The sequence below is a fragment of the Thermostichus sp. MS-CIW-41 genome (assembly GCF_054058915.1).
In genome coordinates this window covers 56,716-114,100 of sequence record NZ_JBSSBO010000003.1, presented here as the reverse complement: position 1 = coordinate 114,100, position 57,385 = coordinate 56,716, and the positions used below count along the sequence as shown (strand labels likewise).

The window sequence follows — 57,385 nt, the reverse complement described above, 5'->3', positions numbered from 1 at the left end:
TACAACTCTTTGCCGCAAATCCAAAGAATGAGTCGGCATTCCTTTCTCTCCTTCCTCTTGAATACCTGTACCCTATTTTAAATTAAAAGGCTGTAAGTCTGTGGAGGTTGTGGTCGGCTGGTGATTGCACAGCCTGAAGCCCATTGCGTAGCATAAATGAATAATGAATAAAGTCTGGGGATCCCAGCAGTTTGGAGAGGTGTCCGAGCGGTTTAAGGAAGCAGTCTTGAAAACTGCCGTGGTTGACGCCACCGTGGGTTCGAATCCCACCCTCTCCGTTTATCTTGAGGTAAAGCCCAACGGGTCGAAGCTACAGAGATTCACTGGCCCAGAGGGGGAGCTATCCACATGACCATCCTTGATTTATCGACCTTGACCACTCAACAGCTCAAAGACATAGCTTGGCAGTTGCGGGGCACTCCCGCAGTGGAGCCCATCTATCGGGAACTGGGATCCCGACCCAAGAGCATAGTGATTGCACCTGAAGATCCCCAGTGGACAGAAAAGGTTAACCAAATCCTCACAGAGGGATCCCCATCCTGACTGTCGCATCCCAAACAAGGCGGGACATGAATTGAGTTTTGGCTGTAAACCCACGAAGCCTCATGTAGCAGCCGATTCCCAGCCCTGCTCAACAGTCGTTAACCTCCGTCCGTATCAGCTCTACTGGATGCTAAACACTTTCATCACTTCATCGCCAAGGTGGTTGATGACTTTGACGGCGATCCTGCCTGATGACGGCTTGGGAAACGGACGGGAGATGGTACTTCTCAAGCTTGCCCAAGTGGCTTCATCGATTTCCGCTTTCAGGGATGTTTTGAGGGCCTTGTAGGGATCGTTGCTGGCACCCACAAAGTAGGCATGGCGAACGAAAAAGCTCTCGTTGTTGTAGTTGGTGTCGATGAACCAGCAGGCAATTTCATCAGGCTCACTGGAGTGCACTTGGCCCGTCTGGGGGTGAAAAATATCTACACCACGGATTTCCACTTGGTATAGACCATGTTCCAACCGATGAATGCAAATGTCTGGTTCCCCAAAGATGACAAATAGGTTGGCTTTGTCGGTGTTTTTCAACGCTGAGGCCATGTGCAGGTCAGCGTTCATCCGGGCTTTAAGAACGGGAATGCGTCCTAGTTTGGTGAACTCGGAAGCATGAGCGTCATAGTTGAACGCACAGGCGATCACTACATCAAATCCGGCTTCTCCGGCTTCCCTGGCGGCAAGTACCAAGTCGTTGCGGGAAACGGTGCCAAATTCGGGACCAATGAAAATGCCTGCCCGTCTTTCGGTTTCGCCTTCGAGGTAGCGTCCTTCGGCACAGATGACATTCCCCGGCCAAGGGATAAGGGATGTAAAGGTGATTTTGTCCTCTTTGTGGGCTTGTTGGACACCAGCGACACGCAGGGTTTCCAGGATGATTTGGGTAAAGTCGGCGGCTTGGGGTTCTGTGGGGGTAGGGTCAATCAGTTCGTCGTTTTCATCCACGGCGAGGACCCGGTGGGGCGATAGGCTTTCCACGGTGAATGGTCCAGCCACCCGCACGATCGTTTTATCTTCATAGGGTTTGTCATACAGATATTCAAATTCAGCCTTAGCAGCGATCGAGGCATCAATTTCCTTTTGTCTAGCAATCCGTGCCTGCCAGAAAGTTTCGAGATGTTGTTTAGCAGTTGGCGACCAGTCATCGGGAGCTTGGCGGGGCACTTCCCATTCCACCAGTTCATAGGCTTTGACCACTTCCCCGCTGGGCATGGTGAAAGTAGCATCGTCGGGAGCGTTGAATTTGACCTGATGACCTTCTCTGCCACCAGTGGTGACGGTGTAGGGGACGGAATGCCCTCGGAGTGCGGCGTTGAGGTCAGCTAGGGCTTGGAGTACTTGGGGTTGCCACTTTTCATAAATGACATCAATTTCGGTGTTGTTGGCAATGGATTTGAGGGTGATGTGGGGCACCCGTTCATAGACAAAGCCCAAGCGAATGTTGCCGTAAGTAGGTGTGTCAGGGGGAGTTGTGCCAGTAATTTCTGCTTCTTTTTGTCGTCCTGCGGGAGAGTCTGCCAAGAGGTAGTAGGGATAGCGTGCGCCCATGATTCTGGCTCTGGCTAATGCTAAGGCAACCCGTGAAGTATCAATGGTGATCCAGCGTCTGCCCCATTGTTCAGCGACATAGGCGGTAGTACCACTGCCACAAGTTGGGTCTAAGACGAGATCGCCGGGATCGGTTGCCATTAGGATACAGCGTTGAATTACTTTGATATTTGTTTGAACGACATAAACTTTGTCTGTCGCTCCTCCTAAATCTGTCCAAATATCTGTAAGTTCTTTAACTGGATAATCTTCATGAAAAAGTACATATCTTATATTGTTTGCTGTATGAATCACTCTGTTAGCCCTGATTATTCTTTTCATTCCATCTGGGTTTGTTTTCCAAGACCTCCCTGCACCAGGATTAATAGTTTTCCCTGCTATGTCAACCGAAAATACACAAGTCTCTGTTCTGCCTGCTGAGAGTAAGCTCATATTAAAAAATGGTTTAGCATCAGAGCTGATCAGAGACGGATTAGCTAATTCATCTTTGTTTATATTTCTCCATTGACCATCAGGAAACATAACACTTGAATATGCACCTTCGCCGACAATCTTCTCAGAGTAAAACTTTCTAAACTTGAGAGAGTTTTTATTTTTAGCATAGAACAAAATGTAATTGCACACTCCTTGTAAGTAGTTTCCTCCTAGTGCAACGCTACTACTGTAAGTAATTACATTGACAAAGTTTTGATCCCCAAACACCTCATCCATCAAACAGCGGACCCGATGAACATTCTCATCCCCAATCTGCACAAAAATAGAACCGCTATCCGTTAACAAATCTCTCGCTACGGTCAATCTATCTCTCAGATAAGTTAAGTAAGAATGAATTCCATCCCGCCAAGTATCCCGAAAGGCTTTCACTTGTTCTGGTTCACGGGTGATGTGTTCTACCTTGCCATCTTTGACATCCCGGTTGGTGGTTGACCATTGAAAATTAGAATTAAACTTAATCCCATAGGGCGGGTCGATGTAGATCATCTGCACCTGTCCCCGCAGTCCTTCCCGCTCCGCTAGGCTTGCCATCACCTGCAATGAGTCTCCCAAAATCATCCGATTTGTCCAGTTGGCTTCATGCTGATAAAACTCTGTCGCTCTGGCATGGTCGGGTAAACCATTGAAATCAGCAAATAGGTCTAGCTCTCCCTGCACAGCGGTTTGGTTGTTTTGACTCTGACGCATTAGGTCATCAATAATCACCTTGGGATGTACTTTCTCTTGGATGTAGAGGGGTGGGGCACTCACCACTAAGTCTGACCAATCCTGTTCATCTTTTCCACGCCAGACCAGTTGGGGGTCTAAATCCCGGTTGCGACGTTCATAGGCAACCCGAATGGGTGATTTTTCCTCTTCTGCCATCACCGATTGATGTTCGGCAGTGGGGATGTTAGGGCGCTTGTCTTGGCTATGTCGAAAGGCTTCGACCTTCTTGCCAGAGGTGTTGTTGTTGCTGCGACGGGACATGGCGGTGGCTTTCTGGATGGAATTAAGTCGGCAGTTATGGTTGCATTGAGCTGCTTACCGATTCAGGATATCGAGTAAATAGCTTACCCATACTGGCAAGTTTAGCGTAATAGACGAAAGCTGTGGCAATGATAATACAATCTAACAGATCCTTGTAGATGCAAATGAATGCGGATGAAAGTGCCTTGACCATAGACGCTGATCAGCAATAAATGGGCTGTAGGGTTGTTTGCGTAAACCAAGCCATAGCGTTGAGTAGAGCGCTCCCGCAATCATGTTGTGCTCAGGCGTGCCGCCAGTTATCTCAATAATTTCCCCATTGCGAAATTCACGGCGGATCCCATCCGTGCGCTCCGATTCAGCTTCCAGGGCAAAGTATTCCTCTGAGTGTAGGTTTTATGAGGGGTGAGGGCAGTGGTCATGGCATCTCCTCAGGCAGCGGCAGAATGGATCAGGCGGTCAATCAAAGCTTTGAACTCGGTATCAATCTCAAAAACTTCGGTAAACTCAGCAAAAGCCCAGCGCCCAAACTTGCCCAGGTTATTTACGCCAGGGATCCAATAGTTACGCATAGTCAGAGCTTTTTCTTTTCCATCTTCGCCCCGGAAACCTTTGATCTCCACAATCAAGTTGAGGGGATCCGGCCCGCTGTCGTCGATTCGGACGATGAAATCGGGAAGGTATCTGCGCGGGGTAGAGCCGTGTAGATAGGGCACTTCCAAACCTAAGCCCTGGTTTTTGACATAGGCGCGAACGCGGGGATGGGATTCAACCACTCGACAAAACTCAGCTTCCCAGTCGCTATCGTAGATGACCCAGTTAATGTGACATTTATGAGGGTCAGTTCGCCAACGGGTTGTTTTGGAAGTGCTGAAATTGACGTGAATGGTGGAACCGATTGGGTTGTAGGGATCCACAATGGCTTTGATCGGACGTTTGCCCACCAGAGATTCGGTGATGGCAGCCTTGATCCGTTCGCAGGCCATGTCGCTGATTTCTCGGTAGAGGAGTTGGGCAGGATAAGTGCCCCCGGTACAACGGAGATAGCCTTGCATCCAGCGACGGGCAATGGCTTTGAGTTGACCAAATAGATGTAGCTTCGGTTCACCGCCGGGATCCCGGTAGTGGGTGTACAACAGATGTTGGGTGAGGTGATACAGAATAGTGGCCGTACGGACTTTTTCCAAATGCTCCAGGCTCAAGTCCACTCCTTCGCCAAGAATGCCCTCATTGCGGGTGATGGCCGGCCCAACCAACTGGGGCGTCAATTCCAACAGGGAATCGGGCGTGAAATGGGCAGTCAGTTGAGTGTCGGGAAGCTCGACACGGTAGCCTTCAACGCGAGGAAAGGTGATCTCCAGATGATCCCGATCTGGACGGACGGCTTTGACTTGGATGCTTTGAGAGGGCTTGGCCGGGGGAGCTACAATCGGCTTGGCGGTAAAATCAAAGGGGATGCCTAAAATATCGGCGTATTCGACATTGAGCAGTCCTTGTTCATTCAGAACGTAGGATTGGCGACGCAGGGCACGCCCCACCACTTGCTCACAGAGTAGTTGAGTACCGAAAGCTCTTACCCCCAAGATATGGGTAACTGTGCTACAGTCCCATCCTTCGGTGAGCATGGAAACCGACACCACACAGCGGATGGACTCCCCCAGCTTGCCCGGCTTGCCAACCGTGTTCATCACCTCTCGCAGTAGGTCTTGGTCTGAGATTTTCTCTGCAGCGGCAGCACCCTCTCGCTGTTGGATCTCTCTGCGGAACCGTTCGATTTCATCAGCCGCTAGGGTACGGAAGTGCTCGTCTAGGGCATCCCCAGATTCCAATTGCTCGCTATCGATCAGGAGGGTGCGCGGACGGGCTAACCGATTGCCCTGTTCGTCGTAGTTGCGGAATAGCTCCAAACGACCTGCGTGGTAGATGGTGTTGCCCTGGGCATCCTCGCGGTGGAAACCGGCAATAAAGTCATAGACCAACTTCGAGGTGGACGTGTTGTTGCAAACCACAATAAACACAGGGGGAACCGAGATCCCCTCTTGTTCCCAGAGGGCATAGGTTTTGACATAGTGGCCGTAGAGGGCATAGAGGGCAGTTTGCAGCTCGGAAGGAAGGCTGAGGGGATCCAAAGTGCCAGCCGAGCCCCTACCTTTTTTGGGCATCTTTTGGCTGATGTGTTCCCAGAGGTTGCGGAGTTTGGGCATTTCCGCGCCGGGCACATTATCGGCAACAGGCACCCGCGGGAGCTTGACAATGCCACATTCAATCGCATCCATTAGGGAAAAATCGCTCACCGTCCAGGGAAACAGAGTCCCCTCGCGATAGCCGGATCCCTGTAGAAAAAAGGGGGTCGCAGATAAGTCGTACACCCGCAGCACGCCCAACTGACGCTTGACCATTTCGATGCCGGAAATCCAAAGTCGGGCAGACTCATTGTTCTGCTTGGCTTCTTCCTTGTCCTCGCCTTTGAGTTTTTCGACATCTGCAGAATCCGGCCTTTGTCGGTAGCAGTGGTGGGCCTCATCATTGATCACTAGGATGTTTTTCAGCCCCATCAGCTCGGGCATGACCCGCTGGATCATCTGTCCTTCGGTTTCCAGAGTGTTCAGTTCTGGCCCTCGACCTTGCAATAGGCTGCGGGTGCCGGCAGCGAGGGAGTCTCGTTCGCGCAGCTTGAAGGCGTGGTAGTTGGTGATCACGATTTTGGCTTTGGCGATGTCCGGCCACAGATCTGGCGGCACCAAATGCCGGTTGCGGTAGTAGTTATCCGGGTCGTTGGGCTGCAAAACCCTGAGCCGATCTCGAATGGTGATACCGGGAGCAATGATCAAAAAACCGCGGGTGAAAGATGGGCTTTGGGGATGTCGAACCGCATTGACAGTCTGCCAGCCAATGAGCATAGCCATTACCGTTGTTTTGCCTGCACCGGTGGCCAGCTTCAGACAGATGCGCAGTAATCCTGGATTGGCAGCTTCATTGGCATCGGCCAGATGTTCAAGAAAGCTCTGCCCCTCTTTGCCCAGTTTTGGGGCTACTTCTGCCAGCCAAACGGCGGTTTCTACAGCTTCAATTTGGCAGAAAAAAGGACGGATCCCAGGGAAGTTTTCGGGATTGCGCCAGTGTTGCAGGAGCCGGGAAGTTTCGGGTGTCACGCGCCAGTCTCTTGGGTTGGACAAGGCTCGCCAATCCATCACCTTCTGGCGGATGCTGTTGATGAACTGACTTAGCTCATACTCTTGGTGCTCATCCGAGATCTCTTCCGGGTCAAAAAGGGCGAGGCTTTTTTGCTCAGCTTTGCCGCGCTTTTTGGGTTTGGGGATGGGGGTGGCAAAGTCTGCCCGTCGCCGCTGGCTGATGATTGTTCCGGTGGGCTGGCCGTCTTTGTCCAGCTCCCAGTGCCGAGAAGGGTAGTCGTAGGGCGAGTTGAGGATGGGGTTGGCAAAAAATCGGTCAGACATGGGGATGCTCACAAACCCTCAAGTGCTCTGGCCAAACTTACGACATGGTAGCCCATAGCCTTTGAGCTTGTTCGATCCCGAGCTCGCCAAGTCCGGCGACTTGCTGCCCAAAAGGGAAGGGAAGACTGCGGCTTCTCTCGGGCGCAAGCGCGGTCAACCTCTCTGCATCCTTCGTCGGCCTCTCTACACTGAGAAGCATCCTGCGATTCTAGGGTAAAGACCGGTGGTGGGGAGCTGACGCTTTTGTTATCCTGTCGCATAAGCTCCCCCCTGGGATCGCGAGGGAAAGTGGGCCAACCTTGCCTGACACTGAACGCCAGCACAGCCTGCATAATGTTCCCGCACAATGTCCTGCACAATGTTGTGTCAGCAAGACTTGGTTCTCGATGGCAGGTTTGCAGAGAGGACGTGACCTGATGTTTACTTGGCTCTGGACGAAACAATTTTCTCGCTTGAATCAGAGGCTACAGAGCCTGGAGGTAGCCCGCGAGGAAAACCTTCTGTCTCCCGATCTGAGCGCCCAAACTCTGCAGGTGGCCCCCGACTTTTGGGAACGGCAGCACCAAGCCTTTGTCTATGTGGACAAGCAAATGCAAAGGCTCAGCCGTCGCAGCAAGATTTGGGGAGGAATGGCGCTGTTGGCCATTCTGGCCGATGCGGCTCTGATAGTGGCAGGTCTGACGGCGTTTCAGTCTTGGCAGCAGGTGCAGGCGGATCGCCAATTAACTCGCATTGCCCAGCAGACTGCGGCTGCCGATCCTGTGCAGCGAGCTTTTGAGGATCTGGTGGCCCAATTGCCCCAGATGAGCGGGGTAGAGCGATATCGTGCCCTAGAGGCGTTGCAGGCTCTCTCGGCTATCTCGATGGCGCACGGCGGCTATTCCTACGACGGTTCTGCGGGTATTTCTGTGTACAGCTCTGCTCTCCCAGCAACCCCTCTTGAGGCTCAACTGCAAACCATTTACCGGTTGGGGCAAATGCGGGTGGTGGAGGCGGTGCCGGCTTTGCTGACCAAGCTTGCGGACGATGAGCCGGTGGTGCGGGAGGCGGCGGCCCGTGCCCTCGGCCAAATTGGGGATCCGCGCGCCTTGGGTCCCTTGCACGATCTTCTGGCCTATGAGCCCAATGAGTTGGTTCAAGATGCCGCTATTGCTTCGATTGCCCAACTGCTGCGCTGAAGAGAGGGTTAGATGGGGGTGGGAGTTGAGGCACTGGGGATGAGTATCGGCAAAATGAGCAGGCTGGGCAAACTGCTGGGGGTGATTTGTTGGGTGTGGGGATCCGCTCTGCCGGTTTGGGCGCAGGATCCCTTCCGCAGCGGGGACAATGCCCGCCCCATCAGGCCGGAGGTGGCGGCAGCTTTTGAAGAGTTCTTCTGTGCAGGCCGCTACAGCCAGAGCCGGGAAAAGCTGGAAATGGCCAAGAAAGCCTCTCCCGAAGAGCCGATGGTCTATGCCCTGTTGGCAGCGCTGGCCTATCAGGAGGGAGACCTGGAAGCATTTGCCCGGTTGGCTACCCAAACCCGACAGGTGGCTGCCGAGCTGAAAAAGACAGATCCCTTGCGGGGCAACCTTTACGAGGGTGTGGGCTATGGGCTGGAGGCAGCCAACATAGTGGTGCGAGATGGGGTGGTCATCGGTTTGCCCAAGGCTCTGCCCACCCTCAATCAATTGTTTGCCTCCATCCGGGCCGCCCAGGCAGTGGACAGCAGCGATCCGGAGCTGAATCTGCTCAACGGCTACATGGATTTGCTGCTGACCTACCGGGAGAAGGCTCTAAATCAGTTTCGGATGGCAGCTCCTGACTATCTGTCCTACCGCGGCCAAGCTCTGGCCTACCGGGATATGCAGCGCTTTGACGAGGCGCTGGAGGCGGTGGATCGAGCCATTGCTGCTTCTTGCAGCAACCCGGAGCTCTATTACCTCAAGGCGCAAATTTTGGTTTCCAAAGGGCAAGACCGAGAGGCCGTCCCCCTTTTCGATCAGGCCCTGCAAGCTTCCGCCCAACTGCCCCAACCTTTGGTGGAGCAAATCCAGATGGAGCGGGATCGCGCCGCCCAGCGCAGTGGGTTGACCGGCCAGTTGCCGGCCATGCCTAGCCCCTGAAGGGATCCCATGAGCCTGCGCATCAGCGGCAAACGAGCGCTGCAAACTCCCGCTGGCTTGGGCACTCGACCCACCCCTGGCCGGGTGAGGCAGGCCTTGTTCAACATCTTGCAAGGGCAGGTGGAAGGCTGTCGCTGGCTGGATCTGTGCTGTGGGGCCGGTACGGTGGGAGCAGAAGCTCTGTGTCAGGGGGCCGCTTTTGTGGCCGGGATCGAGATTGCCGCCCCTGCCTGCCGCATCATCCGAGCCAACTGGGCCAAGGTGGCGCAGCTGGGGCAATCTTTCCAGGTCATTCAGGGAGATGCCCGCAAGCTGCTCAGCCGCGGCCTGAACTTGGAGCCATTTGATTACGTGTACTTTGCTCCTCCCTACGAGGCCGGTCTGTACGCCCCGCTCCTGCCCCTGATCCCGCCCTTGCTCAAGCCAGGCGGAACCTTGATCGTCGAGCATCGCAGCGGCCATGACCTACCCGAACAGGTGGGATCCCTGCTGCGCTTTGACCAACGAACCTATGGGCAAACGGCGCTGGCTTTCTATCGCAATCTGGAAGAGCAGCTCTAACTGGGAAAGGGGGTGCTGACAAAGCCGATTTCCAAGAGCTGCTGATAGGCTTGGGTGCCCAGCTCGCGGGTTGGGCCCTGGCTGTTGATGACCTGGATCAGCCAGCCCACAGCCTCTTCCGGTCGCCCGGCGGCGCGATAGACCACGGCCAAATCGTAGGCGGCTTGATCCCGGGCTTGGGCGGCAACACGGGCCAGCTCCCGCTGTTCTTCGGAGATGCGGTTTTGGATCCCGGCGAAGGCGCGGGAGAGATCTTGGTGGTAGTTGGAGCGCTGGTTGTAGGCGTTGAACACCTGTTGCAGCAGCTCGACAGCCTGGTCGTAGTTTTGCGCTTGGATGGCGGCATCGGCTTCGGCGGCCAGTTGTTCGGCTCGCAACGCGCTGAGGGCGCTGCTGGGTTGCTCTAGGGCGCGAAACTGCTGCGGATTGGGAATAAGCTGCTGTCCGGCAGGGAGCTGCTGAGCGGTGGCCCAGAAGGTGGAGCCCACGCCCAAGATGAGGCCGAGTAATACGCCGAAAACCAACCGCGCCCAAGAACGGCGCAGAAGGCTGAGCCCCTGTGCAATGGCGTCCTGGCGACAGCCTTGGGAAGCAACAGCGGGACGTCGTCCAATCATGTGCGGGTAACCCCCAAAACCTTTTTTGACCCGTTCCACTCTACCCTACTCCTCGGGTCTTTGCTGCAGCTCAGGGATCCCTTTGGAGCGAGGCTGGGAGGAGATGGGCTTCTTGAGCTTGGGCGGAGAGGAGCTGGGCGAGTTGGGTGGCTCTGGAGGCTTTTCCGGCAGCAGCGGTAGGTTGAGAATCAGCTCATACATGCGCAGGTATTCCAGCGCTGAGCGGTGCCAACTGAAATCGCTGGCCATGCCCCGCTTCTGCAGCGCTTGCCAAGTTTCTTTGTGCTGGAAGGCTTCCCAAGCCCGCGCCAGACAGGTGTAGAAGTCCAGGGCTTCGTAGCGGTCAAAGCAGTAGCCGGTGCCGAGCCCCTTGCTGGGGATGTGGTGGCTGACGGTATCCACCAGCCCCCCCGTGCGGCGGACGATGGGCACACACCCATAGCGCATGGCGATCATCTGGCTGATGCCGCAGGGCTCAAAGCGGCTGGGCATCAAAAACGCATCTGCCCCCCCGTAGATCAACTGGGCCAGCTTGGGTTGGTAGCCTTTTTGGTAGGCCATTTTGCCCGGGTGCCGCTCGGCCATCTCCCGGATCCGCCCTTCGTAGTAGGCTTCGCCGCTGCCTCCCAGCAAAACGAATTGCGCGTCGCTGTAGGCCAAAAAGCGATCCAAGGCTTGGATGAGCAAGTCGATCCCTTTTTGCTCCACCAAACGGGCCACCATGCCCATCAGAAAGGTATCTGGGTTGACGGTCAAGCCCAACTTGGCCTGTAGCGTGGCTTTGTTGGTCGCCCGCCCGCTGAGATCATCGATGCTGAAATTGGCCTCTAGGTCTGGGTCGGTGCGGGGATCAAACCTATCGATGTCGATCCCATTCAAAATTCCTCGCAACCGTTCCCCTTTCCAGGCCAACAAGTCCTGCAGTCCTTCCCCATGCAGAGGGGTGCGAATTTCCATCGCATAGGTGGGCGAGACGGTGTTCACTTGGTCGGCGTAGAGGATCCCGGCAGCCATGGTGTTGTGGGCAGAAAAATACCAGGGCAGCCAGGTCATGCGCTCCAGTTGCCAGCGCCAGGGCCCTTGGTAGGCCAGGTTGTGGATGGTGAACACCGTGCCAATATCGGGAGCTTGGTGCATCCAGGCCGGGATCATGCCGGTGTGCCAATCGTGGCAGTGGATGATGTTGGGTTTCCAGGGGTAGTAAGTCCAGGCAAATTCGGCTACGGCGTTGGCAAAAAAGGTGAAGCGCCAGAACTCGTCCTCGCCGTAGTAGATGCGGTGGGGAGCAAAGCAGTAGTGGCTGACCAAGTAGAGGGGCACATCGGTGCCGGGCAAAACGCTTTCGTAAATATCGGCCACCTGACCCATGACCTGTTTGGACCAGATGGGATCTTTCGAGCGGGGGTATTGCCCCGGTTCCTGGCCGAACTTGTCCCAGAGAAAGCCATACAGAGGCATGATGATGCGGACATCCTGACCCAGCTTGCGCAAAACGACAGGCAGGGATCCCACCACATCCGCCATGCCCCCCACCTTGGCCAGAGGTGCTGCCTCTGCCGCTGCGAACAAAATCTTGGCTTGAACCACGATGCCCTCCCTGTTGTTGTGGGCTCCGCTCCGCCGCCGCGAACGGATCCCGGCTCAGTTGCCCTCAGCCAAAACCCTTCCCATCCTAAAACACAAGGGATCCCTGCGCCGGATGAGCTGATGCAGCGCTTCTTCCTGAGGCTGTGTTGCAACTTATTGATTTTTCGTAAGATGGAAGGACAGTGCTGCTCAGAACTGTTGTGGGCGCTGCTGTATTGCACTTTATTCGTCGTCATTGTTCTGGAGAGACGTCCTATGACCATAGCGGTAGGGCGCGTGCGTCAGGAGCGAGGATGGTTCGACATCGTCGATGACTGGCTCAAGCGCGACAGATTCGTGTTCATCGGCTGGTCCGGGCTGCTGCTGTTCCCCTGCGCTTACCTAGCCCTGGGCGGCTGGCTCACCGGCACCACCTTTGTGACCTCCTGGTACACCCACGGGTTGGCCAGCTCCTACCTGGAAGGGTGCAACTTTTTGACCGTAGCCGTCTCCACCCCCGCCGACAGCATGGGGCACAGCCTGCTGCTGCTGTGGGGCCCCGAAGCCCAGGGGGACTTCACCCGCTGGTGCCAGATTGGGGGGCTGTGGACCTTTGTGGCCCTGCACGGAGCGCTGGGGCTGATTGGCTTTATGCTGCGGCAATTTGAGATTGCCCGGCTGGTGGGGGTGCGGCCCTACAACGCCATTGCGTTTAGCGCGCCGATAGCGGTGTTTGTGAGCGTGTTTTTGATTTACCCGCTGGGGCAGAGCAGCTGGTTTTTTGCCCCCAGCTTTGGGGTGGCGGGGATTTTCCGCTTTTTGCTGTTTTTCCAGGGGTTCCACAACTGGACGCTGAACCCGTTCCACATGATGGGGGTGGCTGGCGTTTTGGGTGGAGCGCTGTTGTGTGCCATCCATGGGGCGACGGTGGAGAACACCCTGTTTCAGGATGGGGAGGCGGCCAGCACCTTTCGGGCTTTTGAGCCGACGCAGTCGGAGGAGACCTACTCGATGGTGACGGCCAACCGGTACTGGAGCCAGATTTTTGGGATAGCGTTTTCCAACAAGCGGTGGCTGCACTTTTTCATGTTGTTTGTGCCGGTGACGGGTTTGTGGATGTCGAGCATTGGGGTAGTGGGGTTGGCGCTGAACCTGCGGGCGTATGACTTTATCAGTCAGGAGGTGCGGGCAGCGGAAGACCCGGAGTTTGAGACGTTTTACACGAAGAACATTTTGCTGAACGAGGGGATTCGGGCGTGGATGGCGCCGCAGGACCAGCCCCATGAGCGCTTTGAGTTCCCTGAAGAAGTCCTCCCCCGCGGCAATGCGCTCTAAAGGAAGCCGTTCTGGTCTCGTCAGGGATCCGCTCCCGGCGAATCTTAAGTAATCCACTTGAGTATTGAAGAGTTCAGGGATCCCCCAAGGGATCCCTTTTTGTTTTTTGTAATGGGCATGAGGTGGCTAGGAAGGGATCCCATCTCGCAAGCGGGCGCGAATGGCTTGCCAGATCTGTTCAACCAACTGGGGCGGGCTAGTTTCTGACCGGATGGGCACCCGCACATCGGCTTGGGCGTAGAACGGCTCTCGCTCTTGCATCAGCTTGTACAGGGCAGCTTGGGGGTCGGGGGTTTGCAGCAGGGGGCGTTGGCCGGGATCCCGCTTGAGCCGCTGCCAAATCAGCTCGGGGGTCGCATCCAGCCAAACGGTGAGGCCATGGTGCAAGTAGCTCCAATTTTTGGGGCGCAACACAATGCCGCCGCCTGTGGCGATCACCAGCCGGGTGTAGCTGCTCAACTGGGCCAACACCTGCGTCTCCAGATCCCGGAAGTAGGCTTCCCCATGCTCGGCGAAGATCTGAGCGATGGAAGAACCCCCCACCTGCTCCACCAGACCATCGGTGTCGAAAAATTGAAAGCGCAACTGGGCTGCCAGCTCCGATCCCACGGTGGATTTGCCGCTGCCCATCATCCCAATGAGATAAACATTTACGCCGCGCAGGCGCTCAACTTCCTCGGGGTGGATCATGGGAAAGGTACCTAGATATAGCCATGCTCGGCCAGAAACTCCAGAGAAACGCTGCTCTCGGGGGGCAGCAAGCCCAGCAATTTTTCCACATACTTGCCCAAAATATCCGCCTCTATGTTGACGGGATCCCCAACTTGGAGCTGAGAAAGGTTGGTCTCGCGGTAGGTTTGGGGGATCACAGCCACCTTGAACCAGCAGCCCCCTTGGCGCACCTCAGCAATGGTCAAGCTCACCCCATTCACCGCCACGCTGCCCTTGGGTACGATGTAACGCCCGATCTCTTCAGGAACCTTGAAGCTCAGCTCCCAGGCGTTGCCAGTGGCGGCTTGATCCCACAGTTGCCCCACCCCATCGATATGGCCGCTGACAAAATGCCCCCCTAACTTGTCTCCTACCCGCAGCGCCGGTTCCAGGTTGACTGTGCGCGGGCCGAGGGATCCCTGGCCCCAAGTCGAGCGCCGCAGGGTTTCCGGCGAAACATCGGCCAAAAATCCATCGGGCAGAATCTCCACCACCGTCAGGCAAAGGCCGTCCACCGCCACGCTATCTCCATAGGCCAACTGAGGTTGCAACCGGGGACAGGTAACCCGTAGCTGTGAAGAATTGATCAACTGGGCTGTGCCCAAACTTCGAACCAGACCCGTAAACATTGCTTTGGCTCCTTAGGTTTTGCCGGCTGCCTTTTTGGCTTTCTGTTTTTCTCGCTCTTTGGCTCGTTTTTCGGCAGCGATTCGCTCTTGTCGGGCTTTCTCTTTCTCTTCAGCGATCTTTTCTAGATAGTAGTGATAGTTGCCCTGGTAGGCGACCAACTCTCCGTTGCGAATCTCTACAATCTTGTTGGCCACTTTTGAGATAAAGTAGCGGTCGTGAGAAACAAGGATCACCGTGCCATCGTAATGCTGTAAAGCTTCTTCCAGCATCTCTTTGGCCGGGATATCTAAGTGGTTGGTGGGCTCATCCAAAATCAGTAGGTTGGCCGGCTGAAGTAGCATTTTCGCCAACGCCAAGCGGGCTTTTTCTCCCCCGCTCAAAGCCGCTACTTTCTTAAAAACGGCGTCGCCGCTGAACAAAAAGCGACCCAACAGCGTGCGCACTTCTTCGTTTTTCCAGTCGGGCACTTCGTCATGGATGGTGTCCAAGACGGTTTTGCTCAGATCCAAAGCCTCTGCTTGATTTTGCTCGAAGTAGGCAGGGATCACATTGTGTGCTCCCAATTTCACAGATCCCTCGGTAGGTTGCTCTAGGCCGGTGATAAGACGCAGCAGGGTGGATTTTCCTGCCCCATTGGGCCCCAGAAAGGCGACGCGATCCCCACGCTCGATCAACAGCTCCGCACCCAAAAACAAAATCTTATCTCCATAAATGTGCGTCAAATTCTCGATCTTCACCACCTCGCGACCACTGCGGGGAGCAGGGGGAAAGCGAAACTTGAGGGTACGCACGTCGCCAATGGGCGCTTCGACCCGCTCGATCTTTTCCAGTTGTTTTTCGCGGCTTTTGGCCTGAGTGCTGCGGGTGGCACTGGCCCGGAAGCGATCGATGAAGGTTTGTTGCCTTTCAATTTCCTTTTGCTGACGTTCGTAGGCAGCTTGTTGTGCCTCTCGCCGTTCAGCTTTTTGGAGTAGGTATTGAGAATAGTTACCCAAGTATGTCGTAGAAACTCCTCGCTCCGTCTCCACAATTTGGGTGCAAAGCCGATCCAAAAACTCTCGATCATGAGAAACAATCACCATGGGGATCGTCAAGCTCTTGAGGTAGTTTTCCAGCCACTCAATGGTCTCCAAGTCTAGGTGGTTGGTCGGCTCGTCTAGCAACATCAAATCGGGTTTTTGCAGCAGGATTTTCCCCAGGCTGATGCGCATCTGCCAGCCGCCGCTGAAGGCGCTCACCAACCGATCCCCGTCCTCCGGCTCAAACCCCATTTCCGGCAGGATTTTCTCAATACGCGCCTCCAGTTCATAGCCATGTAAACTCTCAAATTGGCGCTGTAGACGATCTAGACGGCGCAAAAGGGTTTCCAACGTGTCCGCGTCCGCCTGCTCCATCTGTTGGGTGATTTGGGCAATTTCTTGGTGAATGCGGTTTTCCTCTTGGAAGACTGTCCAGAACTCTTCTCGCACCGTTCGGGCGGGATCCACTCCAAATTCTTGGGTGAGATAGGCGATGCGCAGGTTGGCGGGGCGGATCACCTCGCCGCTGGTCGGTTCTTCTTGCCCGCAGATAATCTTGAGCTGGGTGGTCTTTCCGGCCCCGTTTACTCCCACTAGGCCGACGCGATCCCCAGGCTTAACTTCCCAGTTCACATCCTTGAGCACCTCACCGGTGGGATAGATTTTGCTAATGTGTTCCAGTCGCAGCATAATGCTCCTTGGGGATCGGGACCAATTGGAGAAGTGTGGCGTTTTCTTTACATTCTTTACTCGATTTTACGTATTCTTGGGATCCCTGTCCATGGATCCTGAGCAATTTCTGCTTGATTTCTCCCTCTCATTGATCTTGCCGGGGTCCACGACAGCGTTTAATATTTCTGGTTTGCCTTCAGAAGTGCCTGCTGAACCCTGTTCGATCTTTTTTCATGTCTTCAGGGCTTGTTTGTCGGTACCCTTAGTATGGACTCTTTTGCCAGAAGCCTTGTGAGGCTTCTCTAAGGCTTAAACGACCTCTAATGCCAGCGGGGAAAAGCCAGTTCCTGAGAGAGATTGAAGTAGCCGGTCGTGATGACAATGAGGAAGGTTGATCGGATAAGTTTTCAGTGTATGGGATGCTTACTTCGTCTCTTGTTTCTGAAATCCCCGGCAACCTATTTTTCTCTTTTGGGCATGTCCTAATGAGCTATCAATCCATTGACATTAGCAGTCAGCCCAGACAAGTTATGGTCTCTTGAGTTGACTTCTTATCTAACATAAAACCTTTGTTGATTTTGACAGGAAAGCCAATGGCGACGGGGATCAACTCAGAAGGACACTACGCCTTGGCTTGATCCTCGAGGGAACGGGGGGATCCCTGAAACAGGGCAGGATGACCTGTTCTGCCTCCCTGAACCGACAGAGGATTTTGTCTGTGGGCAGGCGGCTGTTGGGCCAGAAGCCGCTTCACCTCTGCATTAAGCTGACTTTCGTTGAAGGGCTTGGTCAAGTAGGCGGTTGCCCCCGACCATTTGCCGCGGATGCGGGCCAGCAGACCATCGCGAGCGGTAACCATCAGGATGGGAAGGGACTTAAACTCTTCTAAGCTGCGCACAATGCGGCAAAGCTCTAGACCATCGATCCCCGGCATGGCGATATCCATCAACAACAGGTGGGGCCGATGCTGAAACAACAAAGGAAGCACCTCGGCGGGGTTGCCCGTTGTAATCACCTGATAGTTGGGCAAATACTGCCGTAGGATTTCCTGCATCACCACGCTGTCGTCCACCGCCAAGATGGTTATCGGGTTGTGGCGCTTGGTCTGCAGCAGCTCTTGGGGTGTTTGTAGGCTGACCAAACCTTTTTTCGCCCAGGAGGCAAAGAGATTGGCCACCTCCAGCCGATCCCGGCACAGCTTCTTGGCGATTGCTTCCAGCGACTGGCCATCTTTGGTGAGGGTGTGGAGCTTCTGTCGTTGCTCATCGGTGATGCGGTAGCGGTTGACCCGTTCCCAATTGACCACCGGCACCGCCAACAGGGTTGGGATCGCCACCTTCAAATCTGCCCAGCGATCGTGGCGCCGGGCGGCTTCTTGCAGCAGCGGCTCCAACTCAAACCCGCCAATGGGGGCCTCTTGGGCGACCTGCTCCTGCACCTCAAAGTAACAGGTGCCTGCCCGTTCGAATAGGTAGCGGTCGAAATCGGTAAGCAGGTTGAGCCACAGGGCATCTTCCAGCTCCCCCGGCTTGAGCAGGCCCAATTGCGTGATAGCCTCCAGCAGCTCAGGTAAGGAATGGTCTTTCATCAAGCGCTCTTGCACCACCGAGATGGCCCGCTGTGGCCATTCCAAGTTGAGGCGAGGAATAAAGCGGGAGAGTCGTTTCAGCAGGATTTGCGTGTTGAGGGGTTGATCGGCAGAAAAAAGCAGCCTGCCGTGGTAGTAGGTCAACACCCAGGGTTCCGCACCCTCAGAGGGATCCAGTCCCTTGAGGTGAATGTGCAGATATCCAGTGGTAAACCGCCAACCTTGCTGCCTGAGCAGTGGCGCAAGTTCCTCCGAGCCGAACACAAAACGGGACATGCAGCGTTCTCCGGGCCAACTTCTTCAGGCCAAATGAGCAGCGATTCACCTCAGCCACACGCTCAAACCGTCGAAAGGAGAGCATGACTCTAGTCAATAATAAGCTCAACTATACTGAAAATATGTATAATATGTTCAGTACGGATTACTACCAGTTGATCTTTCTGTTTACTTTTGAGTCTGCCAACATGGTAGCCAAAGCAAAGCAGAAAATTGGTAGTAAGACGACACGGAAACTGCGCTTTGGGTATTCTACTCAAAGCTTTGCGGGATACCGCCATTCTGGTTGGAAACAAACAGAATGCTATCGCTGCATAGTTGAACAGTGATGTTCAGCAGTGTTCAGCGTAAATGTATCAGCTTCAGAGAGCTCACTTATTTTAACAACTGGCTGATCTTAGCTTTCCCGGCCATTCCTTTACAGCAAGGGAATACCGCTTTGCCAACCAGGATATACACCCATGCAATCCCATATGCAGTGCCTTGAAGGATTACCATTGCAAGGCTAGGGTCCGGCTATGGCTCTATCTTTCTAAATTGAGAGCCTGCCGTTGGGCTTGTAGCAATTCTTGGATCCCGGCTTGGGCCATCTCCAACATTTGTAGCAGTTGCGGGCGACTGAAGCAGGCGGCTTCGGCAGTGCCCTGGATCTCGATGAAGGATCCCTGCTCGTTCATAACAATGTTCATGTCCACCTCGGCTTGGCTGTCTTCCTCATAGCACAGATCCACAAGTACCTCTCCCTGCACAATTCCTACTGAAAGGGCCGCCACCTGCTGCCGCAGCGGGGATCCCTGGGCCGGATCCAGCGCCCCCTGTTTGTACAGCCAAGTGATGGCGTCGTGCAGAGCCACATAGCCCCCTGTGATCGCGGCGGTGCGCGTTCCGCCATCGGCCTGCAGCACATCGGCATCGACGGTGATGGTACGGGATCCCAGCTTGCGAAAATCCAAGGCGGCGCGCAGACTGCGCCCGATGAGCCGTTGAATCTCGGCAGTACGGCCCGATAGTTTCAACATTTCCCGCGGCTGTCGTTGTTGCGTGGCTCCGGGCAACATGCGGTACTCAGCCGTCAGCCAGCCTTGGCCGGTGTTCTGCAGAAAAGGGGGAACTTCTTCGGCCACACTGGCGGTGCAAAGGACATGGGTATGGCCGAACTTGACCAACACCGAGCCAGGGGCATAGCGGGTAAAGTGGCGCTCAAAAGAAACCGGGCGCAATTGAGCAGCGGTGCGATTATCTGGGCGTTGCCAGCTCATGGACAGTTCAAAAAGGGATCCCTCGCATTGTCAACCATGTCTGCCCAATGCGGCTCAGGACTTGGAATCTTTGCAGAACATGACTGGGGCGATGGCTGCGGACGGAATTGGTCTGGGAAGGCAAGGACGACAAGTGTAGCAACCGCCGCAAATTGGATATTGCCGGGTATGCCACCTCTACGCGGAAGAAAGTGAAGCACTTGTAAACTACCCGACACCCGCGCTATGCGCAGGGTGCGGGCTTTATCCCAATCCCTAGCGGCCCCAGAGGGCAGCTAAGTTTCGGAATTTCAGGCGAGTTTACAGTCGCCCCAAGAGCAGCAATTACAAGAGAAGCATTATGGTCAGCGTCCCCTTCCCACCCACAATGTCCACACTTGAACGACTTACCATTACGGTAGGACTTGCCCCGCTCAGGGTGGATGTGCAGGCATTTGTGGCAGGTCTGACTGGTATAGGCAGGCGGAACCAGTACCACAGGCACCCCAGCAATGGCAGCCTTGTAGGCCACAAACATCCTGAGCTGGTAGAACGCCCAGTTGTTAGTCCTGCGCCGTTCGGCTTTGCTCCGAGGTTTCTGATTCAGGCAATCTCTGATGCCCGTCAAGTCCTCAAAAGCCAGTGCCGCACCAATAGCCTGGGCATCCCTGACCAAGGTTTTGCTGATGTTATGGTTCAGCCATGTCTGGTAGCGCCGTTCTCTCCCAGAGAGCCTACGAAGCAGCCTTCTAGAGCTGCGAGTGCGTTTGGATTGAACCTTGGCGCGTACACGGCTGAACCGGTCACGGACGGCCTGGATGTGCTCTCCACTCCAAGAGCGTCCGTTGCTAGCGGTGGCGATATCCCGCCTGCCCAAGTCAACTCCGATTACCTTTGGAGTCTTGCCAGTCGGGGGAGTGTCCAGCTCAACAGCGATGTTGATGTAGTAGTCCCCTTGCTTGGTCTTGGACAGAGTAGCACTGGTGGGTGTTTGCCCCCGCAGCAAAGCGATTTGATAACCGCCAATCTTGAGCTTGAGCCAAACCCGTCCGCTCATCAGGGTCACGCCCACGGCTTGGTCGGACTCTCGGTACTTAAAAGTACGAGCGTCCAAAGTCAGACTGGTGGGGCGGAACTTGTGGACTTGCTTCACCGCCTTGGCATTGCTAATCACCCGACGGAGCGCCTGACAGACGTGGTTGGCCTTCAGCCCCGTTGCTGCCCTTACCGGCCGATAGACCAAGTGGTGCAGCTTGGCGGTGTTCCAGCAGTTCTTTTGTTTGGCGGTGTCGAGAATCTGGTTGCAAGCATTCGCAAAGCCCTGCAAAGTGCGGTCAATTTCTTGACGCAACTCTTGTGGGACTATCAGCTTGCAACGTACCGATATAGTCTGGCTCATGGGCTTATTGTAGTTTATCCAGACTTTTGACCAGCAAACCTATATGGAGGAGGGCTTTCCTCCCGACACCAAGCCTGCGGCTATGTGCGGGCCTCCAGCCCGAAAATTTGGTGAGCAGCAAAACTTCTAGCGGCTGATCTCAACCCTCAGCTGCCCTACTTACCTACTTATTCCCTGCTTGTCCAAGAAAATCTAAAAAAAATGCACCAGCGCACGCTGGCGCAAGAGGGTCAACTTTTACCGGTCAGACATCGACTAGACAAGGGCAGGGATCCGAGATCCTCCCAAGGCCTCCACCAATGCCCGCACTTGAGCCACCATGGCCACTTCATCCTGGAGGCGGCTGACAGCTTTGCCCACCCCTACACCTGAAGCGCCGGCAGCAATGGCCAAGCGCACTGTTACCGTCGAGAGGCCGGAAGCGCAGATAACCGGTACCGAGACGACACGGCTAATTTCATAGGCGGCGGCCAGGGTGGGGGCAGCCTTCTCGATCAGGCCCAGGGATCCCCCGTGAACCGGCTCAGCACTGGTGCTGCCCTCGGTTTGGATGAGATCGGCTCCCAGATCCTCCAGTTTCTCGGCCAATTCTGCCTGTTGATTCAGAGGCAGAGTGTGGGGAACGGTTACCGACAAGAGCGTGCGGGGCAGAAGAGAGCGGGTTCGGCGGGTAAGGTCTAGGACTTCCGCTGCGGAGAAGATGCGGCCTGAAGGGTAGAAGCTGTCGTAATTGCCGATCTCGGCCATGTCTGCTCCTGCCTGTACGGCTGCGGCCAACTGCTGCGGCTCCACCGCCGACACACAGATGGGCAGATCGATCTGGGCGCGTACCCGCTGCACCAATTCGGGGCTGGCAGCGATATCCACCCAAGTGGCCCCTCCCTGTTGGGCGGCGCGGGTGATGCTCAGAACCGACTGCAGGTCGAAGTTTTGTAGACCGCTGATGATCTTGAGGGCCCGACGTTGGGCCAGAGCGTCGAAAAGAGCAGCGTGAGAGGCAGTGGTCATAGGCTCGTCAGCTTGTGGAAAGGCAGTCTAAGAGGAGTGAAAACAAATGGCTGCTAAAACTGGGCTTGGGGAAGCCTTTGCTCAGTCTAGAGGGTTTGCCTCAATCCCACAAGGGTCCCTCTTTACCCCATCATCCCAGTCCTTTTGGCTCACCACAATTCTTCAATAGATTCAATAGAATAGGGATCCCTTCTTGCAAGCCATCATGTATCGCTCTCCCTTCCCCTTCCTGGGCCTGCCTGAGCCGGATCCGGAGATGGCCCAAGCAATTCTCCTGCCCGTCCCCTACGAGGCCACCACCTCCTATGGCAAAGGCACCGCCAAAGGCCCTCAGGCGCTGTTGCAGGCTTCTGCCTATGTGGAGATCTACGACGAGGTACGGGATCGCCAGCCAGCTCTTCACCCCGACTTCTCGGAAGAGATCTCCCGCTACTGGACGGCCCCCCCGGTGGAGTTGGAAGGTCTGGGATCTTCCGCCCAGGAGCTGGCTATGGCCGAAATCCAGCGTCGCGCTGCCGAGTGGGTGAGACCGGGGCGGTTCCTGCTTTCCATCGGTGGGGAGCACTCCATCAGCGGGCCCCTGATTGCTGCCCACCTGGCCCATTATCCGGAGCTGCACGTGCTGCAAATCGATGCCCACTGCGACCTGAGAGATAGCTACGAGGGATCCCGCTATTCCCATGCTTCTGCCATGGCCCGCGTGGTGGAGCAAGTGGGCAGCCGCCTCACCCAAGTGGGGATCCGCTCCATCTGCGCCGAAGACCGCCAGACCATTCGCGAGCGCCGTCTGCACACCTTTTTTGCCCACAGCTTGCACACCAAGCCAGCCCAGGAGTGGATCCCAGAGGTGATTGCCACCTTGGGCCCCCAGGTTTACCTGACGGTGGATGTGGATGGGCTGGATCCCGCTGTGGTGCCGGCCACCGGTACCCCCGAACCTGGCGGCTTGGGCTGGTGGGAGACGGTGGAGCTGATTCGGGCGCTAGGACAGCAACGGCAAATTGTCGGCGCCGATGTGGTCGAGCTGTCGGTCACGGGAGAACGGGAAACCGATCGCCGCAGCGCCTTCACGGTCGCCAAACTGGCCTATCAGATCTTGGCTGCGGCCTTGGGTTAAGCTCAAGAAGAGCTTGGCCGGCCATCCCCGGGGCACCTGTTCGAGTTCTTTAGGTTTTTGGGTAACACACCTGTGAAATCGGCCCACCCCCGTCGTCCTGCTTTTGAACTTCCCGCTTTGTCCTGGATTCCCTTGGTGGGTGGGGCATTGCTGCTGATCCTCTTGGCCACCTTGCTGCAGTGCTTGGTGGTGGTGCCTGCCGGCACACGGGCCGTGGTGTTCAACTCCCTGACGGGGCTGAAGCCGCAGCCGCTGGGAGAAGGGCTGCACCTCCTGCTGCCGCTGGTGGAAACGCCTATCTTCTACGACGTGCGCACCCAAACCTACACCATGGCCTCCCAACGCTCCGAAAACCAGGGGGATGATGCGTTGAAAGTGCTCAGCGCCGACGGCCAGCAGATCTCCCTCGATGTCTCGGTGCGCTTTCGCTTGGATCCCGACCAAGTGGCCCACCTGCACCAGACCATTGGCCCTTCCTACGTGGACAAAGTGATTCGCCCAGAGGTGCGGACGGTGGTGCGCAATGAACTGGCTTTGCACCGCGCCATCGCCGTTTTCTCGGAAGAACGCGAGCAGATCCAGGAAAATGTGGAGCGGCAGCTCTCCAGCATTTTTGCTGAGAATGACCTGATCTTGCAAAACGTGCTGCTGCGCAATGTCCGCTTCTCCGACCAATTCCAAACGGCCATCGAGCAAAAGCAAATTGCCGAGCAAGAGAAAGAGCGGGAACGCTTCCTCGTGGAAAAAGCAGAGCTGGAAAAACAACGATTGGTGATCCTGGCAGAAGGAGAAGCCCAAGCCATTCGCCTCCAGGGGGAAGCCCTGAAGCAAAACCCAGAAGTGGTGCAGTTGGACTACGCGCGCAAACTGGCGCCCGGCACCCGCGTGATCATCTCCCGACCGGATCCCTGGCAGCGGTAGCGGACAGCCCGTTGGCTCTGGGTTCTGCAAAAATCTATCCCAGAGCATTGTTGCCAATTGGAACGAGAATGGGGATAGAGATCCCCGGCCTGCTGACCTGACGATGCCCCTTGACGAGCAGCTCATCCACAGCCGCATTCAGGCCATCCGAGCCCAGATCCCAGACCATGTGGAGATCATGGCAGTGAGCAAAGGCTACAGTGCCGACCACATCCGCGCCGCCTATCGGGCTGGGATCCGCCACTTTGGGGAGAGTCGAGTGCAAGAAGCCGCCGTCAAACAAGGGCAACTGCAAGATCTGACCGATATCGTCTGGCACTTAATTGGGCATCTGCAGACCAACAAAGTCAAACCGGCCCTCAAGCAATTTGCCTGGATTGACAGCGTCGATAGCTTGCGCCTGGCCAAGCTGATCAACCAAAAAGCCTGGGAGCTGCACCTCACCCCCAAGCTTTGCCTGCAGGTTAAATTGGCTCCGGATCCCAATAAGTTCGGCTGGCTCATCCCCGATCTGTTGCAGAGCCTCCCCGAACTGAACCAACTGCTGCAGGTGCAAATTGTGGGCCTGATGACCATTTTGCCTTTGGGCTTGAGCTCAGAGGCGGCCCTAGACCTGTTTCGCAAGCTGGCCGAACTGGCCGATTACATCCAGCGCAGCGGCTATGAACATCTGCAGGTGCACACCCTCTCCATGGGCATGTCCGACGATTACCTCCTGGCGGTGGCAGCAGGCTCTAACTTGATCCGGCTGGGGCGCGCTTTGTTTGCCGACGCCGAGCAGGAATAGATGTGACCTCTGTGAAGCCGTTAAATTGTGATTAAATTTTGTGTAAAGCCGTGCAACTCCCCAGTCGCCCTGCGGGGCACCTTTGGGGCGAGAGTTCGGCTTGGATAATCAAAAGTGGGGGGATCCCGCCCAGGATTTGCCCTATTGGGGAAATTTTGGGGAAATTTGTAATCATTTGCGTTACTTCCGTTAACGTGGGCTCAATCCAGACGGGGAGCAGAGTTCAATCCTGCCAAACAACGGCTTGGCAAGTGAGATGACATCTTCACTTCTTCTGGGTAAACTCTAGTCGTCGAATCAATGGGGTTTTGTTAACCTACGTTAGCCCCCACCTGCTTCGGCAGCTTCCTGAGCAAACCCTGTCTCAGCCTATTGAAAGACTTTGACCGAGAATAAAAGGACGCCCCCTAGCTTGAGTGAGCCACTCAGGATCCAATCAAGAGCCTGAATCTTACGCTCGCCGTAAACCCATGACCTGTAGTGAGGATGTGCATATGAATGTCAATGGAATCTGGAGCAGGGTAAGAGATTTTGTGGGTCTGAATGATCCCGTGGACGGCCTGGAGGAGTACTCTGAAATGGAAGGGCAGGATGATTACCAACTGCTCTACGAGGGACGCCGTTCCCAACCGGCTGCTCCCCCCGAAGAGGAGGAAGTGAGTACCCTTCCGCGAGGGCGGCGGCAACGGGGAGTGGAAGCGGGGGAGGGCTCTGCCGGTCGAGAAGAGTCGCGGGGCCATCGGCGCAGTCAGCATCGGGATCGCTCAGCAGGGGGCAGTATGGGGAGCAACGTGATTGGATTACCGGGCGTAAACCCACCCACCAGTGAAGTGGTGGTGATGGAGCCGCGCAGCTTCGATGAGATGGCTCAGGTTATCCAGTACCTACGGGAGCGCAAGACGGTGATCATGAACTTGACCCTAATGGATCCCGCTGAGGCGCAGCGCTCTGTGGATTTCGTTGCCGGCGGCACCTACGCCATCGATGGCCACCAAGAGCGCATCGGAGAGAACATTTTTTTGTTCACCCCCAGCACGGTGATGGTTTCCACCCCCAGTAGCCAAGTGGTGCAGCCGCTGCAGCGCCCTTTGCAAAGCCCTACCCCCCTCTGGCCCAGCACCTATGAGCATCTGCAGGCAGTAGGTCAGCACTAGTTGCTATGGAGCGGCCACTGCTAAGTGTTATCGGGGGTGGAGCCATGGGATCCGCCCTGCTGCGGCGTTGGGTAGCTGTGGGAGTTTATCCCGCAGCGCAGGTGGCCTTGCGGGAGCCTGATCTGGATAAGGCTGTGGCCCTGCAGCAGGAGCTGGGTATCCGATTGTTGGCGGATCCATCCCAGGCGGGAGAGTCTGAGATTCTGTTTCTGGCCGTTAAACCGCAGCTCTTCCCGACGGTGGTGGCTGAGATGGGCCGGCTGTCCGCCACAGAGCTGGTGATCTCGATTATGGCCGGGATCCCCTTGCAGCAGTTGCAGCAGGCTTTTCCCAAACAAAAGGTGGTGCGCACGATGCCCAACACGCCGGCGCTGGTGGGGGCGGGCATAACGGCCATCAGCTACGGGCCAGGGGTGACGCCTATGCAGGTGGAGCAGGTGGAGAAGCTGTTTCGCGCGGTGGGCGAGGTGGTGACGGTGGCCGAAAGCCAGATGGATGCGGTGACGGCACTTTCGGGTTCCGGGCCGGGGTATCTGGCGGTGATTCTGGAAGGGCTGATCGACGGAGGGGTACAGGTGGGGCTGCCGCGTCCCATTGCTACCCAGTTGGCCCTGCAGACCTTGGCGGGTACTGCTGCCCTCTTGCAGCAAGAAAATCTGCACCCTGCCGTTCTCAAAGACCGGGTCACCAGTCCAGGAGGGACGACCATCGCCGGGATCCAAGCCTTGGAGCAGGCGGGGGTGCGGGGAGCCCTGATGCAGGCAGTGCGAGCGGCCTACGAGCGCTCTTGCCAGTTGCGGGGATCCTAGCGGGCCAGCAGCCCTTGCCACAGGGGACGGGTGATCCAATTCCATCCCACCTTGATCTGGTGTTCCAGGGTGGGGAGGCGAACCAAATAGGCAGTTCGCCGCGCCAAATAGCCCAGGGGTCCGGTCAGGGTGAGGCCGCCAAGGGCAGAAAGCACCGCCGTATCCACCCCCAGGCTGAGCATTTCCCCCAAGGAAAAGTAGCGAAAGGGCAAGAGAGGCCGCTCCTGGGTGAGCAAAGCCCAGAGGTTCCAGGCGCAATAACCGGCCTGTTGAAAAGCCGCTTGGGCCGTGGAGGGCACCGGCTGGCCTTCCGCATCCACCACTGCTGCTGCATCTCCCAAGGCGAAGATCTCTGGGAAGGTGGGGGTTTGTAGGGTGGACAAAACCTGTAGCCGTCCCCGCTCCGTTTTGGGCAGATCCAAATTGGCAATCACCGCTGCCGGTCGGGTTCCGACAGTCCACAGCACAGCATCCACAAGATCTGTGGCGATCTCCTGGGTCTCCAGCCGTTGCAGCTGCAGATGGAAGGGAGGGGCGCCGTTCTCGCCAAGGGCCTCGATGCCCAAGACCTTGGTTTGCAACTCCACCTGCACCCGCCGTTGGGCCAGCGCCTCTTGGGCCGCCTCCCGGCTGGAGGGAGCAAAGCCGGACAAGATTTGGGATCCCAACTCGATGAGGCGGATCCGTCCCCGCCAGCCCAGCCGATCCGCCAATTTGCAGGCCAATTCCACGCCACTAGCCCCTGCTCCTGCAATGGCCAGAGCCACAGGCTGAGCCGGATCCCGGTCTTCCAACGCCTTCAGGTGGGCGCGCAGCCGCTGAGCATCTGCCAGGGTGCGAAAGGGAAAAGCAAACTCCGCCGCTCCCGGAACGCTCTCCAGAGGGGTTTCTCCCCCCAGCGCCAGCACCAGCGCGTCGTACTCCAAGCTTTGCCCATCTTCCAGCTCCACGCGGCGGGCTTGAGGGTCAATGGCCTGGACAGATCCGCGGCGAAACTGCACCGATCCCGGGGGCAGCAGATCTTGAAAACGGGGGGCCACCTCCCAGTCTTCCATTTCTCCGGTGAGCAGCTCATAAAGCAGGGGGGCAAAGACGAACCGCTCCTGCCGATCGACCAAGGTGATCTGGGGTGGTTCTGGCCAGGGTTGCCGGCTCAGTTCCAAAGCTGTGTACAACCCGCCAAAGCCGCCCCCAAGAATGCAAATGCGATTCATGCTCGGATGGTTCACGTGACGTTATCAGACGTTATCAAAGTTGCGCGAAAGGCCCCGACTTAACAATCACACCCTGCTGATGCAGAAGGGGCAACGAGGGATGGCCCACCTTGGGCTTGAATTGATTTAAACTTTCCCGGCTAGACTTCTCCAGCGTAGTCTGTGTTGCCCCAGCTTTGCCAGCCCGGCACTTCTGACAGGGAAGCCCGTCGCTCGTCCAGCCAAGTTTGGAGAATTACCGCCGCCGACTGCTGATCGATTAAGCCCTTCTGGGCTTTGGCCGGGATCCCCGCCTCGCGCAGATCCCACTCCGCCTGCGCGGTGCTCAGGTATTCATTGACGGTAACAATGGGAAGATCCACGGCCACCTGCAAAGCGCGCACGAACCGCTGGACTTTGCGGGCCTGGGATCCCACCGACCCATCCGCCAGAAGGGGGATCCCCACCACCACCACGGTGGCCTGGCGGCGGCGGATCCACTCCTGCACTTGGGCAATATCCTCTGAGAGGGAACGGCGCTGGATCACCCCCAGGCCAGTAGCCAGCAGCCCCAGCCGGTCGGAGCCGGCCACGCCAATGCGGCGGTTGCCTACATCCAGCCCCAGCGCTGAAAGGGGATCCCTTGTGGCAGAATAGTTCAGGCTTATCGACATCCTTGCTGATCTTTATGGCTGCCTGGCCCCCTTTGGGGCTTGCAGTTTCCGTTCCCCTATCCTCTCTCGATGACCCTGTTTGGAGCAACACTCGATGACCAGCGCTACCCTGTCTCTCCCGAAGCATGAAGTGAAAGATCTGAGCCTCGCCCCCCTGGGCAAGCAACGGATCCAGTGGGCGGCGCGGGAGATGCCGGTGCTGGCCCAGATCCGGGAGCGCTTTGCTCAAGAAAAGCCCTTTGCCGGGCTGCGCTTGGTGGCCTGCTGCCACATTACGACCGAAACGGCCAACCTGGCCCTGGCTCTACAAGCAGGGGGGGCGGATAGCGTTCTCATTGCCAGCAATCCCCTCTCCACCCAAGACGATGTGGCCGCCAGCCTGGTGGCGGACCATGGCATTTCGGTGTTTGCCCTCAAAGGAGAAGATGTGGCCACCTACCGCCGCCATGTCCAGATTGCCCTAGATCACCGCCCCAACCTGATTATCGACGATGGCGGAGATGTGACGGCGGAGCTGGTGCAGCACCGTCAGGAGCAACTGTCGGAGCTCATCGGCACCACGGAAGAGACCACCACTGGCCTGGTGCGCCTTAGGGCCATGCTCAAGGCGGGGGTGCTCAGCTTCCCGGTGATGACCGTCAACGACGCCGAGACCAAACACCTGTTCGACAACCGCTACGGCACCGGCCAATCCACCCTGGACGGGATCCTGCGCTGTACCAACATCCTTCTGGCCGGGAAGACGGTGGTGGTGGCTGGCTACGGCTGGTGCGCCAAGGGAGTGGCCATGCGGGCCCGCGGCATGGGATCCCAGGTGATTGTCACGGAAGTCAACCCGGTGCGGGCTCTGGAGGCGGTGATGGACGGCTTCCGGGTGATGCCGATGGAAGAAGCCGCTGCTCTGGGGGACATCTTCATCACCGTCACCGGCAACAAGCACGTGATTCGCGGCGAGCACTTCGACCGCATGAAGGATGGGGCGATGGTCTGCAACGCCGGCCACTTTGACATTGAAATCGACCTGGTGGCGCTGCAGGAGCGGGCCGTCTCCCGACAGACGGTGCGCCCCTTTGTGGAAGAATACCGTCTGCAGTCGGGCAAGTCAGTGTTGGTGCTGGGGGAAGGCCGCCTGATTAACTTGGCTGCTGCCGAAGGGCACCCCGCCAGCGTCATGGACATGAGCTTTGCCAACCAGGCCCTGGCCTGCGAATACCTGGTGAAAAACCGGGGCCGCTTGGCCCCAGGGCTTCACCCCATTCCTCTCGAGGTGGACGAGGCCATCGCCCGCCTCAAGCTCAAGGCCATGGGGATCCAAATCGACAGCCTCACTCCAGAGCAGATCGAGTACGGCAACACGTGGACTGCCGGGACTTAAGTGGGTTTTGGGAATTCAATCGGGAGCTGAGTCTGGGATCCCAAGCAGCAGGGCTAGCGTGCTCCCCCCAACCTCGAGCCAGGAGGGGATTCCTAGATTCTGTGAACCTGCGACCAAACGCGGGTGGGCAGACCCCAGACGTAGATGAAGCCTTCTGCCGCTTTGTGGTCGAACTGGTCTCCTGCGCCGTAGGTGGCCAGCTCTGGGTTGTAAAGAGAGTAGGGAGAGCGACGGCCCACACAGACCGCCTGGCCCTTGTGCAACCGCATCCGCACGACACCGGTGACGCTTTTCTGGGTGGCGCGGATAAAGGCGTCCAGAGCCTCCCGCAGCGGCGAGTACCAAAGGCCGTTGTAGATCAACTGGCTGTAGGTGGTCTCGATGCCGTACTTGTAATGGATGACATCGCGGGTGAGGGTGAGGCTTTCCAGCTCGCGGTGGGCTTGGATCAAGACCATTAGAGCAGGGCACTCGTAGATCTCCCGCGACTTGATCCCCACCAGGCGGTTTTCAATCATGTCGATGCGGCCCACCCCATGCAGGCCAGCTAAGGAGTTGAGCTGCTCGAAGAGGGCTTTGGGACTGAGGCGCTGCCCATCCACCCCGACAGGGATCCCTTGCTCGAACTCAATCTCCACGTAGGCGGGCTCGTCGGGTGTCTGGGAAATAGGCCGGGTGAGGGCATACACTTCCTCCGGCGGCTCCCGGTCGGCATCTTCTAGGATGCCGGCTTCAGCGCTGCGGCCCAAAATGTTGAGGTCGATGCTGTAGGGGCTGGACTTCTGCACGGGCATGGGGATCCCGTAGCGCTCCCCATAGGCAATGGTCTCCTCGCGGGTCATCCCCCACTCGCGGGCAGGGGCCAACACTTTGAGCTGGGGATTTAAAGCAGCAATAGCCAGATCAAAGCGCACCTGGTCGTTGCCTTTGCCGGTGCAGCCGTGGGCCACCGCATCGGCGCCCACCTCTTCCGCCACTTCCACCAGCAGCTTGGCAATCAGCGGTCGGGCCAGTGCCGTAGAGAGAGGGTAGCGCTGCTCGTAGAGGGCGTTGGCCTGGATGGCCGGGAAGGCATAGTCGGTAATGAGGGCCTGGACAGCCTCCCGCACCAGAGATTGCTCTGCCCCCGCCCTGAGGGCTTTGGCCTGAATGGCCTCCAGCTCCGCCCCCTGCCCCAAGTCGACTGCCAGGGCCACCACCGATTCCACCCCCCACTCGTGCTTGAGATAGGGAATGCAGACGGAAGTATCCACCCCGCCTGAATAGGCCAATACCACCTTCTTTGCCCGTCCCATGGGATCCCGCCGTTGCCGTTAAAAAGTTGCTAGCCCATTATGCCCTGTGGCAGGGATCCTGGCTGGCCTCAATGTCGGTTTCCTCAGCTATTCTCAAGGGGATTTCTCCTGCCGGGGAAAGGCCGGGGGTGTGAGTGAGCATGGCTGGCAAAAAGACGGCTGCGGCGTGCCGGGGATCTGAGCCCAAGCGAACTGTGGGGCTGGGGATCCTGTCGCTGCTGAGCTTTGTGGCCGGGATGGGGTTTGCCGCCCTCTCCCAGCCAGAGGTGGGATCCCCTGTTGCCGTCTCCGAGCCGGAGGTGCCCCGTTTTACCGCCCACGGTTGGCCCTTGTTGGATCCCTTGCCGCAGCCGGACGAGATTTGGGAGTGCGAGCTGGTGGTGGTGGGCGGATCCCTGGGAGGGGTGGCAGCGGCAGGCCATGCCATGCGAGGGGGGGTGCAGACCTGTCTCATCGAGCTCACCCCTTGGCTGGGGGGTCAGATTACCTCCCAGGGGGTATCGGCCATTGATGAATCGCTGCCGATGCGGCAGCGGGGCAATTTTTCCCGCCACTGGCTGGAGTTCAAGGCCTTGATCGAAAGCCAGCCGGTGCATCTGCCGGCCTGGACAGGGATCCCGCCGGGAACCCGCGTATCCGAGATCAACAGCTGCTGGGTGGGAGGGCTGTGTTTTCCGCCCCAGGCGGGGCTGCAGGCGGTGGAAACCTGGCTGCAACAGGCAGCTCAAAATGCCCCCAACAGCCGCTGGGCTACCCAAACGGCTTTTAAGGGGGCCACCTTCAGCGCCGATGGATCCCAGATTGAAAGCATTTACGCTGTGCAGCGGCAGCCGCGGGATCCCAACTTTGTGCCACCGGGACGGCTGTGGCGGGAGCTGGTGAGCTGGTACAGTTGGCAGGAAACGGAGGTGTTCGCCAAGCGAGTGCTGCGTCTACAAGCGCCGCCGGGCCGCCCACTCTTCGTGATCGATGCCACCGATACCGGAGAGCTGGTGGGCTGGGCCGGGATCCCCTATCGGCTGGGTTCGGAAGGGCGAGACGTGACCGGAGAGCCCAATGCCGCCCCCGCCAGCAACCCGGAGTGCACTCAAGCCTTTACCTTTCCCTTCGTGCTGGCCATCCACGACGATGGCGGGCGCTCCCGCGCCGAGCTGGTCCAGCTGCAGCCGGGCTATTCCCGCGCCGAACACCGCCGCGAGTTCGACATGGAGGGTTTCCCCACCTTCAGCGGCCAGAGCTTTTTCAATTACCGCCGCATCGTCAGCAAGGGCCGCCGGGATCCCTTCTACAGCACGCCTGTTCCAGGCGACCTGACGCTGGTGAACTGGAACCGCGGCAACGACTGGGGGATCATGAACCCGCCCCTGATCCTGACGGAAGAGCGGCTAGTGGCCTCAGGGCAGCGCCACAACTGGCTGGGGGGCCTGGATGTCTCGGCCATCAAAGATGGAGAAAACCACGCCCTGCTGTTTGCCGAGTGGCTGATGGAAACTCAATCCCGCTCTGGCTATCCCCTCTCCTTGGTGTTTGCCGAAGAGTCCTTGCTGGGCACTCGCTCTGGCCTTAGCCTCTACCCCTACATCCGCGAAGGTCGGCGCATCCTGGGGCGAGCTGCCTACGGCCAAGCAGAGTTCATGATGTTGGAGCAGGATATTCGCGTCGGCACCGCCGGGGGGCGGGACTTCAGACCTACCGTGGTGGGGGTTACCCACTACGCCATCGATATCCACGGCTGTCGCTACCGCAACTGGGAGCCCTCTCTTTCGGCCAGCTCCGCGCCAGTCAACGAGTTTTCCGTCCGTCCCATTCTCATTCCCTTGGAAGCCCTGATCCCGCAGAAGGTGGATAACCTGCTCATCGGCGGCAAAGGGATCGCCGTCAGCCACATTGTCAACGCCGCCACCCGCGTGCATTACGGTGAATGGACCATCGGCTCGGCAGCAGGCCTGACCGTGGCTTGGCTGCGCAGTCAAGCTCCCGGCCTGATCCCAGCTCAGATCGTACCGCAAGGCAAAATAGCCGATTTACAGCTCTACCTGGTCTCCCATGGGCAAAGACTGCAATGGTGAACCCAGAGGACACCGTCTCAGCGCGAACGACAGATCCCCACCCAATCGACCCAATTTTTCCGATATCGGGGCCCTAGCCCTCAGAGGGAAGTGAATCGGGATCCCTGCCTGCGCGGGCATCTTCGCTACTTTTGCCATAGCGCTGCTGCCGCCACCACACCAACAGGGGGCTGGCGATAAAAATGCTGGAATACACCCCCAAAGTAAAGCCAATGAGCAGGGCAATGGCAAACCCCTTCAAGGTAGCTCCCCCGAAAATGGCGATGGCAACTAGGGGCAGCATCGTCGTCAGGGTGGTGTTCAGGGAGCGGGCAAAGGTCTGGTTCAGAGATAGGTTTACCACCTCGGCCAGGCTGACCTTGCGGCTCACCAGGCGCAGATTCTCGCGGATGCGGTCGTAGATGACCACGGTGTCGTTGACGGAAAAGCCGATGATGGTCAGCAGCGCCACCACAAACAGGCTGTCCGCCTCCATACCCACCGTCAGGCCCAAAAGGGCAAATAGCCCTGTGGTCAACACTACATCGTGCAGCAGCGCCACAATGGCAAACACCGCGTAATCCCACTGAAAGCGCAGGGCCAGATACACCACAATCAGGCCGAAAGAGATAAGCACGGCCACGATGCCGGAACGCAAGAGCAAACGCCCCACCGTCGGGCCAACCGTCTCGACCAGGTTGCGCTCGAAGGGAGCAATCTCCTGCCGCAGGGTGGCTTCCACGGCCAGCCGCTCTTGCTCAGTCAAGGGGGGCATGCGGATCAGGGCTTCCTGGCCCGTTTGGGTGTCCAGCTGGATGATGCTGGTGCCCAGGTTGTGTTCCTGCAGCGCCCGTCGCAGCTCCTCGGTGGTGACAGGCCGCTCAAAGCTCAGATCCAGCAAGGTGCCGCCGGAAAAATCCAACCCCAGCCGCAGGGGAGTTCCCAGAGAAGCCAGGGAAAAGGCCATGCTGACCAGCCCCACCAGCAGCACCGCCAAGGACAAGCTGAACCACAGCTTGCTCCGTCCAACAATGTCGAAGCGATAGTCGAGCAACCGAGAGGCGGGATCTACGGGGGATAGCTCTTGAGCCGTCATGATTGGGCCGCCTCCATCCGAACGCCGTAAAACTCAGGTTTGCGCAAGCTGGGGATCCCCATTGCCGCCAAGAGCAGGCTACGGGTGCAGGTGATGGCCGTAAAGAAGCTCACCAGAATGCCAATGCCCAGGGTTACCGCAAACCCTTTCACCAGTCCCATCCCCAGCCAGAAAAGCACGCCACAGACCAAAAGGGTAGTCACATTGCTGTCCAGGATGCTGCTGAAGGCGCGGTTAAACCCTTCCGAAATGGACTTGTAGATGGATTTGCCGGCCCGCAACTCTTCTTTAATGCGCTCGAAGATCAGCACATTGGCATCCACCGCCATGCCGATGCTGAGGATAAAGCCGGCGATCCCCGGCAGAGTCATGGTTACCCCCAGCAGTTGGAAGAGAGCAAAGGTACAGAGGGCGTAGATAAGCAGAGCAATGTCCGCAATCAGCCCTGGCAGGCGATAGTAGGCCACCATAAAGAGGAAAACCAGCACCAGGCCCCCGATCCCGGCATAGAGGCTGCGGCGCACGCTCACTTCCCCCAAAGTGGCCCCGACGGTGCGATTTTCGATCACCTGAATGGGAACCGGCAGCGCTCCTGCCCTGAGCTTGACCGCCAAGTCAGTGGCGGTTTCCACCGTAAAATTGCCCGTGATCACCGCCGTCCCGCCGGTGATGCCGGTGCGGGCAAACTCCGGCCCCACGATCGGGGCACTGATCAACACGTCGTCCAGAAAAATGCCCAATGGACGTTCTGTTCCGGCCAGATCTCGGGTGAGCTGAGTAAATTTTTCTGCCCCCTCCGGCTTGAACTCCAGCAGCACCTCCCAACTCTGGGATCCGCGGCGAGGGGCTTGGGGATAGGCATTGCGCAGCAGATCCCCGGTGAGGCCGACCCGCTCAAACAGAGTATCCGGATCCTCCCCCGCTGTTATCTCTCCCCGCTCGTTGCGGGGCAGCGCGCCGACGGGAACCAAGCCCTTGCGAAACTCCAGTTGGGCTGTATCTCCAAGGAGAGCAATGGCCCGATCCGGATCCGCCACCCCCGGCAACTGCACGAACAGGCGGTCTTGGCCGCTGATCTGCACCAGAGGCTCAGCCACCCCCAGCCCGTTGATCCGCTGCTGGATGACGGCCTCTACCCCCTGCATCACTTCGGGGGTGATTTCAGGCACCTCCTCGGTGGGCACAGCTTGTAGCGTGAGCTGGGTTCCTCCCTTGAGGTCAAGGCCAAGGCGAACCTCCCGGCTGAAGCCCAGGTAAACGAGGGCAACCACCACGGCCAAGATGAAGATCAGCCCTCGCAAAAAGGAGAGCCGACTGAGCCACGAAGCTGAGAATTGGGTCATAGGTCTGAAAGAACGAGGAACGCTGGCAGACTCGATGTAAACTACGTAAACTACCCGACCCTACACCGCCTTAGCAGTGTAGCGCGGGCTTTCAGTAGCCCTGAGCTTGCTCTGCTCTACCAGAGAACAAAACAGGCCCGAACCTCTAGGCTGGTTTACGACAGCCCCCAAAAGCGCAATCACATTCGCACCATTCAAATCCGCATCCCCTTCCCATCCACAGTGTCCACACTTAAACTGCTTCCCACTGCGATAGGATTGCGCAGGGTCGGGATGAATGTGCAAACACCGGTGGCAGGTCTGCGACGTGTAGGCAGGCGGCACCAGAATCAAAGCAACCCCCGCACGCAGAGCCTTGTACTCCAAAAATTGACGGAGTTGATAAAACGCCCAACTATTTGCCCGCCTACGCTCTGTCTTGCTGCGTGGCTGTTGATTGACCCTTTCCCGAATCCCTGTCAAGTCTTCCAGAGCAATAGCGCTGTTGGTAGCTTTTGCCCTAGAGACAATAGCTTTGGAGATGCGATGATTGACCCACGTTTTTGCTACGCAACGCTGACGCGACTGAAAGCGTCTTTCCTTGCCAGACAGCCGTTGCAACAGTTCTCTGCATCTGCGCCGCGAACTGCGGGTGCCCTTACTGGCTTTGCGTTGAAGTACCGCCCTCAACCGCGAGTGATGGTCTCGGACTTTGTTCAACTGCTGTCCATTCCAGTTATCTCCTTCCGATGTATGAGCAATATCCGTCCTTCCCAAATCCACGCCCAGCACTCTATCCGTGCCTTGCGGTGGGCACGGTTCCGTTTCCACACAGATTTGAATGGAGTAGAAACCGTCTTTGCGCTTGACCAGAGTGGCGGATTTGGGGTTGGAGCCTGCCAACTGTTCTCTCTGGTAACGGCCAATCGCCAGCTCAAAGCGCTCTCGACCCCCAACCGTGGTCAGCGACACCGTCCAGTCTTTCTCGCGAAACGAAAAGATACGGGCATCGTAGGTCGCAAAGCCTCTCTTGAACGCTTTGACCGGACGGTTTTTCTGTCGGGCAACTTTACGGGCACCGGCCAGCCGTCTGCAGACCTGCTGGTCGCGTAAGCGGGACGTAGTCCTTGCCAAGTTACTGGACAAGCCGAACCGGGCCTGGATTTGGCGGTAGCACAGAGATTGAAGTTTAACGGCGTTAACTACCTTCTCTGGTGTGTTTTGGTTGACCCAGTTCAAGGCTTGGCCGAAAGCAGCCAAGGTCGCGTCCAATTTGGCGGCTTGCGACTGGGACACCTTGAGCTTGCAGGAGACGGTCAGGACTTGGGTCATGGTTCTATCGTAACTTCCGCATTCCTCCCGACCCTCGTCCTACGGACAGAGGGCGGGGCTCCTGCGCTAGTAAGCTGGACTTTCTGATCCTATCGCAGACGGGATCCCTTGCTTGGCAAGGCGGAAAACGGCAAAGCCGGTGGCGCTGCCCCGACAAAATGGCCCTTGGGATCCACCGCAAAGGCAACCCCCAGCTCGATGAAGACGGGTACTGGGCTATCCCTTTGGGCAGAGCGGATGAAGTTCAAAGCCGTTATTGTTGGAAAGATTATTCAAAGACTCCCCCTGGTTTGCGCCGACCCTAGGTTAGGCTATTGCCATCCCGGGGGAGCAAGAAACACCGCTGCTCTGCCCCAAAGTCCGCGAGTTGAGTTAAGGAAGGTTGAGGTGAAGGGGAGACTGACCTGCCATTTCCCTGTGCTGCTACTGGCCCTGCCTCTGTGGGGATCCCCGACCTGGGCCGGAGAGTATTTCACCGAGGAAGTCACCAGCCCCAGCCTGGAGATCGTTCATGGCTGGCGGCAGGAGGTGTACGGCATTGGGGTTACCATCACCAACACCAGCCTCGGCTCCTTTCGGGTGCCCTTGGAAATTGATATGGAGGATCGGACTAGCTGTGAGCGGGCCGACTTGGTGCTGACGAACAATCGCATCATGCCGATGGGATCCTTTCAAGACTGCATTCTCAACATCTTTCCCTACCTGGATAAGTTCATCAACCAAGAAGTCGCCAGCATCCGAGTCACCCTAAAAGGGCCAGCTCCCCTCCTGGAAATTCCGGTAGAGGAGTCGGATCGACTGATTTTGGCCCAGGTGGCCAACCAATCGCGGGAAGCCTTTGTTTTCTTTCAGCAGGAGTTGGCCCGTGTTTTGGAGCTGCTGAGGCAGTCGGATCCCAAGCAAAGCGAGACGGCCCCACAGCCTGGCACCCCAGTTCCGACCGCCACCCCAGCCGAGTCTGCCGCTAGCCCAGGAGATTTTGTAATCGTGGGATCCATTCGGGAAGAACGAGTGGGGGCCGGTAGCCGCCTAAGCGTGGAAGCGATCAACCGCAGCACCCGCACGGTTCTCAACGCCCGTGCTCGTTTCACCTTCTATCGGGGAGAAGAAGTTGTCGATACGCGAGTGGCAGCATTTGAGCCCAGCGACGTGCCCCCCGGACAAAGGGCCTCCGCCAGTGTGCTGAAAACCGAGGCCAATTGGGATCGCGTCACGGTGACCTTCCAGTGGCAGTAGGGTTACTTCAGGGAGCCAAAGCGTTGCCGCGAATCAGGCTGCCCAGGGTTTTGACCGTGATCTTGAACTGCACCCAAGGGCTCATGGGCACTACCGTCTTGTAGAGGTAGCTGTCAAAGGTCATCCTCTGCACGTCCCGGTCGGCGCACATCTCCACAAAGGCTTCGCGGGTGGCATTGGAACGGTAGAACACTCGCTGCAGGATGTCCAAGACCTTGTAGGTCAGGCCGTACTGGCGATCCCAGCGCTTGAGATACAGTTTTAGATCCTCCTCTGTGGGAATGCGCTTGCCGCCGTTGGAGGTCTCGACGATGGTCTCGGCGCACATGCGGCCTGACTTGGCGGCAAAATAGATCCCTTCGCCGCTGGATTTGGTTACGTATCCCGCCGCATCTCCCACCAAAGCAGCACGGCCCACCACGCGGCGCGGGCGGGGATGCTCTGGGATCGGATGGGCTTCCACCTTGATCACCTGGCCTCCTCGAATCCGCTCGGCAGCACGGGCGCGGATCCCAGCTTGCAACTTTTGGATGTGGGCCTGGTTTGCCCTCATGGTGCCGGTGCCCACGGCTACATGGTTGGACTTGGGAAACACCCAGGCATAAAAGTCTGGAGAAACATCGTCCCCCACATACATTTCTGCCCGCTCTGCGTAGTAGGCCATTTTGTCGTCCGGGAGCCGGATGCGCTCCTGAAAGGCCAGCGCATAGTTGTAGTCGCCAGCACCAATGGCTTCTGCCACCTTGGAGTGGAACCCATCCGCCCCGATCACCACATCCACAGCCAAAGAACGCGGCACCCCTTGCCTCGATCCGTCGGAAAAATCGTTGTAGTGCAGGATGTAGGGATCCCGGCCATTCTGGGGGATTTCCAGATGCATTACCTTGCCGTTGATCAGCTCCGCCCCTTTTTGGTGGGCACGATTGCGCAAGAAGGCATCCAAGATCTCGCGGCGGCACATGCCGATGTATTCGTTTTCCTTTTCAAGGGCGATATCCACCTCATAGTTGGAGGGGGAGATCATCTTCATCTTGCGCACTTTGCGGTCGATGATCTCGGGGGGAAGGTCAAATTCTGAGACCATACAGAGAGGAATGGCGCCCCCACAGGGCTTAGCGTTGTCCAGCTTCCGCTCAAACAAAAAGGTTTCAATTCCCGCTTGGGCTAGAACTTCAGCAGCAGAGGCTCCGGCTGGGCCGCCCCCCACAACAGCAACTCTCAGACTCAAGGTGCTCTCCTCGATGCAAGTGCAACTGGCTCATCAGACAGCAGGCATCCTACCACAGCTCCTCAGAAGCATTGCGGACCTTGACGAAGTGTTGCAGAGTGGAGGGCTCGCGCTCGCTGTGTTTCTACAAAAGGCCCCGCCGCATTTGATCCCAGAGGTTGAGATAGGACTCGGCTTCGGCTGAGCTCAAGGGGCGCCAGATCTCCGAGCGTTGCCAAGTGGAGATTTGCAAGTCGGCTCTGCGTTGCAGGCGGGGGGCAAGTTGAGCCAGATCCAGCGGCAAAACCGAAGGGATCCCGCTCAGATTGACCAAGCGGGGGGCAAATTCAGGATTCAAGACAAAATCAAGCCAGTCAGCCAACAGGGATCCGGAATCTGTCTGGGTTGATTCTGTGTGGGCATTGTCTTCGACGTGGGGTCGCACCCAGACATCCCACCAGATGGCGGATCCGGAGGCCGGGATCACCACTGCCAGCTCAGGGTAGTTGGCTTGGGTGGCGTAGAGATCCTGCGACCAGCCCACGGCCACCCAGCTATCGGCCAAGCGCAAGATGGGCAGGTAGTCAGAAGAGGTGTAAGTTAAAACCTGGCGATGCAGGGATCCCAGCTCTTGCCGTAATTCCACATCCTCAGGGTTGAGGGGATCGTTGTAGGAGCGGCCCATTTTCTTTAGGGTTAGCCCAATCACCTCCCGCGGGTGATCCGGCAGAGTCAGTTTGCCGGCCAGCTCAGGCCGCCACAGATCCGCCCAGTCCCGAATGGGCTCCCTCACCCGATCCCGGCGGTAGGCAATGGCCGTTACCCCCCAGCGCCAGGGCACACCCCAAGTCTGCCCTCCCCGGCGTGCCGCAGCTTGCCAACGGGGATCCAGATTCTGCCATCGTTCTCCCAGCAGGCTTTCCGGTAGCGGATCCAGCCAACCGGCAGCAATGGCCCGATCCAATCCGTCGGCCCCCAACAAACTCAAAGCCGCCACCGGCAGCCGCCGCCGGAACCATCCCCCCGGATCCCACCAGGCTGCATCAGCCGGCTGGACGCTTTGCTGCAGATAGGCCAACAACTGATCCCGCTCATCCAACAGTTGCAGCCGAAAGCGGGCCTGGGTGCGGCGGCGAAACTCGTTGAGCAAACTGGCGGGGATCCCTTGCTTGAGCGCCACGACAAGAGGCAGGTGTGCATCCGGCCCCCCACATCCTGCCGCCATTAGCCCCAGCAGGATCCCCTGTAGAAGCTCACGTCGGCTCAGCCGTATCTCGCCCACGACAGTACCGCTCCACCAGAATGAGAGCCACCAGATCATCGTAAGCCTTGGCGGGCACCCGCATCCCCTTGGGCAACAGCCGCTCCCATCCCTGCGGTGGGTGAAAATCCCAGTAGCGCTGACGGGCCTCTTGGGAGCTGTGCCGCTCATCCACCAGGACAATCTGCTGCGGGGGGAGGATCGATTCCAGTTGAGACTTCCAGGCTTGGGCCGTCGTCTGATTGCCCAGGATCACTTGCTCCGCCTGAAACTGTTGCCGGAGCGTTTGTAGTCTAGACAGCGCTGCCGCGGAAGGGACCACCTCCCGGTGTAAAACCTTCAGCTCCATTGGCGCAAGCGCCTGCACCTGCACCACAGCTATGCCGCACTTGTCGCGCCCTGGGTCGAAACCGATCAGCACTCGTTGGCTCTTCAGTCTTGCCGGGTGGAGTGGATCCGTCATCCCTCAGGACGCCCCGCCTGCTGAGCCCCAGAAGAGCCGGGTTGACCAGAAGCTTCCGCCATCAGAAAACTCACCCGCAATGGCCCCGCTGTGTAGATGTCGGTGTCGGCAACCAGCTTCACATCCAGAGGGGTGGTGCTCTGGCGGAGATGCTGCACAACCTCCAGAAACTTGACCTGGGAGAACTCCCCCACAGTGCCGGTGATGGGATCCGAGAGGAGCCCCTCCTCCTGCGAGCGCTGATTGGCCTGGTTCAGCAGCCCCAGCAGTTGCTGTTGGATTTGATTTTCGCTCAAACCCGGTTGAATCACCCCGTGGGCCAGCACGGATCCCTTGGGGAAGATCCGCTGGTTGGGGTAAATCTGCACGAGCACAGGCACAGGCTCCCCCTTGAGCCGGTTGGTAACAGAGAGAATGCGCACCGCCCAGCTACCGGGTTCTCGCAACTTCTCCAGGGCTTGGTCGGCATCCTCCCGGCGGATCAGGATCGCGTTTTCCAGAGGGGGCATGGGCTGGGATCCAAGGGCAAGGGCTCGCTGTTCCGCCTGGGCCAAAAGTTGCTCAAACTGCCGCCGGATCGCCTCTGGTTTTGCCCCTCTTGGAGCCTCCACAACTCCTGTTGCCAAAACTTCCCCCGCCAAGATGGCCAGTTCCCCCCGCCGCAGCCGCACCGCCAATTGGTTGAGCTGCTCGATCTCCTGCTCAAGCTGGTTTTTCTGGTTCTCCAGTTGGGTTAAGGCCGCCTGCACCACATCCAGGGAGCGCTCCAGTTGATCTCGATCCAGTTGCAGGGCTTGTTTTTGCGACTCCAGGGTGGCAATCATCTGCCGGGCTGACTCCACCTCTGCCTTCACCGCCTCCAACTCGGCCTGAGCTCGATCCAGACTGGGCTGCACCTTGGCCAGTTGCTCGTTGGCTGCCGCCAGCTTGGCCTCCGCCTCCTGCCGCTCCTGCAGCGCCACCGCCAGTTGATCGCGCACTTCGCTCAGGCGGGTTTGGGCTGCCGACTGCTGGCTGCGAAATTGATCCAGATCCATCTTGAGGTGGTCTCGCTCAACCCTGAGAGCGGCATTTTCCGCTTCCAAGAGGGCTTTTTGGCGGTTGAGGGCCCGCAGCTCTTGCTCCGCCTGGGCAATTTGGTTGGTGTAGCTGAACAGGGCCTCCGACAGAGAGCGGTTGAGGAGCAGCAGTGTGCCCAAAGTCAGGGCGGAGATGCTCACGCCGGTCACCACGGCCACCAGAATGGCGGTATGGCGGGGGCGCAGGTTAAACCAGGTAAGGCGCTTTTTGCCAATGCGGTAGCCCACCCGATCCCCAACAACGGCAATCAGGCCACTGACAACCAACATGTAGAGGATTAGCAGTACGCCTTGCATATTCCCGGATCCCTGCCATGGAAATCTTAGCAAGGTTGCCCTGAGGATTTTGCAAGTTGCTGGGAGATAGATTTCGGCGCTGTTTTGTAGGGATTTTTGGGGGTTCTAATCCGCGTAGAGGAGCCGCTCCACCGCCGCCACAATATCTGCAGGTTGCACGATGGTGGCCGCCTCCAGCGTGCCGTTGTAGGGGGTGGGAATGTCCTGCGAAGCCAAACGCATCACCGGCGCATCCAGCTCATCGAACAGTTCTTCCATGATGCGAGCTGTCAGTTCCGCCCCAATGCCACCCGATTTCATGTCTTCCTCAACAATGATCACCCGATGGGTTTTGCGCACCGAAGCGGCAATGGTTCCCATATCTAAAGGTTTCAGCGAGATTAAATCGATCACCTCAGGGTCGATCTCCTGCTGCACCAAAGTGTCCACGGCCTTGAGCACGTGGTAGCGCATGCGGGAGTAGGTGAGCAGGGTAACATCGGAGCCGGATCGGACGATTTCGGCTTTGTCCAGAGGCAAAAGGTATTCCTCTTCTGGCAGATCTTCTTTCAAGTTGTACAGGAGCACATGCTCGAAAAAGAGAACGGGGTTGTCGTCGCGGATGGCGGACTTGAGCAAGCCCTTGGCATTATAGGGAGTTGAACAGGCCACGATCTTAAGCCCGGGCACCGCTTGGAAGTAGGCCTCTAGCCGCTGCGAGTGTTCTGCTCCCAACTGACGACCCACCCCGCCCGGCCCGCGGATGACCATCGGGATCTTGAAGTTGCCCCCAGAAGTGTAGCGAAGCATACCGGCATTGTTGGCAATTTGGTTGAAGGCCAGGAGCAGAAAGCCCATGTTCATCCCTTCCACCACCGGGCGCAAGCCGGTCATGGCTGCCCCAATGGCCAAGCCGGTAAAGCTGTTCTCGCAGATGGGGGTATCCAGCAGGCGCATCTCCCCGTACTTGCGATACAGGTCTTTGGTGACTTTGTAGGAGCCACCGTAATGGCCGACATCTTCTCCCAAAACAAACACGTTGGGATCCCGGGCCATTTCTTCGTCGAGGGCAGCACGCAAGGCGTTGTAAAGGAATGTCTCGGCCATAGAGGTTCAATATCGCTAAACCCTCATTAAACCATTTTGCCGGCATGGATCCCCTTGCAGCTGACTTGATAGGCTGAGCTCAGAATTCTGGCTCAAAGGGATGGCGACCTTCCCCACAGCTTTCCTCAGCACTCTCTTTCCCCTGGAACATGGGGATCGTCCGTCTTCTCAAGATAAAGACACCATGAGCATTCCACGGCCCAAACTGGCGCTGACCTTGGGGGATCCCGCGGGAATTGGGCCGGAAATTGTGCTCAAGGCGCTGGCGGATCCTGAGGTGCAGTCTTGCGCCCACATCACGGTTGTAGGGGATCGGCAGGTTCTAGAAGCCACCTATCGCCTGCTGAGAGATCGGTCGCCGGCTCCATTGGCCCATCCGGCAGGGATCCCGATGCTGGAATGCGACACAGGCTTTCGGTTACAGCCTGGCTGTATTGGTCAAGGGGATGCTGACAGTGGTGGGGTCAGTTTTGTTTACCTGAAAACGGCAGTCGAACAGACGCTGCGGGGCGAGTTTCAGGGGATCGTGACAGCGCCCATCGCCAAGTATCTCTGGCATCGAGCCGGCCATCGGTTCCCTGGTCAAACAGAAGTTTTGGCCCAGCTGAGTCGGTCTGAGCACTACGGGATGATGTTTGTTGCCCGTTCCCCCCACAGCGGTTGGCAGATGCGGGTTTTGCTGGCCACCACCCATATTCCCCTCGGCCAGGTGCCCACCGTGCTGACCCCAGAGCGGGTGCGGACAGCGCTGGATTTGCTGGTGGGATCCCTGCGCCACACCTTTGGGATCCGGGATCCTGTGATTGCAGTAGCCGGCCTGAATCCCCATGCCGGCGAACAGGGGCAACTGGGATCGGAGGAAAAAGAATGGCTGACCGAGCTGCTGCGCACCTATGCCCACGCCCAAATTTGGGGGCCGCTTCCCCCCGACACCCTGTGGGTGGCTCCCGCGCAAGCCTGGCATGGCCAGGGATCCCCAACTGTGGCAGATGCCTACTTGGCTCTCTATCATGATCAAGGTTTGATCCCGGTGAAGATGCTGGCTTTTGACCGGGCAGTCAACCTGACAATTGGGTTGCCTTTTGTTCGCACCTCTCCCGATCATGGCACCGCCTTCGACATTGCCGGCCAAGGGGTGGCCCGATGCGAGAGCCTCAAGCAGGCGATCCTGCTGGCGGCAGAACTGCTGGGCAAAAACCCCCAATCCCCTGAGGGAAATGCCGTCTGTACCCGACAATCTGAGGCCGTTTCTCGTTTCCAGGGGGTGATTTGATGGGAGTTGCTGGCATCACCTCAGCCGCAATGCTCTACCGTCGCTTTGGGCGCACCCAACAGCTGGTCTCGGTTTTTTCTCTGGGCAGCATGCGCTTGGTCAATGTGCCCAGGGATCAAGCTCAGGCAACCGTTGAGGCAGCCCTAGCCGCAGGGATCAACCACATCGAAACGGCTCAGGCTTATGGCCATGCCGAGGTGCTCTTGGGCGAGATTTTGCAAACCCTGCCCTTTTCACGCCATCAGTTGATTCTGACCAGCAAACTCACTCCCACAGATGGGTTGCGAGAGCGGCTTCAGGGATCCCTGCGCCGTCTGCGGGTGGATTACCTGGATCAATTTGCCTTTCATGGCATCAACTTGCCGGAACATCTGGAGTGGGTGCTGCAGAAAGGGTTGCCGATTCTCAAGCAGCTCCAGCAAGAAGGCTGGGTGCGCTACATTGGTTTTTCCACCCATGGATCCCTGGAGTTAATTTTGCAGGCCATCCAGACAGGATGCTTTGACTTTGTTAATTTGCACTATCACTTTTTCCAACAGCGCAATGCACCGGCCCTAGAAGCGGCTGCCCAGCAAGATATGGGCGTGTTCATCATTTCTCCTGCCGATAAAGGGGGAATGCTCTATCGCCCGCCCCAACACCTGCAGGAGTGCTGTGCACCTTTCAGCCCCTTGGAGTTTGCCTATCGTTTTTTGCTGGCGGATCCCCGTGTTCACACCCTCAGCCTGGGCATCACCCATCCTGAGGAGCTACAGGTGGCCTTGTCGGCTTTACAGGATCCCGACCGTTGGTGGGTGGATGGCCCTCAGATTCAGGAGCGGTTGCGCCAAGCCGAGCAGGAACGCTTGGGATCCAGCCGCTGCACCCAGTGCTACGCCTGCCTGCCCTGCCCAGAAGGGATCCACATTCCCGAAGTGCTGCGTTTGCGCAACTTGGCCATTGCCCACGAAATGACGGAGTTTGCTCGGTACCGCTACAACATGTTCGGCCAAGCTGGGCATTGGTTTCCGGGGTCACCTGCCGACCGCTGTACCGAATGCGGTGACTGCTTGCCCCGCTGCCCAGAGCATCTGCGGATCCCGGAGTTGCTGGCCGAAGCCCACCAGTTGCTGCATCGCTCTCCAATCCGGCGGCTCTGGGAATGACCATTCCCCCTATCCTGTTTGGCAGAGCTCAACTTCGTTTATGATCGGTTGCAGTTTGTCAAGAGACTCACAAGGCGAGGCATCGGAGTGAATAGTCAGAGCCAAGACCGCTTAGACCGGGTGGAACAACTGCTGGCTTGGACGGCTGAACAGACTGCTGCCAACAGCCGAGAAATCCGGGAGCTCTGCCAATCCATCCAGGAGCTGCGTCAGTCCATCCAAGAAAGCCGCACCCAGTCTGCCGAGGAGAACGCCGCCCGTCTGCGGGAAATCGAGGAGCTGCGCCAGTCCATCCAAGAAAGCCGCACCCAGTCTGCCGAGGAGAACGCCGCCCGTCTGCGGGAAATCGAGGAGCTGCGTCAGTCCATCCAAGAAAGCCGCGCCGAATTTGCCGAACAAGCTGCTGCCCAAGCTCAAAGCCTGCGAGAGCTACAGCAAGTTGTCAGCGAGACCCGCTCCGACTTAGCTCACCTTGCCGAGTGGGCAGAGGAAGTGACTCAAGCTCTGGTTACCCTCACCGCCCTACAACGAGAGCACGAACGCGCCATCCAGGCCATCAACCAACGGCAAGCGGAAACGGATCAGAGGTTCAACGTTCTCCTTGAAGAAGTGCGCTACCTGATTCGCAGGCAAGGCTCTGACGGAAATTCTCCCCCCTCGTCGGCCTGAGCACTGGGATCCCTTTAAGAACTGCAAGGACAGCCCTAATCTTCATCCACTTCCCACTCCAACAGGTGTGCATAGGGAGCCACCAAGTGGGGAGCATAAAAGGCAACGGCTCGAAGGGCATGCCAGTCTTCCAAGCAGCCAAAGACGGTCGGATACTCATTGCGCTCCAACCGCTCTGCAATTGCCGCCACATCAGCTTCAGTAAACTGGCGGGGATCCATCCCCTTAGCAGGGGCTTCCACTTTGGACTTGGATCGGGCAGACATAGGCAGCCTGAACACGCTACAAGCCGATCTTAGCCTCTTCTTTTCGCTGGCCAAAAACTTGAATACTCCCTGTCCCAAAGGGAGAAAATTCTTAATTACTGGTATTTCTTAGCAACACTGCGTGAACAGCTTTAAGACAGTCGTGTGGTTTTTTGGGCAGTTGAGTCTTCTCGCCACTGTATTTGCTGTAGCACAAAAGCCGCCCTACTGGTTGAGTTCCGCGTAGGGGTAGAACGGGGCTTCAGACCCAACTTTTGGGTAAGCCAACCCCTGTTCTCCCGAAACTCTGAAAAGGGATCCCCATTCCTCCAGTTTCGTGGCAAGGTGAGGACAGATACCGCATCGGAGGCTGCTATGGAGAGCAAGATCCCCGCCCGCGATGTCCAAGTTGCCCTTATCGGCCCGTCCACGTTGGTTCTCCGCTCCCGCACCTGGGATCGCCTGAAGTTTGAGCTGGAATACGCTCGGCAACGGGGCACCACTGCCAATAGCTACCTCATCCAGGCCCGCCAAACCCTTCTCATCGATCCTCCCGGGGAATCGTTCACCAGCATCTTTTTAGAAGAGCTGGCCCAACACCAGTACCTACAGCGGTTGGACTTTATTTTGCTCAGCCACGTCAACTTTAACCGCATTGCCACTCTCAAAGCCCTATTGCCTCTGGCTCCCTATGCGATGGTGCTCTGCTCCAAACCGGGATCCATTACGCTACGGGCCGCCTTTGAAGAGATGGATCCCTTGCCCCGCAGTCGCGACGAAGAAGAAGCCGCCGATCTGGGCATTTTCTACAATGGCCACCAGTCCTTCCGTTTGCGGGTCATCCGAGATGGGGATCGCCTGGATCTGGGGGAAGGGCATGAGTTGCACTTTCGCACCGTGCCCACGCCCCGCCACCCAGATGCCCTCTGTACCTACGATCCGGCCACCGGGATCCTCTACACCGATAAGTTGTTCGGCGCCCACGTGTGCGATGAGCAAGTGTTTGACGAACATTGGCGGCAGCTCAGCGAAGACCGCCGCTACTACTTCGACTGTTTGCACCGCAACCAATTGCCCCAGGTGAAGGCAGCCCTGGCCAAGTTGGAAGAATTTCCCGCCCAAATCTATGCCCCTGCCCACGGCCCCTTGGTGCGCCACAGCCTGCGGCGCTTGCGGCTGGACTACCACACTTGGTGCGAAGAGGATCCCGGCGAGCAGCGGGTAGCTCTCCTATACACTTCCGCTTACGGAAATACAGGCTTGATGGCCATGGCTATAGCCCAAGGGCTGGAGCGGGCCGGCGTTAAGGTGGAGCGGATCAACTGCGAATGGGCCACTCCGGAGGAGATCGCCCAAGCTCTGGAGCGCTGCCAGGGGTTTGTTATCGGATCCCCGACTTTGGCCGGCCATCCTCCTGTGCAGATCCAAACCGCCCTTGGCATCATCCTTTCTTCAGTTCCCACCACCCGCTTGGCCGGGGTTTTTGGCTCCTACGGCTGGAGCGGCGAAGCAGTGGATCTTATCGAGAGCAAGTTGCTCAATGCCGGCTTTTCTTTGGGGTTTGAGACAATCCGCGCCAAGTTTAAGCCCACCCCTGAAATCCTGGAAGCCTGTCAAGAGGCGGGATCCCAGTTTGCTCAGGCCCTGCGCAAAGCCAAACGAGCCCGCGCCCCTCGCCAAACCAGCAGCGAAACTCAGGCGGATCGGGTTGGGCAAGCCCTGAGCCGGGTGGTGGGATCCCTGTGCGTAGTTACCGCCCTGCAAGGAGAGACCCGCCGCGGCTTCCTCACCTGGTCGGTGGCCCAGGCCAGCTTCAATCCACCAGGGCTAACCCTGTCGGTGAACAAGGAACAAGAAGCCGAACTGCTGACCTATCCCCAGGCACCCTTTGTGCTCAACATCTTGCGGGAAGGCAAGGGCAGCAACTTGCAACGGCACTTTCAGCGGCCCCAGCGCCCTGGAGAAGATCGGTTTGCCGGCTTGGCCACGGCCACTGCTGAGAATGGCTGCCCCATTTTGTTGGATGCCTTAGCTTACCTGGAGTGCCGTGTCAAAACTTGGATGGACTGCGGGGATCGCTACCTGGTCTATGCCGAGGTGGAACGGGGCAAGGTGCTGGATCCCACGGGGGTTACGGCCATGCGGCGGGGGTAGTGTATTGGAGAACAAAGATTTGTTGTGGAGTCAATGCTAACTGGATCCCATCGATCACCTTAAGCTGACGATCTGCTCGGCAAATTTCCGGCTCTTGTTGAGGGGCAAATATCAAAACAGAGTAATCGTCTAAATCCACCATTCACCCTAATTTGCTGCCGTGCTTTAGGCAATGCAGGATATTATCGATTACACGGCTTACCCTTTGACCCGGCGAAAGAATTTCGATAATCCAGTCGGGTGCTGCGGTGAAGTCATCTTCTGGCTCGCCTGTTTCACTGAGGCGAATTCGATCCCACGCAATTACGGCAATATCGGGAACAATGGAACGACCGGAAAAAGTGCATCGCAATTCGGGTAGGGCAGTATAGCCGGTGGTGCTGCCATCAACCTCGGCCACAAGGTGTTTTTGCAAAGTGTTTTTGCAAAATGGAGTGGCGGGCTTTGGGTATCGGTTTTTGAATGGCAACTCCATCCACATACTCCCACGCCGGAGAATCTTCTATGTAAGGCAACTTGAGGAAGTCTTCAAGGGCAAGAGGCGGAGCCAGGCGAGTTGTCATAGGTTTAGGCAAAGCTCCTCAGGATCCCTACCAGTACTGTATCCCAAATCCCCAAGCGAGGGCGAGTGGTGGAGTAGGGGTTAGAATTGCAGCAATTGGAGTAGATGTAGCGTGAAAGTTGTCCAGCCGGCGGCGCTGCTGACCTCGATGGATCCCCTCAGTTGATCCACCATTTGCTTCACCAAGGCCAAGTCTAGATCGGTACTCCCTTCCTTAGCCCACACTGCGGAGCCCTAGCAAAGCAAAAAGCCCCCAGGCAGGGTAATCACCTCTCCTGAGGGCCAAACCCCCTCAAATCCCAGGTAGGTTAAGCCTGAACTCTGCTCGGCTCGTAGAAGACTTTGGGCAGAGATCGAGCAAACTTCGAGAAATCAGCCCTTGACTTGCGCGAACCATAATCTGCCTTTAAGTCAGAACGATTGAAAGCTATCTTCTCTCTTGCGGGCTCGTAGAAGATCCACCTCCTAAGGGTGTAGTTCACTTCATAGAGAGTTTGCCGAACGCCGTTTATCAACGATAGAGATCTGGAGCTGGGAGCCTTTGGCGGCTGATACCAGTAGATATCCTCGGGAGATACAGATAGAGGCTCTGGACCTGCAAAGGGCGGCTCGTAAAAAGTTGCAAAGTCAGGCTGAGGTCGGCACTGAAATTGAACCTGATACACCGACTGAGAGGTCATTTCCTGCCGACTCTGCTGCCAAAGCTGCAGCATCTTGCCGACATCAAATCCCATCGCTCGCTGAAAATGCCACAGGGATCCTTGTAGAAAAAAGAAGGCTAAGTAGAAGTGAGCATTCGCCAGCCAAACCCTTGAGGAGTAGTTCCACGCTCCCGTTTGATTTGGATCGAAGTAGTAAGGAGTAAAGGCGGATTTCAGCTCCAGGGTGGGGCCGTAAAACTCCACCGGGTAGGCCAGCGAGTTAAACCCACAGTAGTAAGAAGCCGCAAAACCGGCTAGGGCGATGCCGAATAGAGAGTAGGAGAGGATCCCATCTGCTGAGAAGAGAAAGCGAGCTTTAACCCACTCAAACGGCGGAACCAGGATATGCCACACCCCTCCCAACAAGAGAAGAGCTCCCACATAGATATGGCCCCCCACCAAGTCTTCCAAATTATTGACATCAAACAGGTGGGTGCGGTAGTTCCAAAGGGTGGCAAAGTCCAAAGTTGGAGCCGTAACCAGGCGTACCTGACCGGTGTTGGCGTCATACAGCCCCCCGAACACCATCGCCTTGGCCACCAACAATAGGGATCCCAGGCCCAAAATCAGTAGGTGGTGCCCCAAAATCACTCCCAACGTTTTGGCATCATCCCAAGTGAAGTGAAACTTGGCAGCCCTGCCGAATTCCATATCTAAGCTGGGGGGAAGTTGGGTTTGGTGGAAGTAGGCTCCTCCAGCCAACACGCCGGCAGCCACCAGGTGAATTGAGGCAATGGCCACATAGGGAAAGGTATTGACGATCTGGCCACCGGGGCCAACCCCCCACCCCAATGTGGCCAAGTGGGGCAGCAAAATCAGCCCTTGCTCGTACATGGGCCGCTCTGGCGAGAACTTGGCCAGCTCAAACAAGGTAAAGCCCCCCGCCCAAGCCATGATCAAGGCCGCATGGGCCACATGCGCCACGATAAAAGTATTAGAGAGGTTCATCAATCGAGCGTTACCTGACCACCAGGGGTAGCCCGATGGGTGCATCTTTTTGGCATTCATAGATAGCTCCTCAGTGAGCCCTCAAAAATACAGGCACGTTTAGCTCAGACCGGCAATGATATGGTCAAGATAAACGGCCATTTCTTGACTTGCCTCTGTGTCGAGACTTTCGGTCAGGACCTCTTTCATGGCATTGAGGGCCTGAATGACGCGATCGATGGGAACGCCGAGGGTGATGTAAGTTTCTTTTAAACCCTGCAACACGCGCTCATCCAAAATTGAGGGATCGGCAGCCAACATGGCGTAGGTGGCATAGCGTAGAAAATAGGTCAGGTCCCGCAAGCAAGCCGCGTAGCGCCGAGTAGGGTACATATTGCCCCCCGGTAGGGTAATATCCCCGTAGAGCAAGCTCTTGGCAACCGTTTTGCTGATAATGCTGCTGGCGCTGGAGCTGATGGTTTTGGCCGCCTTGACGCGCATGTTGCCACTCTGGAAATAGCGATTTAATTGTTCCAGAGCTGCGGCATCTAAGTAAGAGCCTTTCTCATCGGCGGGGTTAATCAGGGAAGTGATGGTATCTTTCATGGATTTTTCTCCTCTAAGCACTAGTAGGGACTGATTTCTTGAGGCAATTGGGCAAATGCTGTTCGCGTTAGCGGGACGGAGTCCTTGCACCGCTTGCTCAGGCATTGCCTGTGAGAACTCTTATGGATTGCAACTTAAGACAACTTCACAGCTTGCAGGTCAAGCTCGCAAAGCCAGCCGAAACCTCAAGCTCACAGAGGCAGGAGTAGCGCGCCTCAACTCTAAAACTGAGCGAGAGGGCAGCGATTTGTCTATCCATTCATCGATTCAAAAAGCGCGAATCAGTCGATCAAAGTAGGGGGCAGCTAGAGCCATCTCCTCTGAAGAAAGAATGCCGGCAGCTACCTCTTTTAGGCAGCTCATCGCCACCCGCAGGTTGGGTAGCGGCACGCCCAAAGAGATGTACATTTCTCGCATGCCGTTCAAGCCGATATCTTCCAGCGGCTTATCGTTGCCTGCCAAGATGCAATAGCTAACCAAGCGGATATACCAGCCTTGATCTCGTTGACAGAGGGCAGTTTTTTGAGGGTTGCCCTTATTGCTGGGGGTGTTGGGGCATTTGGCCCAAAACCGTTTGCTGCCTTCCTGGACAATTTTTTGCTCGTTCTCTGCTAACTTTTGGGCGGCTCGGATGCGAACTTGACCCTTGCTGAAGAAATCCTCTAGCTTGGCGATCTCGGCACTGCTGAGGAAGCGATCAGCCGCGTCCGACTGCGCGATGACTTGGGCAACAATGCTCATAGGTTTTTGGCAAGGAACACTCTACAGGTAACAAAGTAAGCCAGATCCTCAAGAACCGAAATCACTTATTAAGAAAAAGTTGTGAATTGAAACTTACTTGCAACAAATCCTCTCTGCCTCGCGTCTTCGGCAGCGTGACCAGATTGAGAAGGTTGGGTTGGCGGCCAATCCAGATCCCGGATACGACAGCAACCCTCAGAATACTCAGCCTCTATCTCTTCTGGCCGAGATGAGCATCTGTGTTGGGAACTATTTCCGTATCTGTTGCTACAGAACTTACAATAAGACGGGCTGTGCAGAGGTACCGGGGGAGAGAACCCCTAAGGTAGGGATCAAATCGGCGCTGCGCCGCTTTAAGGGCTAAGTTTCTGAGGCAGGAATCTTGCCAGATCTGCGTAACCATCGCTACTTTGAAACCAACCTGGAAAAGCGCAAGCGCAAAGCAGGAGTCCCCAGGGATCCGCTCAACCTTTAAAACTGGGGCAGAGGGGGCAGGTGGAGCGTGAAAGTTGTCCAGCCGGCGGCGCTGCTGACCTCGATGGATCCCCTCAGTTGATCCACCATTTGTTTCACCAAAGCCAAGCCCAGACCGGTGCCCCCTTCTTTCCAAGGATCATGGCTGGGGATCCGGTAAAAACGATCGAAAATGCGGGTGAGTTCCTCAGCCGGGATCTCTTGGCTGTTGCTGACCTCTACAACGCTGCGACGGCTTTCGGTTCCTATCCGTAAGCGGATGGATCCCTGAACCGGGGTGTATTTCACAGCGTTGTGCAGGAGCTCCCGCAGGATACGCCCCAAAAGGAGAGGATCTGTGGTGATGCTGCTCTCCAGAGGCACGTTGGCTTGAAAGGTTTGCCCCTTAGTACGGGCGCGTTCGCCAATAGCCAACAGCAAATCCCCCAACAAGGCTTCCCAGGTCAGCGTTTGCAGATTCAAAGCATAGGCTCCTGCCTCTAGCCGCTGCAAATCCAACAGGTCATTGATCAGCTCGATCTCCCGTTGGCATTCCCGCTGGGCGATGGATAGGTACTGGGCCTGCTTCTCCCTCGCAGGGGCAACTTGCAGCATGTGCAACGCCATTTTCATGCTGGCTAGAGGAGTGCGCAGCTCGTGGCTGACGGTGCTGATAAAGTCATCTTTGAGGCGGTTAAGGCGCTCCAGGGCTTGCACCTGCTCTTGGGCAGCTCGGAATAGGCGCGCCTGCCTTAGGCCGATAGCACATTGATTGGCCACTTGAGCTACGAGATTCATTTCCTGCTCATCAAAACTTTCCTCGCTGCTGCGAAAAACCCACAGATCCCCCAAGACTTGCTCCCCATCCCGCAGAGGGCAGACCAAGACTGATCCTTGGCGGGGGGCGTCAGGAAGTAAACAATGGTCAGGAAGTAAACAAAATATGCAGGGCTCTCCTCGCAACAACTGGGCGTAGAGATCTGGATATTGGGCAAAGGGAATACAAGTATGCAAGGCCGACCCCAAGCGAGGACAATACTCGTAGCTGATGGTGGAAAGGGTGAGATCGGCGTTGTAAAGGCCAATATCGCAGCCATCTGCATTTAGGTTTTCTCCCAGCTCGCGCAGAGCGGTGTTGAGAATTTCAGCTTCATCCAGAGAGTCGCGCACCCGGTCAGTGATGCGTTTCAGCAGGGCCTCAAATTGCAGGGATCGCTGCAACTCAGAGGTGCGTTGCCGAACCTTTTCTTCCAAGGTTTGATTGAGGGCTTGCAGTTGTTCATATAACTGGGCCTGTTGCAACGCGATGGCTAATTGATCGCTCAGCTCTTGTAAAAGCCGGATTTCCCACTCTTGCCAAGGGCGGCTGGATTGGCAGTGCTGTGCCACCAGAAGGTCCCAGAGATCCTCTCCCCGCCGAATTGGGATCACCAAGTTGGCTTGGGCCTGGAAAGATTCCAAGAGCTCCCGATAGCAAGGATCCAAATTGGCCGTCGCCACGTTGGCTATGGCTTGCACAAAGCCCTCTTGGTACTTGCGGTAGCAAGGATCCTGGCGAAGGCAAGCATCCCACACCCGGCGGCCCAAGTGGCTGGGCCAGGGATCCGCCACCGACTCAGCAGCTACAAACCCCCCTACACCTTCCTGCAACTGATAGATCATCACCCGATCTACCTGGAGAAACTCTCGCACTTCCGCAACCGTTGTTTCCAAGAGGGTTTGCAAGTCCAAAGCTTGGCGGATCCGCCGCAATAAGGCCCCCAACAGTCGCTCCCGCTCTGCCTCTTGCCGAAGCACTTCTTGAGCTTCTTTGAGGGGGGTGATGTCCACAACAACACCGCAAACGGCATAGGGATCCCCTTGCTGATCCCGCAGGGCAAACTTGGTGACCCACTGGGTCAATCTCTTGCCATCGCGGAAAAAGGTTCGCTCGTAGCTGACAGGATGCGGAGATTGCAGGACTTTTTGATCCTGATCTCGAAATTCTAGAGCCTCTTCTGATGCGAACAGCTCACTATCCAACTTTCCAAAGAGCTCTTCTGCCTTGCAGCCTCTCTGTTGTAGATAAGTCTTGTTTACATGAAGATAGCGCCCTTCCAGATCTTTGAGAAAGATAGAAAAAGGGATCCCATCCAGAATAGCCCTAAGCCGAGCTTCGCTTTCTTGTAGAGCCAGCTCTGCTTCTTTCTGCTCCGTAATATCTTCGGTAATGCCAACAATACGGATAACCTCTTGCTGTTCGTTCAAGATGGGTCGGCAAGAAGTACGCAGCCAGCGCAGCCTGCCATCCCGATGGAAAAGGCGGTAGGTGATCTGCTGGGCTTCTTGAGTGGCTCGGGCGGCCGCCTGCAGTACCCTTGGCAGATCTTCGGGATGGATCCTGTCTTTCCAGAGATCTGGCTTGCGGCGAAACTCTTCTGCTGTGTAACCCCAGATCTTCTCGCTTTGGGGGCTTTTGTAGAGAGACTGGCTCAAGTCTGCAGAATACACAAAGAAAACCACCGGTACAGCCTCTGCAATTTCTCGGAAGCGGGCTTCGCTCTCTCGCAAAGCCAGTTCCACCTGCTTTTGTTGGGTGATATCGCGGGTACTGGAAACGATCCCTTGCACAGAGGGATCCTCCAAAAGATTGGTGCAGAGGCTCTCCAGCCACACCCACTGGCCATCGGCGTGTTGGGCCCGGTAAATAAAGCTGAGTGTCTCGCCAGGTCGAGCCTTGAGTTGCTCAAGAGCATTAGCAACGTTCTGCCGATCCTCGGGGTGAACCCAATCCAAGGGTACGGCCTCTCCCTGATTGGGAGCACGCCCCAAAATTTTCTCAGCAGCCGGAGGATTTAAGGTATGCAGCAGACCTTGGGCATCGATCCGACACAAAATGTCGTGGCTGTTGTTGAGGAAGGCGCGAAAACGCTCTTCTTGTTCCCACACCTCCTGTTCCAGCCGCTTTTGTTCGGTGATATCTAGGACAATGCCGAGAAGTCCCAAACCTTTAGACTGATCCTGAAGCTTTACAGCGAAGCGATAGGTGTAGCGCTCCTGGCCTTGAATCATTTCCTTACCTTCGAATTGGCAAAACCCTTGCCGCTCTAGATCGGCTAGAACTTGAGAGGTGTACTCCAGCCAGTGGGGATGTTGCTGAGCCACCTCCTCCAGAGAAGTGCCCAGCAGATCGCCAAACCAGGCGCGGTCGGTGGCATTTTGCAAAATTAGCACTCCCTGGGGATCCCTGGCCCACACCGCCAATGGCAGGGCGTCCAACAAGGTGCGCAGTTGGGCTTCCCGCAGCCGCAGGTTTTCTTCCAACTGTTTCTTCTCGGTAATGTCTCGGCCCACCCCGCGAATAAACTGCAAGCGGCCCCGCCAGTCAAAAATGCCTTGGTTGATCCACTCGAACCAGCGCGTCTGCCCCGACGCATCCGATACCCTGCCAACTCGGGTGAAGGTAGGCTGCTGAGGGGTAAGGTGGGCTATCTTTTGCTGCGCCTGCTCCTGCTCTTCTGCCAGCAGCACGTCGATCCAGCGCCTGCCCCGCCAATCCCCCAAGATTTTCTGGCAAGCTTCGTTACATTCCACCACCGTCGTATCTGCACGCGCCAGCATGATGACATCGGGAAAACCCACCTGATCCCGCTGCAGCCAGCGCTTTTGCCAGTACATCACCACGGCCAGTGAGGATCCCCAAAGGAGCAGCCAAAGCCATCCGGGCAGAGTGTTCCAGTTGAGTAAGGTAAGCAGGTTGACCAGATCCCAGGAGGCGCTCATGAAGGTTGTCGATTAAGTTAAGTTTAGAAAGTGTCAAGGAGTACACTGCTTTTCGGTAGCATTTCTAACTTAGACTCAGGCACTGTGCCAACATTTCCACCATCCCCCTGGGAGAGGAAAGCGAAGTCTGGATCCACTGTAAACCGGATTGCCGCCAACGTGAAATAGTGTCCCCTGAAAAGAAATAGTATCCCCTGAAAAGGGGCTTTCAGGGTGAAGAGTTGTTTCTTAGGTTTCCTGAGTGTTCGGATAGATAGTTCTGAATCCAGCGCACCAGCCGCTGAGAGAGCACGAAAGCTTCTGGTTCGTCCCCTTTGATGCCGACTTGGCTGCTAAAGCAGGCGATGACCTCCTCGTTCAGCTCCGGTTTAGAAGGATCGCTGTGAAACTGCAGCCGCACTTGGCTTTGGACCTGGAAACTCTCTTGAGCTTGGTTGTCCAAAACCTCCTGGCCTACCCGATGTACCCGCACCCCTTGCAACTGGGCCAAGGGATAAGAAAACACCTGCTGCCGCCAAAAGCCCCAAGGGCCACCCAGCCGGGTCAAGGTCACCCGTTGGCTTTGGCAATCTAGATTCAGGATCTGCCCCAACCCCCAAGGGATCCCAGCCCACAGGCCCATCCCCACAGCCACCAACCCCCACAGCGGCGAACGGGCCC

The 57,385-nt window shown here is 57.1% G+C and carries 46 protein-coding genes, 1 tRNA gene and 2 pseudogenes (1 of these 49 cut by a window edge); 19 read left to right on the top strand and 30 right to left on the bottom strand.

Annotated elements, in window-relative coordinates; translation table 11 throughout:
• The first annotated feature begins 193 nt into the window (after nucleotides 1-193).
• Nucleotides 194-278, top strand: a tRNA-Ser gene (locus ACVWXE_RS02020).
• Between the two features lie 70 nt (nucleotides 279-348).
• Nucleotides 349-543 carry a hypothetical protein gene (locus ACVWXE_RS02015; RefSeq protein ID WP_011433320.1) on the top strand — a complete coding sequence of 65 codons (195 nt, stop codon included), beginning with the start codon at nucleotides 349-351 and terminating at the stop codon, nucleotides 541-543.
• Between the two features lie 120 nt (nucleotides 544-663).
• Here the strand turns inward: ACVWXE_RS02015 and ACVWXE_RS02010 are convergent, their stop codons facing one another.
• Complete coding sequence (locus ACVWXE_RS02010) at nucleotides 664-3,552, bottom strand: site-specific DNA-methyltransferase (RefSeq protein WP_457489449.1); 2,889 nt, start codon at nucleotides 3,550-3,552, stop codon at nucleotides 664-666.
• A 431-nt stretch (nucleotides 3,553-3,983) separates the two neighbouring features.
• Nucleotides 3,984-7,010: a BPTD_3080 family restriction endonuclease gene (locus ACVWXE_RS02005; RefSeq protein ID WP_457489448.1), complete on the bottom strand. Its 3,027-nt coding sequence runs from the start codon at nucleotides 7,008-7,010 to the stop codon at nucleotides 3,984-3,986.
• A 452-nt stretch (nucleotides 7,011-7,462) separates the two neighbouring features.
• Between ACVWXE_RS02005 and ACVWXE_RS02000 the strand changes: the two genes are divergently transcribed.
• Genes ACVWXE_RS02000 through rsmD form a run of 3 tightly spaced genes read left to right on the top strand, consistent with a single transcriptional unit; the run spans nucleotide 7,463 to nucleotide 9,676 of the window.
• Entirely contained in the window at nucleotides 7,463-8,188 is a 726-nt protein-coding gene (locus ACVWXE_RS02000; protein ID WP_457489447.1) for a HEAT repeat domain-containing protein, read from the top strand.
• A 39-nt stretch (nucleotides 8,189-8,227) separates the two neighbouring features.
• Entirely contained in the window at nucleotides 8,228-9,115 is an 888-nt protein-coding gene (locus tag ACVWXE_RS01995; protein ID WP_457489446.1) for a Sll0314/Alr1548 family TPR repeat-containing protein, read from the top strand.
• A gap of 9 nt (nucleotides 9,116-9,124) precedes the next feature.
• On the top strand, nucleotides 9,125-9,676 hold the full coding sequence (gene rsmD / locus ACVWXE_RS01990; protein WP_457395636.1) for a 16S rRNA (guanine(966)-N(2))-methyltransferase RsmD: 552 nt from the start codon (nucleotides 9,125-9,127) through the stop codon (nucleotides 9,674-9,676).
• Here the strand turns inward: rsmD and ACVWXE_RS01985 are convergent.
• Together ACVWXE_RS01985 and glgA are read right to left on the bottom strand one after the other, a co-directional pair.
• Nucleotides 9,673-10,293 (bottom strand): hypothetical protein, encoded by a 621-nt coding sequence (locus ACVWXE_RS01985; RefSeq protein ID WP_414357398.1) that lies wholly within the window; start codon nucleotides 10,291-10,293, stop codon nucleotides 9,673-9,675. The two genes, rsmD and ACVWXE_RS01985, sit on opposite strands and share 4 nt — an antisense overlap.
• Nucleotides 10,294-10,338: 45 nt before the next feature.
• Nucleotides 10,339-11,880, bottom strand: coding sequence for a glycogen synthase GlgA (glgA, locus tag ACVWXE_RS01980; RefSeq protein ID WP_457489445.1), 1,542 nt, complete (start codon nucleotides 11,878-11,880; stop codon nucleotides 10,339-10,341).
• A gap of 255 nt (nucleotides 11,881-12,135) precedes the next feature.
• On the opposite strand from glgA, the gene psbD reads away from it, so the two are divergent.
• Nucleotides 12,136-13,194 carry a photosystem II D2 protein (photosystem q(a) protein) gene (gene psbD / locus ACVWXE_RS01975; RefSeq protein ID WP_011432491.1) on the top strand — a complete coding sequence of 353 codons (1,059 nt, stop codon included), beginning with the start codon at nucleotides 12,136-12,138 and terminating at the stop codon, nucleotides 13,192-13,194.
• A gap of 126 nt (nucleotides 13,195-13,320) precedes the next feature.
• On the opposite strand, the gene ACVWXE_RS01970 is transcribed toward psbD, so the two are convergent.
• The 7 genes from ACVWXE_RS01970 to ACVWXE_RS01940 all read right to left on the bottom strand — a co-directional run bounded on the left by ACVWXE_RS01970 (nucleotide 13,321) and on the right by ACVWXE_RS01940 (nucleotide 21,735).
• Nucleotides 13,321-13,884: a shikimate kinase gene (locus ACVWXE_RS01970; RefSeq protein WP_414374890.1), complete on the bottom strand. Its 564-nt coding sequence runs from the start codon at nucleotides 13,882-13,884 to the stop codon at nucleotides 13,321-13,323.
• An 11-nt stretch (nucleotides 13,885-13,895) separates the two neighbouring features.
• Nucleotides 13,896-14,534 (bottom strand): riboflavin synthase, encoded by a 639-nt coding sequence (locus ACVWXE_RS01965; RefSeq protein ID WP_414332173.1) that lies wholly within the window; start codon nucleotides 14,532-14,534, stop codon nucleotides 13,896-13,898.
• A gap of 12 nt (nucleotides 14,535-14,546) precedes the next feature.
• Entirely contained in the window at nucleotides 14,547-16,244 is a 1,698-nt protein-coding gene (locus tag ACVWXE_RS01960) for an ABC transporter ATP-binding protein (protein WP_414332172.1), read from the bottom strand.
• A gap of 604 nt (nucleotides 16,245-16,848) precedes the next feature.
• Nucleotides 16,849-18,090: a response regulator gene (locus ACVWXE_RS01955; RefSeq protein WP_011433340.1), complete on the bottom strand. Its 1,242-nt coding sequence runs from the start codon at nucleotides 18,088-18,090 to the stop codon at nucleotides 16,849-16,851.
• A 524-nt stretch (nucleotides 18,091-18,614) separates the two neighbouring features.
• Nucleotides 18,615-19,349 (bottom strand): ribonuclease PH, encoded by a 735-nt coding sequence (gene rph, locus ACVWXE_RS01950; RefSeq protein ID WP_011433341.1) that lies wholly within the window; start codon nucleotides 19,347-19,349, stop codon nucleotides 18,615-18,617.
• 223 nt (nucleotides 19,350-19,572) lie between these two features.
• A complete protein-coding gene (locus ACVWXE_RS01945; RefSeq protein ID WP_457489444.1) occupies nucleotides 19,573-20,727 on the bottom strand; it encodes an RNA-guided endonuclease InsQ/TnpB family protein in 1,155 nt (384 codons plus the stop codon).
• A gap of 255 nt (nucleotides 20,728-20,982) precedes the next feature.
• On the bottom strand, nucleotides 20,983-21,735 hold the full coding sequence (locus ACVWXE_RS01940; protein WP_011433343.1) for a DUF561 domain-containing protein: 753 nt from the start codon (nucleotides 21,733-21,735) through the stop codon (nucleotides 20,983-20,985).
• 193 nt (nucleotides 21,736-21,928) lie between these two features.
• Between ACVWXE_RS01940 and speB the strand changes: the two genes are divergently transcribed.
• The 5 genes from speB to proC all read left to right on the top strand — a co-directional run bounded on the left by speB (nucleotide 21,929) and on the right by proC (nucleotide 26,523).
• Complete coding sequence (speB, locus tag ACVWXE_RS01935) at nucleotides 21,929-22,852, top strand: agmatinase (RefSeq protein ID WP_414351076.1); 924 nt, start codon at nucleotides 21,929-21,931, stop codon at nucleotides 22,850-22,852.
• Nucleotides 22,853-22,924: 72 nt separating this feature from the next.
• The gene (locus tag ACVWXE_RS01930) at nucleotides 22,925-23,773 is read left to right on the top strand and encodes a prohibitin family protein (RefSeq protein ID WP_011433345.1); all 849 of its coding nucleotides are present in this window, start codon (nucleotides 22,925-22,927) and stop codon (nucleotides 23,771-23,773) included.
• 103 nt (nucleotides 23,774-23,876) lie between these two features.
• Complete coding sequence (locus tag ACVWXE_RS01925) at nucleotides 23,877-24,560, top strand: YggS family pyridoxal phosphate-dependent enzyme (RefSeq protein ID WP_414374881.1); 684 nt, start codon at nucleotides 23,877-23,879, stop codon at nucleotides 24,558-24,560.
• Nucleotides 24,561-25,138: 578 nt separating this feature from the next.
• On the top strand, nucleotides 25,139-25,714 hold the full coding sequence (locus ACVWXE_RS01920; RefSeq protein ID WP_011433347.1) for a cell division protein SepF: 576 nt from the start codon (nucleotides 25,139-25,141) through the stop codon (nucleotides 25,712-25,714).
• A gap of 5 nt (nucleotides 25,715-25,719) precedes the next feature.
• Nucleotides 25,720-26,523 (top strand): pyrroline-5-carboxylate reductase, encoded by an 804-nt coding sequence (proC, locus tag ACVWXE_RS01915; protein ID WP_457387752.1) that lies wholly within the window; start codon nucleotides 25,720-25,722, stop codon nucleotides 26,521-26,523.
• Here proC and ACVWXE_RS01910 read toward each other — a convergent pair.
• A complete protein-coding gene (locus tag ACVWXE_RS01910) occupies nucleotides 26,520-27,737 on the bottom strand; it encodes an NAD(P)/FAD-dependent oxidoreductase (protein ID WP_457489443.1) in 1,218 nt (405 codons plus the stop codon). The genes proC and ACVWXE_RS01910 overlap by 4 nt on opposite strands.
• A 140-nt stretch (nucleotides 27,738-27,877) precedes the next feature.
• On the bottom strand, nucleotides 27,878-28,390 hold the full coding sequence (gene ruvX / locus ACVWXE_RS01905; RefSeq protein WP_457489442.1) for a Holliday junction resolvase RuvX: 513 nt from the start codon (nucleotides 28,388-28,390) through the stop codon (nucleotides 27,878-27,880).
• A 94-nt stretch (nucleotides 28,391-28,484) separates the two neighbouring features.
• Here ruvX and ahcY point away from each other — a divergent pair, with 94 nt between their 5' ends.
• Nucleotides 28,485-29,765, top strand: coding sequence for an adenosylhomocysteinase (gene ahcY, locus ACVWXE_RS01900; RefSeq protein WP_457489441.1), 1,281 nt, complete (start codon nucleotides 28,485-28,487; stop codon nucleotides 29,763-29,765).
• A 92-nt stretch (nucleotides 29,766-29,857) separates the two neighbouring features.
• Here the strand turns inward: ahcY and ACVWXE_RS01895 are convergent, their stop codons facing one another.
• Nucleotides 29,858-31,060, bottom strand: a complete 1,203-nt coding sequence (locus ACVWXE_RS01895) for an argininosuccinate synthase (RefSeq protein WP_414344220.1) — start codon at nucleotides 31,058-31,060, stop codon at nucleotides 29,858-29,860.
• 236 nt (nucleotides 31,061-31,296) lie between these two features.
• Here ACVWXE_RS01895 and ACVWXE_RS01890 point away from each other — a divergent pair, with 236 nt between their 5' ends.
• On the top strand, nucleotides 31,297-33,129 hold the full coding sequence (locus ACVWXE_RS01890; protein WP_457489456.1) for an FAD-dependent oxidoreductase: 1,833 nt from the start codon (nucleotides 31,297-31,299) through the stop codon (nucleotides 33,127-33,129).
• Nucleotides 33,130-33,202: 73 nt separating this feature from the next.
• On the opposite strand, the gene secF is transcribed toward ACVWXE_RS01890, so the two are convergent.
• The 4 genes from secF to ACVWXE_RS01870 all read right to left on the bottom strand — a co-directional run bounded on the left by secF (nucleotide 33,203) and on the right by ACVWXE_RS01870 (nucleotide 37,106).
• Nucleotides 33,203-34,204 (bottom strand): protein translocase subunit SecF, encoded by a 1,002-nt coding sequence (gene secF / locus ACVWXE_RS01885; protein ID WP_457444909.1) that lies wholly within the window; start codon nucleotides 34,202-34,204, stop codon nucleotides 33,203-33,205.
• The gene (gene secD, locus ACVWXE_RS01880; RefSeq protein ID WP_414413646.1) at nucleotides 34,201-35,547 is read right to left on the bottom strand and encodes a protein translocase subunit SecD; all 1,347 of its coding nucleotides are present in this window, start codon (nucleotides 35,545-35,547) and stop codon (nucleotides 34,201-34,203) included. The genes secF and secD overlap by 4 nt, the downstream gene beginning before the upstream one ends.
• 60 nt (nucleotides 35,548-35,607) lie before the next feature.
• Complete coding sequence (locus ACVWXE_RS01875) at nucleotides 35,608-36,858, bottom strand: RNA-guided endonuclease InsQ/TnpB family protein (RefSeq protein ID WP_457489440.1); 1,251 nt, start codon at nucleotides 36,856-36,858, stop codon at nucleotides 35,608-35,610.
• Between the two features lie 89 nt (nucleotides 36,859-36,947).
• The gene (locus tag ACVWXE_RS01870; RefSeq protein ID WP_414421596.1) at nucleotides 36,948-37,106 is read right to left on the bottom strand and encodes a hypothetical protein; all 159 of its coding nucleotides are present in this window, start codon (nucleotides 37,104-37,106) and stop codon (nucleotides 36,948-36,950) included.
• A gap of 139 nt (nucleotides 37,107-37,245) precedes the next feature.
• Here ACVWXE_RS01870 and ACVWXE_RS01865 point away from each other — a divergent pair, with 139 nt between their 5' ends.
• Complete coding sequence (locus ACVWXE_RS01865) at nucleotides 37,246-38,094, top strand: hypothetical protein (RefSeq protein WP_414331048.1); 849 nt, start codon at nucleotides 37,246-37,248, stop codon at nucleotides 38,092-38,094.
• 7 nt (nucleotides 38,095-38,101) lie between these two features.
• On the opposite strand, the gene chlP is transcribed toward ACVWXE_RS01865, so the two are convergent.
• The 5 genes from chlP to ACVWXE_RS01840 form a co-directional block, all read right to left on the bottom strand.
• Nucleotides 38,102-39,322: a geranylgeranyl reductase gene (chlP, locus tag ACVWXE_RS01860; protein WP_414350952.1), complete on the bottom strand. Its 1,221-nt coding sequence runs from the start codon at nucleotides 39,320-39,322 to the stop codon at nucleotides 38,102-38,104.
• 124 nt (nucleotides 39,323-39,446) lie between these two features.
• Nucleotides 39,447-40,583: an extracellular solute-binding protein gene (locus ACVWXE_RS01855; protein WP_457489439.1), complete on the bottom strand. Its 1,137-nt coding sequence runs from the start codon at nucleotides 40,581-40,583 to the stop codon at nucleotides 39,447-39,449.
• Entirely contained in the window at nucleotides 40,555-41,025 is a 471-nt protein-coding gene (locus ACVWXE_RS01850; RefSeq protein ID WP_457489438.1) for a pre-16S rRNA-processing nuclease YqgF, read from the bottom strand. Before ACVWXE_RS01850 ends, ACVWXE_RS01855 begins: the two co-directional genes overlap by 29 nt.
• Nucleotides 41,022-42,401 (bottom strand): DUF3084 domain-containing protein, encoded by a 1,380-nt coding sequence (locus tag ACVWXE_RS01845; RefSeq protein ID WP_457489437.1) that lies wholly within the window; start codon nucleotides 42,399-42,401, stop codon nucleotides 41,022-41,024. The genes ACVWXE_RS01850 and ACVWXE_RS01845 overlap by 4 nt, the downstream gene beginning before the upstream one ends.
• 105 nt (nucleotides 42,402-42,506) lie before the next feature.
• Nucleotides 42,507-43,487, bottom strand: a complete 981-nt coding sequence (locus ACVWXE_RS01840; RefSeq protein ID WP_414331610.1) for an alpha-ketoacid dehydrogenase subunit beta — start codon at nucleotides 43,485-43,487, stop codon at nucleotides 42,507-42,509.
• 184 nt (nucleotides 43,488-43,671) lie between these two features.
• On the opposite strand from ACVWXE_RS01840, the gene pdxA reads away from it, so the two are divergent.
• The 3 genes from pdxA (at nucleotide 43,672) to ACVWXE_RS01825 (ending at nucleotide 46,574) form a co-directional block, all read left to right on the top strand.
• Complete coding sequence (pdxA, locus tag ACVWXE_RS01835) at nucleotides 43,672-44,760, top strand: 4-hydroxythreonine-4-phosphate dehydrogenase PdxA (RefSeq protein WP_457489455.1); 1,089 nt, start codon at nucleotides 43,672-43,674, stop codon at nucleotides 44,758-44,760.
• A gap of 29 nt (nucleotides 44,761-44,789) precedes the next feature.
• Nucleotides 44,790-45,905 carry an aldo/keto reductase gene (locus tag ACVWXE_RS01830; RefSeq protein WP_457489454.1) on the top strand — a complete coding sequence of 372 codons (1,116 nt, stop codon included), beginning with the start codon at nucleotides 44,790-44,792 and terminating at the stop codon, nucleotides 45,903-45,905.
• Nucleotides 45,906-45,992: 87 nt separating this feature from the next.
• Nucleotides 45,993-46,574: a hypothetical protein gene (locus ACVWXE_RS01825; RefSeq protein ID WP_457489436.1), complete on the top strand. Its 582-nt coding sequence runs from the start codon at nucleotides 45,993-45,995 to the stop codon at nucleotides 46,572-46,574.
• Nucleotides 46,575-46,609: 35 nt separating this feature from the next.
• Here ACVWXE_RS01825 and ACVWXE_RS01820 read toward each other — a convergent pair whose 3' ends face one another.
• The gene (locus ACVWXE_RS01820; RefSeq protein ID WP_414355764.1) at nucleotides 46,610-46,840 is read right to left on the bottom strand and encodes a DUF2555 domain-containing protein; all 231 of its coding nucleotides are present in this window, start codon (nucleotides 46,838-46,840) and stop codon (nucleotides 46,610-46,612) included.
• A 354-nt stretch (nucleotides 46,841-47,194) separates the two neighbouring features.
• On the opposite strand from ACVWXE_RS01820, the gene ACVWXE_RS01815 reads away from it, so the two are divergent.
• Nucleotides 47,195-48,973 carry a diflavin flavoprotein gene (locus ACVWXE_RS01815; protein ID WP_011433370.1) on the top strand — a complete coding sequence of 593 codons (1,779 nt, stop codon included), beginning with the start codon at nucleotides 47,195-47,197 and terminating at the stop codon, nucleotides 48,971-48,973.
• On the opposite strand, the pseudogene ACVWXE_RS01810 reads toward ACVWXE_RS01815, so the two are convergent.
• The 4 genes and pseudogenes from ACVWXE_RS01810 to apcD form a co-directional block, all read right to left on the bottom strand.
• Nucleotides 48,951-49,536: pseudogene (locus ACVWXE_RS01810) on the bottom strand (Uma2 family endonuclease). The gene ACVWXE_RS01815 and the pseudogene ACVWXE_RS01810 sit on opposite strands and share 23 nt — an antisense overlap.
• 307 nt (nucleotides 49,537-49,843) lie before the next feature.
• Entirely contained in the window at nucleotides 49,844-51,244 is a 1,401-nt protein-coding gene (locus tag ACVWXE_RS01805; RefSeq protein ID WP_457387765.1) for a chlorophyll a/b binding light-harvesting protein, read from the bottom strand.
• Between the two features lie 39 nt (nucleotides 51,245-51,283).
• Complete coding sequence (locus tag ACVWXE_RS01800; protein ID WP_099812041.1) at nucleotides 51,284-51,769, bottom strand: allophycocyanin subunit beta; 486 nt, start codon at nucleotides 51,767-51,769, stop codon at nucleotides 51,284-51,286.
• A 267-nt stretch (nucleotides 51,770-52,036) separates the two neighbouring features.
• Nucleotides 52,037-52,510 carry an allophycocyanin subunit alpha-B gene (gene apcD / locus ACVWXE_RS01795; RefSeq protein ID WP_099812040.1) on the bottom strand — a complete coding sequence of 158 codons (474 nt, stop codon included), beginning with the start codon at nucleotides 52,508-52,510 and terminating at the stop codon, nucleotides 52,037-52,039.
• A 331-nt stretch (nucleotides 52,511-52,841) separates the two neighbouring features.
• Here apcD and rpsU point away from each other — a divergent pair.
• Nucleotides 52,842-52,985 (top strand): annotated as a pseudogene (gene rpsU, locus ACVWXE_RS01790) (30S ribosomal protein S21).
• Here rpsU and ACVWXE_RS01785 read toward each other — a convergent pair.
• Together ACVWXE_RS01785 and ACVWXE_RS01780 are read right to left on the bottom strand one after the other, a co-directional pair.
• Nucleotides 52,982-56,725: a PAS domain S-box protein gene (locus tag ACVWXE_RS01785; RefSeq protein ID WP_457489435.1), complete on the bottom strand. Its 3,744-nt coding sequence runs from the start codon at nucleotides 56,723-56,725 to the stop codon at nucleotides 52,982-52,984. The pseudogene rpsU and the gene ACVWXE_RS01785 sit on opposite strands and share 4 nt — an antisense overlap.
• A gap of 208 nt (nucleotides 56,726-56,933) precedes the next feature.
• Nucleotides 56,934-57,385, bottom strand: the 3' portion of a protein-coding gene (locus ACVWXE_RS01780; RefSeq protein ID WP_457489434.1) for a hypothetical protein. Its footprint extends 136 nt past the window's final position; only the last 452 of its 588 coding nucleotides appear in the window; the start codon falls outside the window, past its right edge — the gene reads right to left on this strand; the stop codon is at nucleotides 56,934-56,936.

Bases quoted from the DNA above. Each gene is read 5' to 3' on its own strand.
- ACVWXE_RS01890 (WP_457489456.1), top strand. From the start codon at position 31,297: ATGGGGTTTGCCGCCCTCTCCCAGCCAGAGGTGGGATCCCCTGTTGCC.
- ACVWXE_RS01800 (WP_099812041.1), bottom strand. From the start codon at position 51,769: ATGAAAGATACCATCACTTCCCTGATTAACCCCGCCGATGAGAAAGGC.
- ACVWXE_RS01815 (WP_011433370.1), top strand. From the start codon at position 47,195: ATGGAGAGCAAGATCCCCGCCCGCGATGTCCAAGTTGCCCTTATCGGC.
- pdxA (WP_457489455.1), top strand. From the start codon at position 43,672: ATGAGCATTCCACGGCCCAAACTGGCGCTGACCTTGGGGGATCCCGCG.
- rph (WP_011433341.1), bottom strand. From the start codon at position 19,349: ATGAGCTGGCAACGCCCAGATAATCGCACCGCTGCTCAATTGCGCCCG.
- ACVWXE_RS01945 (WP_457489444.1), bottom strand. From the start codon at position 20,727: ATGAGCCAGACTATATCGGTACGTTGCAAGCTGATAGTCCCACAAGAG.
- ahcY (WP_457489441.1), top strand. From the start codon at position 28,485: ATGACCAGCGCTACCCTGTCTCTCCCGAAGCATGAAGTGAAAGATCTG.
- ACVWXE_RS01995 (WP_457489446.1), top strand. From the start codon at position 8,228: ATGAGTATCGGCAAAATGAGCAGGCTGGGCAAACTGCTGGGGGTGATT.
- ACVWXE_RS01875 (WP_457489440.1), bottom strand. From the start codon at position 36,858: ATGACCCAAGTCCTGACCGTCTCCTGCAAGCTCAAGGTGTCCCAGTCG.
- ACVWXE_RS01985 (WP_414357398.1), bottom strand. From the start codon at position 10,293: ATGATTGGACGACGTCCCGCTGTTGCTTCCCAAGGCTGTCGCCAGGAC.
- ACVWXE_RS02010 (WP_457489449.1), bottom strand. From the start codon at position 3,552: ATGTCCCGTCGCAGCAACAACAACACCTCTGGCAAGAAGGTCGAAGCC.
- proC (WP_457387752.1), top strand. From the start codon at position 25,720: ATGGAGCGGCCACTGCTAAGTGTTATCGGGGGTGGAGCCATGGGATCC.
- secD (WP_414413646.1), bottom strand. From the start codon at position 35,547: ATGACCCAATTCTCAGCTTCGTGGCTCAGTCGGCTCTCCTTTTTGCGA.
- ACVWXE_RS01970 (WP_414374890.1), bottom strand. From the start codon at position 13,884: ATGATCCACCCCGAGGAAGTTGAGCGCCTGCGCGGCGTAAATGTTTAT.
- ACVWXE_RS01820 (WP_414355764.1), bottom strand. From the start codon at position 46,840: ATGTCTGCCCGATCCAAGTCCAAAGTGGAAGCCCCTGCTAAGGGGATG.
- ACVWXE_RS02005 (WP_457489448.1), bottom strand. From the start codon at position 7,010: ATGTCTGACCGATTTTTTGCCAACCCCATCCTCAACTCGCCCTACGAC.
- apcD (WP_099812040.1), bottom strand. From the start codon at position 52,510: ATGAGCATTGTTGCCCAAGTCATCGCGCAGTCGGACGCGGCTGATCGC.
- secF (WP_457444909.1), bottom strand. From the start codon at position 34,204: ATGACGGCTCAAGAGCTATCCCCCGTAGATCCCGCCTCTCGGTTGCTC.
- ACVWXE_RS01850 (WP_457489438.1), bottom strand. From the start codon at position 41,025: ATGACGGATCCACTCCACCCGGCAAGACTGAAGAGCCAACGAGTGCTG.
- ACVWXE_RS01910 (WP_457489443.1), bottom strand. From the start codon at position 27,737: ATGAATCGCATTTGCATTCTTGGGGGCGGCTTTGGCGGGTTGTACACA.
- ACVWXE_RS01965 (WP_414332173.1), bottom strand. From the start codon at position 14,534: ATGTTTACGGGTCTGGTTCGAAGTTTGGGCACAGCCCAGTTGATCAAT.
- ACVWXE_RS01785 (WP_457489435.1), bottom strand. From the start codon at position 56,725: ATGAGCGCCTCCTGGGATCTGGTCAACCTGCTTACCTTACTCAACTGG.
- ACVWXE_RS01845 (WP_457489437.1), bottom strand. From the start codon at position 42,401: ATGCAAGGCGTACTGCTAATCCTCTACATGTTGGTTGTCAGTGGCCTG.
- ACVWXE_RS01925 (WP_414374881.1), top strand. From the start codon at position 23,877: ATGCCCCTTGACGAGCAGCTCATCCACAGCCGCATTCAGGCCATCCGA.
- ACVWXE_RS01805 (WP_457387765.1), bottom strand. From the start codon at position 51,244: ATGAATGCCAAAAAGATGCACCCATCGGGCTACCCCTGGTGGTCAGGT.
- ACVWXE_RS01955 (WP_011433340.1), bottom strand. From the start codon at position 18,090: ATGTCCCGTTTTGTGTTCGGCTCGGAGGAACTTGCGCCACTGCTCAGG.
- ACVWXE_RS01830 (WP_457489454.1), top strand. From the start codon at position 44,790: ATGCTCTACCGTCGCTTTGGGCGCACCCAACAGCTGGTCTCGGTTTTT.
- rsmD (WP_457395636.1), top strand. From the start codon at position 9,125: ATGAGCCTGCGCATCAGCGGCAAACGAGCGCTGCAAACTCCCGCTGGC.
- psbD (WP_011432491.1), top strand. From the start codon at position 12,136: ATGACCATAGCGGTAGGGCGCGTGCGTCAGGAGCGAGGATGGTTCGAC.
- ACVWXE_RS01960 (WP_414332172.1), bottom strand. From the start codon at position 16,244: ATGCTGCGACTGGAACACATTAGCAAAATCTATCCCACCGGTGAGGTG.
- ACVWXE_RS01895 (WP_414344220.1), bottom strand. From the start codon at position 31,060: ATGGGACGGGCAAAGAAGGTGGTATTGGCCTATTCAGGCGGGGTGGAT.
- ACVWXE_RS02015 (WP_011433320.1), top strand. From the start codon at position 349: ATGACCATCCTTGATTTATCGACCTTGACCACTCAACAGCTCAAAGAC.
- ACVWXE_RS01920 (WP_011433347.1), top strand. From the start codon at position 25,139: ATGGAAGGGCAGGATGATTACCAACTGCTCTACGAGGGACGCCGTTCC.
- ruvX (WP_457489442.1), bottom strand. From the start codon at position 28,390: ATGTCGATAAGCCTGAACTATTCTGCCACAAGGGATCCCCTTTCAGCG.
- ACVWXE_RS01940 (WP_011433343.1), bottom strand. From the start codon at position 21,735: ATGACCACTGCCTCTCACGCTGCTCTTTTCGACGCTCTGGCCCAACGT.
- ACVWXE_RS01840 (WP_414331610.1), bottom strand. From the start codon at position 43,487: ATGGCCGAGACATTCCTTTACAACGCCTTGCGTGCTGCCCTCGACGAA.